Annotated in this window: 37 protein-coding genes, 19 tRNA genes, 1 rRNA gene and 1 other annotated feature; of the genes, 8 read left to right on the forward strand and 49 right to left on the reverse strand. The window is 39.4% G+C overall.

All coding sequences use genetic code 11. The features are described 5' to 3' along the window. Positions 1 to 15 precede the first annotated feature (15 nt). The 10 genes from ACIQAA_RS31525 to ACIQAA_RS31570 form a co-directional block, all read right to left on the reverse strand. Positions 16 to 92: transfer RNA gene (locus ACIQAA_RS31525), tRNA-Arg, on the reverse strand. 60 nt (positions 93 to 152) lie between these two features. Then, positions 153 to 238 (reverse strand) — tRNA-Leu (locus ACIQAA_RS31530). Positions 239 to 304: 66 nt separating this feature from the next. Next, positions 305 to 389: transfer RNA gene (locus ACIQAA_RS31535), tRNA-Leu, on the reverse strand. A 16-nt stretch (positions 390 to 405) separates the two neighbouring features. Further along, positions 406 to 481: transfer RNA gene (locus ACIQAA_RS31540), tRNA-Lys, on the reverse strand. A 1-nt stretch (position 482) separates the two neighbouring features. Further along, positions 483 to 557 (reverse strand) — tRNA-Gln (locus ACIQAA_RS31545). A 16-nt stretch (positions 558 to 573) separates the two neighbouring features. Further along, positions 574 to 650, reverse strand: a tRNA-Asp gene (locus ACIQAA_RS31550). A 57-nt stretch (positions 651 to 707) separates the two neighbouring features. Continuing rightward, positions 708 to 779: transfer RNA gene (locus ACIQAA_RS31555), tRNA-Glu, on the reverse strand. A 9-nt stretch (positions 780 to 788) separates the two neighbouring features. Beyond that, positions 789 to 879, reverse strand: a tRNA-Ser gene (locus ACIQAA_RS31560). A 7-nt stretch (positions 880 to 886) separates the two neighbouring features. Next, a tRNA-Asn gene (locus tag ACIQAA_RS31565) sits at positions 887 to 961 on the reverse strand. A gap of 120 nt (positions 962 to 1,081) precedes the next feature. Then, positions 1,082 to 1,555 (reverse strand): SprT family protein, encoded by a 474-nt coding sequence (locus ACIQAA_RS31570; protein ID WP_402627647.1) that lies wholly within the window; start codon positions 1,553 to 1,555, stop codon positions 1,082 to 1,084. Between the two features lie 92 nt (positions 1,556 to 1,647). Between ACIQAA_RS31570 and cmpA the strand changes: the two genes are divergently transcribed. Beyond that, positions 1,648 to 1,761, forward strand: coding sequence for a cortex morphogenetic protein CmpA (gene cmpA / locus ACIQAA_RS31575; protein WP_095251326.1), 114 nt, complete (start codon positions 1,648 to 1,650; stop codon positions 1,759 to 1,761). 185 nt (positions 1,762 to 1,946) lie between these two features. On the opposite strand, the gene ACIQAA_RS31580 is transcribed toward cmpA, so the two are convergent. The 6 genes from ACIQAA_RS31580 to acpS form a co-directional block, all read right to left on the reverse strand. Further along, complete coding sequence (locus tag ACIQAA_RS31580; RefSeq protein ID WP_402627650.1) at positions 1,947 to 4,121, reverse strand: Tex family protein; 2,175 nt, start codon at positions 4,119 to 4,121, stop codon at positions 1,947 to 1,949. Between the two features lie 231 nt (positions 4,122 to 4,352). Next, positions 4,353 to 4,703: a type II toxin-antitoxin system PemK/MazF family toxin gene (locus tag ACIQAA_RS31585; protein WP_034673264.1), complete on the reverse strand. Its 351-nt coding sequence runs from the start codon at positions 4,701 to 4,703 to the stop codon at positions 4,353 to 4,355. Positions 4,704 to 4,707: 4 nt separating this feature from the next. Further along, on the reverse strand, positions 4,708 to 4,989 hold the full coding sequence (locus ACIQAA_RS31590) for a CopG family ribbon-helix-helix protein (RefSeq protein WP_034673267.1): 282 nt from the start codon (positions 4,987 to 4,989) through the stop codon (positions 4,708 to 4,710). Between the two features lie 184 nt (positions 4,990 to 5,173). Further along, positions 5,174 to 6,337, reverse strand: coding sequence for an alanine racemase (gene alr / locus ACIQAA_RS31595; protein ID WP_402627653.1), 1,164 nt, complete (start codon positions 6,335 to 6,337; stop codon positions 5,174 to 5,176). A gap of 128 nt (positions 6,338 to 6,465) precedes the next feature. Then, positions 6,466 to 7,476: a LolA family protein gene (locus ACIQAA_RS31600; protein ID WP_402627655.1), complete on the reverse strand. Its 1,011-nt coding sequence runs from the start codon at positions 7,474 to 7,476 to the stop codon at positions 6,466 to 6,468. A 128-nt stretch (positions 7,477 to 7,604) separates the two neighbouring features. Beyond that, entirely contained in the window at positions 7,605 to 7,955 is a 351-nt protein-coding gene (gene acpS, locus ACIQAA_RS31605; RefSeq protein WP_402627658.1) for a holo-ACP synthase, read from the reverse strand. 98 nt (positions 7,956 to 8,053) lie between these two features. On the opposite strand from acpS, the gene ACIQAA_RS31610 reads away from it, so the two are divergent. Beyond that, positions 8,054 to 8,647, forward strand: coding sequence for a rhomboid family intramembrane serine protease (locus tag ACIQAA_RS31610; RefSeq protein ID WP_402627661.1), 594 nt, complete (start codon positions 8,054 to 8,056; stop codon positions 8,645 to 8,647). Between the two features lie 13 nt (positions 8,648 to 8,660). Here ACIQAA_RS31610 and ACIQAA_RS31615 read toward each other — a convergent pair whose 3' ends face one another. The 8 genes from ACIQAA_RS31615 to ACIQAA_RS31650 form a co-directional block, all read right to left on the reverse strand. Then, positions 8,661 to 10,106, reverse strand: a complete 1,446-nt coding sequence (locus ACIQAA_RS31615; RefSeq protein WP_402627664.1) for a PH domain-containing protein — start codon at positions 10,104 to 10,106, stop codon at positions 8,661 to 8,663. Beyond that, positions 10,099 to 10,578, reverse strand: coding sequence for a PH domain-containing protein (locus ACIQAA_RS31620; protein WP_402627667.1), 480 nt, complete (start codon positions 10,576 to 10,578; stop codon positions 10,099 to 10,101). The genes ACIQAA_RS31615 and ACIQAA_RS31620 overlap by 8 nt, the downstream gene beginning before the upstream one ends. Before the next feature lie 66 nt (positions 10,579 to 10,644). Next, positions 10,645 to 11,607 (reverse strand): UV DNA damage repair endonuclease UvsE, encoded by a 963-nt coding sequence (gene uvsE / locus ACIQAA_RS31625; RefSeq protein ID WP_402627670.1) that lies wholly within the window; start codon positions 11,605 to 11,607, stop codon positions 10,645 to 10,647. A gap of 164 nt (positions 11,608 to 11,771) precedes the next feature. Beyond that, on the reverse strand, positions 11,772 to 13,214 hold the full coding sequence (cshA, locus tag ACIQAA_RS31630; protein WP_402627740.1) for a degradosome RNA helicase CshA: 1,443 nt from the start codon (positions 13,212 to 13,214) through the stop codon (positions 11,772 to 11,774). 285 nt (positions 13,215 to 13,499) lie between these two features. Beyond that, entirely contained in the window at positions 13,500 to 14,189 is a 690-nt protein-coding gene (locus tag ACIQAA_RS31635) for an alpha/beta hydrolase (RefSeq protein WP_402627673.1), read from the reverse strand. A 96-nt stretch (positions 14,190 to 14,285) separates the two neighbouring features. Beyond that, positions 14,286 to 15,665, reverse strand: a complete 1,380-nt coding sequence (locus ACIQAA_RS31640) for a UDP-N-acetylmuramoyl-tripeptide--D-alanyl-D-alanine ligase (protein ID WP_402627676.1) — start codon at positions 15,663 to 15,665, stop codon at positions 14,286 to 14,288. Between the two features lie 63 nt (positions 15,666 to 15,728). Then, on the reverse strand, positions 15,729 to 16,811 hold the full coding sequence (locus ACIQAA_RS31645; RefSeq protein WP_402627679.1) for a D-alanine--D-alanine ligase: 1,083 nt from the start codon (positions 16,809 to 16,811) through the stop codon (positions 15,729 to 15,731). A gap of 127 nt (positions 16,812 to 16,938) precedes the next feature. Further along, a complete protein-coding gene (locus ACIQAA_RS31650; RefSeq protein WP_402627681.1) occupies positions 16,939 to 17,715 on the reverse strand; it encodes a hypothetical protein in 777 nt (258 codons plus the stop codon). A 308-nt stretch (positions 17,716 to 18,023) separates the two neighbouring features. Here ACIQAA_RS31650 and mgtE point away from each other — a divergent pair, with 308 nt between their 5' ends. From mgtE to gltP, 4 genes are all read left to right on the forward strand, one after another. Next, positions 18,024 to 19,382: a magnesium transporter gene (mgtE, locus tag ACIQAA_RS31655; protein ID WP_402627684.1), complete on the forward strand. Its 1,359-nt coding sequence runs from the start codon at positions 18,024 to 18,026 to the stop codon at positions 19,380 to 19,382. Between the two features lie 162 nt (positions 19,383 to 19,544). Then, positions 19,545 to 20,726: an FtsW/RodA/SpoVE family cell cycle protein gene (locus ACIQAA_RS31660; RefSeq protein WP_402627687.1), complete on the forward strand. Its 1,182-nt coding sequence runs from the start codon at positions 19,545 to 19,547 to the stop codon at positions 20,724 to 20,726. A gap of 100 nt (positions 20,727 to 20,826) precedes the next feature. Continuing rightward, entirely contained in the window at positions 20,827 to 21,423 is a 597-nt protein-coding gene (gene uptA / locus ACIQAA_RS31665; RefSeq protein WP_402627690.1) for an undecaprenyl phosphate transporter UptA, read from the forward strand. A 124-nt stretch (positions 21,424 to 21,547) separates the two neighbouring features. Then, positions 21,548 to 22,825, forward strand: a complete 1,278-nt coding sequence (gene gltP / locus ACIQAA_RS31670; RefSeq protein WP_402627693.1) for a glutamate/aspartate:proton symporter GltP — start codon at positions 21,548 to 21,550, stop codon at positions 22,823 to 22,825. A gap of 39 nt (positions 22,826 to 22,864) precedes the next feature. On the opposite strand, the gene ACIQAA_RS31675 is transcribed toward gltP, so the two are convergent. The 3 genes from ACIQAA_RS31675 to argS all read right to left on the reverse strand — a co-directional run bounded on the left by ACIQAA_RS31675 (position 22,865) and on the right by argS (position 26,535). Then, complete coding sequence (locus ACIQAA_RS31675) at positions 22,865 to 24,046, reverse strand: NupC/NupG family nucleoside CNT transporter (RefSeq protein WP_402627696.1); 1,182 nt, start codon at positions 24,044 to 24,046, stop codon at positions 22,865 to 22,867. A 252-nt stretch (positions 24,047 to 24,298) separates the two neighbouring features. Next, complete coding sequence (locus tag ACIQAA_RS31680) at positions 24,299 to 24,763, reverse strand: DinB family protein (protein ID WP_402627699.1); 465 nt, start codon at positions 24,761 to 24,763, stop codon at positions 24,299 to 24,301. A gap of 77 nt (positions 24,764 to 24,840) precedes the next feature. Beyond that, complete coding sequence (gene argS / locus ACIQAA_RS31685; RefSeq protein ID WP_402627701.1) at positions 24,841 to 26,535, reverse strand: arginine--tRNA ligase; 1,695 nt, start codon at positions 26,533 to 26,535, stop codon at positions 24,841 to 24,843. Positions 26,536 to 26,774: 239 nt separating this feature from the next. After that, positions 26,775 to 26,983: a binding site (T-box leader), on the reverse strand. Between the two features lie 101 nt (positions 26,984 to 27,084). Between argS and ACIQAA_RS31690 the strand changes: the two genes are divergently transcribed. Further along, positions 27,085 to 27,345: an alpha/beta-type small acid-soluble spore protein gene (locus ACIQAA_RS31690; protein WP_402627704.1), complete on the forward strand. Its 261-nt coding sequence runs from the start codon at positions 27,085 to 27,087 to the stop codon at positions 27,343 to 27,345. Positions 27,346 to 27,369: 24 nt separating this feature from the next. On the opposite strand, the gene ACIQAA_RS31695 is transcribed toward ACIQAA_RS31690, so the two are convergent. Genes ACIQAA_RS31695 through ACIQAA_RS31705 form a run of 3 tightly spaced genes read right to left on the reverse strand, consistent with a single transcriptional unit; the run spans position 27,370 to position 29,936 of the window. Beyond that, entirely contained in the window at positions 27,370 to 28,152 is a 783-nt protein-coding gene (locus ACIQAA_RS31695) for an ABC transporter permease (protein WP_402627707.1), read from the reverse strand. 6 nt (positions 28,153 to 28,158) lie between these two features. After that, positions 28,159 to 28,962, reverse strand: coding sequence for an ABC transporter permease (locus ACIQAA_RS31700; RefSeq protein ID WP_402627709.1), 804 nt, complete (start codon positions 28,960 to 28,962; stop codon positions 28,159 to 28,161). Then, positions 28,959 to 29,936: an ABC transporter ATP-binding protein gene (locus ACIQAA_RS31705; protein WP_402627712.1), complete on the reverse strand. Its 978-nt coding sequence runs from the start codon at positions 29,934 to 29,936 to the stop codon at positions 28,959 to 28,961. The genes ACIQAA_RS31700 and ACIQAA_RS31705 overlap by 4 nt, the downstream gene beginning before the upstream one ends. Before the next feature lie 73 nt (positions 29,937 to 30,009). Here ACIQAA_RS31705 and ACIQAA_RS31710 point away from each other — a divergent pair, with 73 nt between their 5' ends. Continuing rightward, positions 30,010 to 30,996 (forward strand): nuclease-related domain-containing protein, encoded by a 987-nt coding sequence (locus ACIQAA_RS31710; protein ID WP_402627715.1) that lies wholly within the window; start codon positions 30,010 to 30,012, stop codon positions 30,994 to 30,996. A gap of 709 nt (positions 30,997 to 31,705) precedes the next feature. Here ACIQAA_RS31710 and glmS read toward each other — a convergent pair. From glmS to rrf, 19 genes are all read right to left on the reverse strand, one after another. Beyond that, positions 31,706 to 33,508 (reverse strand): glutamine--fructose-6-phosphate transaminase (isomerizing), encoded by a 1,803-nt coding sequence (gene glmS / locus ACIQAA_RS31715; protein WP_402627718.1) that lies wholly within the window; start codon positions 33,506 to 33,508, stop codon positions 31,706 to 31,708. A gap of 46 nt (positions 33,509 to 33,554) precedes the next feature. Beyond that, on the reverse strand, positions 33,555 to 33,722 hold the full coding sequence (locus ACIQAA_RS31720; RefSeq protein WP_402627720.1) for a hypothetical protein: 168 nt from the start codon (positions 33,720 to 33,722) through the stop codon (positions 33,555 to 33,557). Positions 33,723 to 33,970: 248 nt separating this feature from the next. Then, entirely contained in the window at positions 33,971 to 35,320 is a 1,350-nt protein-coding gene (gene glmM / locus ACIQAA_RS31725; RefSeq protein ID WP_402627723.1) for a phosphoglucosamine mutase, read from the reverse strand. A 37-nt stretch (positions 35,321 to 35,357) separates the two neighbouring features. Continuing rightward, positions 35,358 to 36,584 carry a CdaR family protein gene (locus ACIQAA_RS31730; protein WP_402627726.1) on the reverse strand — a complete coding sequence of 409 codons (1,227 nt, stop codon included), beginning with the start codon at positions 36,582 to 36,584 and terminating at the stop codon, positions 35,358 to 35,360. Then, positions 36,577 to 37,410 carry a diadenylate cyclase CdaA gene (gene cdaA / locus ACIQAA_RS31735; RefSeq protein ID WP_402627729.1) on the reverse strand — a complete coding sequence of 278 codons (834 nt, stop codon included), beginning with the start codon at positions 37,408 to 37,410 and terminating at the stop codon, positions 36,577 to 36,579. Before cdaA ends, ACIQAA_RS31730 begins: the two co-directional genes overlap by 8 nt. A gap of 132 nt (positions 37,411 to 37,542) precedes the next feature. Then, positions 37,543 to 38,166: a zf-HC2 domain-containing protein gene (locus tag ACIQAA_RS31740; RefSeq protein ID WP_402627732.1), complete on the reverse strand. Its 624-nt coding sequence runs from the start codon at positions 38,164 to 38,166 to the stop codon at positions 37,543 to 37,545. 16 nt (positions 38,167 to 38,182) lie between these two features. Then, complete coding sequence (sigW, locus tag ACIQAA_RS31745) at positions 38,183 to 38,746, reverse strand: RNA polymerase sigma factor SigW (RefSeq protein WP_402627734.1); 564 nt, start codon at positions 38,744 to 38,746, stop codon at positions 38,183 to 38,185. A 211-nt stretch (positions 38,747 to 38,957) separates the two neighbouring features. Continuing rightward, positions 38,958 to 39,854 carry an arginase gene (gene rocF / locus ACIQAA_RS31750; protein WP_402627737.1) on the reverse strand — a complete coding sequence of 299 codons (897 nt, stop codon included), beginning with the start codon at positions 39,852 to 39,854 and terminating at the stop codon, positions 38,958 to 38,960. Positions 39,855 to 40,150: 296 nt separating this feature from the next. Continuing rightward, positions 40,151 to 40,226: transfer RNA gene (locus ACIQAA_RS31755), tRNA-Ala, on the reverse strand. A 3-nt stretch (positions 40,227 to 40,229) separates the two neighbouring features. After that, a tRNA-Gly gene (locus tag ACIQAA_RS31760) sits at positions 40,230 to 40,304 on the reverse strand. A gap of 57 nt (positions 40,305 to 40,361) precedes the next feature. Further along, positions 40,362 to 40,434, reverse strand: a tRNA-Lys gene (locus ACIQAA_RS31765). 1 nt (position 40,435) lies between these two features. Further along, a tRNA-Gln gene (locus ACIQAA_RS31770) sits at positions 40,436 to 40,510 on the reverse strand. Positions 40,511 to 40,558: 48 nt separating this feature from the next. After that, positions 40,559 to 40,643 (reverse strand) — tRNA-Tyr (locus ACIQAA_RS31775). 78 nt (positions 40,644 to 40,721) lie between these two features. Beyond that, positions 40,722 to 40,797, reverse strand: a tRNA-Thr gene (locus ACIQAA_RS31780). A gap of 35 nt (positions 40,798 to 40,832) precedes the next feature. After that, positions 40,833 to 40,908 (reverse strand) — tRNA-Val (locus ACIQAA_RS31785). Positions 40,909 to 40,943: 35 nt separating this feature from the next. Then, positions 40,944 to 41,018: transfer RNA gene (locus ACIQAA_RS31790), tRNA-Glu, on the reverse strand. Between the two features lie 20 nt (positions 41,019 to 41,038). Then, positions 41,039 to 41,111, reverse strand: a tRNA-Thr gene (locus ACIQAA_RS31795). A gap of 26 nt (positions 41,112 to 41,137) precedes the next feature. After that, positions 41,138 to 41,212 (reverse strand) — tRNA-Asn (locus ACIQAA_RS31800). Between the two features lie 11 nt (positions 41,213 to 41,223). Further along, positions 41,224 to 41,340 (reverse strand): 5S ribosomal RNA (gene rrf / locus ACIQAA_RS31805). Between the last annotated feature and the right edge of the window lie 190 nt (positions 41,341 to 41,530).

Raw genomic sequence — 41,530 nt, forward strand, 5'->3', positions numbered from 1 at the left:
ACTTCCCGTAAAATATGGCGCGCCCGAAAGGAGTCGAACCCATAACCTTCTGATCCGTAGTCAGACACTCTATCCAATTGAGCTACGGGCGCATTTTTTAAAGCCAACTTTTATATTATAACAAGTTGAAAATTATTTGTCAACATCTTTTTTGGTGCGGCCGAGAGGACTTGAACCTCCACGGGGTTGCCCCCACTAGGCCCTCAACCTAGCGCGTCTGCCATTCCGCCACGACCGCATATGTTACAGCGACATTTACAATCATACCAGACTATCAACATCTTTTCAAGAGTTAATAATTGGATGGTGCGGGTGAAGGGAGTCGAACCCCCACGCCTTGCGGCGCCAGATCCTAAGTCTGGTGCGTCTGCCAATTCCGCCACACCCGCATATTGAATTGAAAAATGGTGAGCCATGAAGGACTCGAACCTTCGACCCTCTGATTAAAAGTCAGATGCTCTACCAACTGAGCTAATGGCTCTTGGCTGGGCTAGCTGGATTTGAACCAACGCATGTCGCAGTCAAAGTGCGATGCCTTACCGCTTGGCTATAGCCCAATATTACTTAAATTAATGGCGGTCCGGACGGGACTCGAACCCGCGACCTCCTGCGTGACAGGCAGGCATTCTAACCAACTGAACTACCGGACCAAATGAAAGTTTTAGATAAGAAACAGGAAATGAGCTATAATCATCTCCCGTCCCTGATGACCCCTACGGGATTCGAACCCGTGTTACCTCCGTGAAAGGGAGGTGTCTTAACCACTTGACCAAGGGGCCTAAATTTTATGGCGGAGAAGGAGGGATTTGAACCCTCGCGCCGGTTACCCGACCTACACCCTTAGCAGGGGCGCCTCTTCAGCCTCTTGAGTACTTCCCCATAAAATTGGCTCCGCAGGTAGGACTCGAACCTACGACCGATCGGTTAACAGCCGATAGCTCTACCACTGAGCTACTGCGGAATAATATGATGTTTTCTCTACCGGACAAGCACAATCACCTTGTCGACTCTTTACATTATAATGACGATGTATTATAAAGTCAATACGATTTTTTGATAAAATAACTTGAAAAATTTTTCCTTATTCCTCATGTAACTCTTTTACCTTTACTAGCTTACCTCTACACTTTCCACACACATATCGACTTGTATTAATGCTTCGTTTTCTTTTATATTGCTGATGGCAGTTTGTACATTGATAAAGGAGGATTTTATTGGAGGTGCGTTTCTTAGGTTTATCTAGCAGCGGACTGCAAAATCTCGGTGCGCCTACTTTTTTTAATAACATTTTAAAATCGGAATCACGGTGCTGATATCCTTTGCCTTCTAAGTGAAGATGATAATGGCAGAGTTCGTGTTTAATGATCCCAATTAGTTCGTTTAAGCCTAGTTGGTCTAAGTATTTTTTATTGATATCGATGTTGTGAGTACCAAGCAGGTATCTTCCCCCAGTTGAACGCAGCCTGCTATTAAAGGAGGCTTTATGCCTAAATGGCTTACCAAAAGATTCAATCGAGACTTTTTCAACCAGTTTTTGTAGTTCTTTATCCTCCATTTAGATTCCCTCCTTTTTTAAGCGAACGTGACAACCTATTATAGCATATATTGTATATACCTTTAATGATCTACTTTTCGGGAGGGTTAAGTATGCCGACTTGGTTTCAAAACCAAATGAAAAGAGCTTTCTACGAGAAGGACCGATACCAAATTAAACTGTTAAACCAATGCTGGTTTTTTTACAGAAAAAAACACATTTCGTAAGAATTCCAGTTCAGTATTATTCACAATTCCATTTGTCTCGTTGCTTCGGTAGCCAATAGCCTCTATTGGTTACCACTTTTTCGATTTCCCTCTGATTTTGGTCATCATGAACGCTCCAAGTCCAATTTAATCAACTAAAAAAGATGACCATCTAGAAAAAACGGTCATCTACTAATAGTATTCCTTTATTTAGACGGAGGCAGCATGGTTAACGCTACTCTCCCCTTTTTCATATCCACGGAGTCAACCCAAACGGTTACGACATCTCCAACAGATACAATATCTAATGGATGTTTTACAAACCGATTACTTAACTTCGATATATGAACTAACCCATCCTGCTTAACGCCGATATCGACAAAGGCTCCGAAGTCTACTACATTTCGAACCGTGCCCTGAAGCTCCATCCCTGCACTTAAATCTTCTAATTTAAGAACATCCTTTTTCAATAATGGACGCGGCAAGTCGTCGCGAGGATCGCGCTCTGGTCTTACAAGTGCGTCGATGATATCTTTTAATGTTAGTTCCCCAATAGATAGTTCAGCAGACACTGCTTTAAGATCAAGTTCATTTAGTGCATCCCGTAATTCAGCTGTTCCTAAATCATTGGCTGAAAAACCTAGACTGGTCAATAACTTTTTCACTTCATCATAGTTCTCTGGGTGAATTCCTGTTCGATCTAACGGCTGTTTCCCATCTAAAACCCGTAAGAAGCCGATTGCTTGTTCATAGGTTTTTGCTCCAAGTCGTGGGACTTTCTTTAATTGCACCCTGCTCGTAAACTTCCCTTCCTCTTCCCTTTTCTTCACAATATTGTGTGCGGCGGTTTTGGTTAATCCCGCTACATATTGGAGCAAGGAAGCTGAGGCTGTGTTCACATTAACCCCTACTCGGTTTACGGCTGTTTCGACAACAAAATGCAGCGATTCCGATAAACGCTTTTGCGTAACATCATGTTGATACTGGCCTACTCCTACTGATTTAGGATCAATTTTTACTAACTCAGCAAGCGGATCCTGTAATCTGCGTGCGATGGAGACTGCACTTCTTTCTTCTACTTGAAAATCAGGAAACTCTTCTCTTGCTATATCTGAAGCAGAGTACACACTGGCTCCCGCTTCATTAACAATTAAGTAATAGATTTCTTCATCCATTTCCTTAAGTATATCTGCGACGAACTGTTCCGTTTCCCTAGAGGCCGTTCCATTTCCAATTGCCGCCATCTCTACTTTATAATCACGAAGAATTTGAATGAACTTCTCTTTTGCTTCCTTTGTCTTTGATACTGGCGGATGCGGATAAATGACATCAATTTTAAGAACCTTACCGGTTTCATCCACAACAGCAAGCTTACAGCCTGTCCGATACGCAGGGTCTACACCAATAACGACTTTCCCTTTCAATGGCGGTTGTAAAAGTAAGTTACGAAGATTTTCAGAGAATATATGAATGGCTTGCTCTTCACCTTTATCATTTAACTCACTTCGAATCTCCCTTTCAATCGAAGGCTGAATCAGACGCTTATAACTATCTTCAATTGCTTCTATAACATATGCTGCAGCCGGCGAATGCTGAGCGCGGACCCATTTTCTTGATAGGTAGGACAGGATGATGTCATTATTCATTTTTATAGATACCCTTAAGATATCTTCCTTTTCACCGCGATTTAACGCAAGGATTCGATGAGGAACGATTTTATTTACAGGCTCCTCATATTCATAGTACATTTCATAAACCTTTTTCTCGTCCTTTTCTGCGTCTTTTACGGTTGATTCCACTTTACCAGACTTAAAGGTTTCATTCCGAATCCACTTTCGGCTTTCAGCATCATCAGAAATCATTTCAGCAATGATATCTTTTGCACCTGCAATCGCATCTTCAACAGTAAGAACTTCTTTTTCATCAGATAAAAATTCCTTGGCTTTATCCTCGATTGGAGTCATCGGAAATGTTAATAACCATTCTGCCAACGGCTCTAAACCCTTTTCCTTTGCAACCGTAGCTTTTGTACGGCGCTTTTGTTTATAAGGGCGATATAAATCTTCAACCTCTTGCAGCTTTTCTGCTTTCGTTATCTTATGAGTAAGTTCGTCCGTTAGTTTACCCTGCTCCGCAATGGTTCGAAGTACTTCTTCTTTCCTTTGCTCAAGGTTTTGTATGTATTGCCAGCGTTCCTGGATATCTCGAATTTGAACTTCATCGAGTGCCCCCGTCATTTCTTTACGGTAACGGGCGATAAATGGCACAGTATTCCCCTCATTCAATAAGGAAATAACACTTTTAACCTGCTTTTGAGATATCGCTAATTCGGCAGCTACCTTCCCAAGAAGCTGTTCATCTTTCACAACTGTATCATTCACAACACAAACCTCCATTCCTATTACCATATTGTATCAAATTACCTCAATCGATTCACATATATAAAAGCCTTTTGTAAACATGTTGGGCTTTTAATCTCCAAAAGTAAAAATGTTTAAGAAAAGAGCCTAATAAAAAAAAGCAAGCTAATTAGCTTGCTAAAGCAGAAACAAATATGAGGGCAAAGCATACGTATAAAAAAACGCTCTTTCTTAAAAGAGCGTGCGTACATGCTAAAATTCGATGAGACCTATACTTACTCGCAAGGCTTCATCCACTTTTTCCATCATTTCGTCATCGAGATGGGTTATTTTATCGGTTAACCGCTGTTTATCAATTGTACGAATCTGTTCTAAAAGTATGACTGAATCTCGTTCAAAACCGTAGCGCTTCGCATCAATTTCGACATGAGTGGGAAGCTTCGCTTTTTGAATTTGTGCTGTAATCGCTGCAACAATAACTGTGGGACTAAACCGATTCCCGATGTCGTTTTGAATGACAAGTACAGGACGGACGCCGCCTTGCTCAGAACCAACAACTGGGGATAGGTCCGCGAAATAAACGTCACCACGCTTGACAATCAAGGTATTACCCTCCGCTTACAAGACGTTCAACTGTGTGTTCTGCCTCAAATTCTGCTTGAAACATTTCCGATGCAATCGTTAAATTGATCATCGCCATTTCCATGTATCCACGTCTCATGGATTCGCGAATTTGTCTCTTTTTTCGTTCGCGTAAATACATTTTAGTTGCTTGATAAATAAACTCGCTCCGGTTAACGTTTTCTAATTTTACAAAACCATCTAACTCGGTTAAAAGATGTTGCGGTAATTTTACTAAGATTTCCGTAGTTGCGCCGGATTCAGACACAAACATACACCTCCACCATCACTACACACCAATTTTTCTATCTACCATATTTAATAATAACACTTAATGCCCAAAATGCATAGACTAATTATAATACTACTGTATTATAGGCCAAACAAACTACCTTTTATGCACTAAAATTCCGCATTATCATAAATATGTTACATTTTCATTATTAGCCCACTTATTCGTGAAGAAGATAATTTTTTAATACGACAAATTTACCCCCCTGTTTATATAGACGGGGTACTCTAGTTGAGATGATACATGGGACTTCGTAATTGATTGTTTCCAGCTTTTGCGCAATTTCATTAACAGAAATGAATTCATTATTCTGTTTACCAATTAAGGTAACAGTCGTCCCAACCGGAACCGCATGCGGTAATTTTACCATACATTGATCCATACAAATCCTGCCAACTATTGGAACCCTTTTACCCTCAACCAATACTTCCTGACCCTGGAGACGACGAATCCATCCATCTGCATAACCGATTGGAATCGTGCCTATCCACTCTTCTCCTTCCGTCTCATACGTAGCACCGTAACTAATCTTCTCACCCTTATCAAGTTTTTTCACATGAACAAGCCTTGACCGGAGCGAAAAAGCTTCCTTAAGCGGGAAAGGCAGCTCATGTTCAATCTCAGGAGAGGGTGTTAATCCATACATAGCAATCCCAAGACGAACCGCGTTAAAATTGGCATTTGAGAAGCGTAATGCTGCTGCACTATTACTGCAGTGCACGTACTTTGGACGTTTCTTTAAAACAGATAATAAATCATGAAATAACTGCATTTGTTTTTCGAAATAGGCTAGATCTACTTCATCTGCTGTTGCAAAGTGTGTAAATATCCCTTCAATATCCATTCGCTCATCATCAGAAATTATTTGCACAACCGCTGCTAACTCTTCCTTGGTTCGGATTCCAATCCTCCCCATCCCCGTATCCAACTTAATGTGAACAGAAAGTACCTTATCATGCGGGAGATAGGGTTGAGCAGCTTTCACCCATTCCAATTGGAAAACTGTAATGGTGATGTTAAATTTAACTGCCAGCGCAGCATCCTCTGGACGTGTAGCGCCTAAGACTAGAATGGGTCCCTCTATCCCCTTATTCCTTAGTGCAATTGCTTCATCCATAAACGCTACTGCTAAATAGGACGCACCCGCTGCGAGTGCACTCTCAGCCACTTTAACGTCTCCATGTCCGTAAGCATTTGCTTTCACTACAGCTATGATATCCACTTTGGGCGGCAAAAGTTTTTTAACGGAGGCAACATTTGCGAGAATACAATCTAAATCGACTTCTGCCCATGTATCTCTATAGAAAAAGCCCTGCTCTATCATTATTTCACTTCCTAATTAACTAAAGTCACTTTTTATCATATTTTAATTTTACCTTATTGATTATCAAACTACTTATTTTAATTGTCAAACAAAAAACAGGCCCTATTAAGAGCCTGTAATCGTAAATCTTATTTTTCAACATCGCCTTGGACTGTTCTTGCAATCTCAACGAGTTCTTTTTCCGTTAAGTCGTTTGAGGCAATCATGTAGTCAACACCATCCATCGTCCAAGTAATCGAACCATCAGAAACAGCACCGATTGTAACACCTAAATCCACTAAATCTCCATCGACATATGTCGGTGATGTAGAGGCTTCCTTCACTGTTACCTTTTCTTGTACAAGTGTAAATGACTTTTCACCCTCATACGTTAAGACGACGCGCTTACCATTTTCAAGCTTCACTTCTTTTTCATCCACTAAATTCGCACCTAAATCGGCAGTAGGATATTTAACCGTAAATGCCGTGTCCTTACTATCTGCCATCACAGGCAGGTTAAGATCAGCACGAGTCATATTCTTTTTCATATCAAAATCACTGTCATCGAAGCTTGCATTAAATTTAACTTTAGAAAATTCCACTGTCACAAGAGCTTTTCGATCGGGATCCATCACTTTTACAACCGCAGGTGATAAATCTTCTTTGTTTAGTTTAATTTCTTGTGTTGGCAGCATACTATTGTTCTGATAGCGGGTTTTTGTTTCAAATACATAATGTTCTTTCGTAGAAGAAAACTTCGCTTCTTTATCTTCAACGATGTCTTTAATTAATGATTCGTATAAATAGGCCTGGCTGCTGTTTTGCGGCCAATCACTTTGGAACTTGAAACTCTTCTTAAGAGCAGGAGTTAACACAAATACTCCTTCATTATTGCGTAAAATCATTTGGCTTTGGTCTTTTTCAGCGTTTTTTAAATTAACACGATAAAACGTTGGATCTTTATGCCAAATTTCAACGTTATACACTTGTGAATCGGTACCCATTTTCAACGTCATCTTGGCGTCTACTTTATAACCTGATAGATCATTTAGTTTTCCATTCAACTCTTTCACTACATCTTCTTTTGACTTAGAGCCACAGGCTGCTAGTAAAAAAACGACCAGTAACCCTGTAATCACAAGCAACAACCTTTTCTTCAATTCCTTCAACCCCTTCTTGTCTCATTTTCATATGAATTTAAAGAAGACTTGTCTCTCCCATTTCCCTATGAATATATGAGACAACCTTTTGGAATATGATAAAGGTTTGTCCGTTGTGTTGTTTTTTTCTACTTTTCCTCAATAACTACCTGAGCAACCGCATAATCCCTGCTATGTGAAATAGAAAGAAAACCATTCGTTTCGGGTTTTACTATATGAGGCTTGCCTAATGAATCTGTTTCGATTTCAATATCTAAAAACGAGAGTTCCTTGCCTATACCCGTCCCAGCAGCCTTTGAATAGGCTTCTTTCGCAGCAAACCTTCCTGCTAAAAATTCAATCTTTCTTCGGTCCGGAAGCTGTTCAAATGTTTGTTTTTCATTTTCGGTCAGTATGCGGTCAATCAATTTCCTTTGTCTAGTGACAATCTCTTCAATCCTGGAAAGTTCAATAATATCAATCCCAATCCCTTTAATCATGCGCAGGTATCCCTTCTATTTATATTAAACAATGCATAATAGTACAACAGGACCAAAATTCAGTCTATTATATAAGTAAGTCCATTCAGGAGGTTATTATGTTTACGAGAACAGAGAGTTTTCGCGAATTTATCCGTTTATATCCAGTTATTTCTACTATAATTGCCATCCATTTGCTATTATATCTTTTTACTGCGTTACCTATTTTTCCAAACTTTTGGTTTAAAGCCACTTTCTCAGGTGTAAATCTCTATATTATGGAAGGGGAATATTGGCGGCTGATAACCCCAATCTTTATGCACGGCGGCTTTACTCATGCTTTATTTAACAGCTTCTCACTTGTCCTTTTTGGTCCAGCGCTTGAAAGGCTGCTAGGTAAAGGTAAATTCGTACTGGTTTACCTTGTTTCCGGCGTCCTGGCTAATGTGGCGACACTGCTGCTCGAACCATTAACTTATGTACACGTTGGGTCAAGTGGAGCGATCTTTGGATTATTTGGTTATTATATTAGCATCATTCTCTTTCGTAAGCATATGCTCTCACAGCAAAACTCGCAAGTCATCCTTACTATTTGTGCCCTTAGCTTGATCATGACCTTTTTGCAGCCCAATATTAATATTACTGCCCATATATTCGGCTTAGCAGGCGGATTTTTACTAGGCGCTATTTTTTATAATAAAAAAAGGGGTTGAGCCATTAGTTGGTTCAATCCCTTTTTTCGGATTCCCTCGAAAACCAGGTGTAGACCTTTTTCACATCCATTCGATCCATATCGATCACACGGCCTCCGGCCCCGCCAAAGCCTACTTTCACAAAAGCCTCTAGTGTAGCCAGATCTTTTCTTCTTTGAAAATAACTTTCTTTCAATTCTAGGCTTTGAATTTTATTTTTCTTTATAAACACAGTGGTCCGTACCATAGATCGATAACGAAGACTCAATTGCTGCTCTTCCAAACTCCAGCCTGCGTCCTTATATATTAATACTCCCCAAAATGTCACTAGGGCAAGAATAATCAACGAAAGAAGGCCCCAAACCTTGAGGAAAACAATCGAAACCACAACGAGTGGAACAATGATTATCCAGCCTCGAAGAATATAACGATTCATGGCTCTTTTAGGAACGGGATTAAAACTTGATGTGAATTGATAATCCGTAAGATAAGGTCCTATTATTTGTTCAATATCCTCCAGCTTGACAAGCGGAAGAAGCAAAACCTTCGAGCCTTCCTTATTACTTGCTGAACCACCAGCACTTTCAACGCTGACAGACCCGTATCCCAGCCATTGCCGGACGATATTTTCATTAATCCTTATTGCTTGGATCCTGGTTAACGGAATGGTAATCTGCCTTTTTTCTAATAGACCTTGAGAAATAACTAAATCATGTTCTGTTTTCGTGACATGGAAATTGCCGTATTTCAACATGGTTCCAAAAAGAGCCAGGATCCAAGCAACGAAAAGTCCCGCAAAAACGAGAAGGGCAATCAAAATTAGATTACTTACAGCCCATTGTTCAATTCCTCGAAATAGTTTTTCATAGGGAATAAAGTCATCCAACTGAGACAAAAATGCCAATACGGCTGATATGACAACTCCTATTCCTCCTGAGGTAAGTGAAAGTAAAAGTAACTGTGACGGTGTAATTTTATAAACGATATGACTAGGATCTTCGTGAACAGATTCATCATTTTGGACAGAAGGATTTTTGGCACCAGCAACATATTCTTGGATATAGCGTGCCTCTTCTTTGGAGATGGCTGAAAGAACTGCCTCCGCTTCATCGTTCCCACTTCCGCCAGCTGTTTCAATCTGAACCTTTACCATCCCGCATAAGCGCTGAAGGAGCCCTTCTGAAATATCCAGACTTTGGATACGTTCCAATGGAATATACCTTTTCTTGCGGACAAAAACACCGTATTCTATCCGAAGTTCATTTTCCTCTAATCTATAGGTATAGCGCAGCCAAGAAAGAATACTGACGAGAATAATTCCTATGATTGCAATCGCGGAAGCCCCAAAAAGCAGCAACTTGCCGCCATCACCTTTATTCCAAATGAAAAACAATGCGACAAATGTAAAAATAAAATCCTTTATTCGCTTACCGATTGTTAACAGTATTACAATGGGATGAAGCCTTTTCGGTTCAGACATCTTCATCCGCCACCCTTGCTAGATTAGAAATAAAGCGCCTTAATTCTTCCGCTTCACTCTCTTCTAATGCTGGAATTTCATGAGCTGTTGCTGCCGTATTAATAATGACAGAGGCTAATTGATAGTTGCGTAAAATAGGTCCCTGAACGGTATCTACATGCTGTACTCTAACCATCGGAATCAAGGTCCGCTTAACAATAAAAATTCCTTCCTGAAGTTCAATTTCCTCTTCCCTCACATCATACCGCCAACGCTGCCACCTAAGTTTTGGTACTAAAAAAATGATAAAATACGTTGAAATAAGTTCAATTGCTATTAATAAAAGTGTTATCCAAATTGGGCCATTAAAGATATGTAATAGAAAGATAGCAGCACCAGCTAAAATCCAGCTGATGACAATTTTTATCGCACCTGAGATTCTCCAAACCGTTAATGCCTTTACAGATATTCTTTTTTGCGGCTCTAGTATCATACTTCCCCTCCACTTCACCATGCTTTCCCTTAAGTATACACGGGAATCGATAAGGAAACATCATTGTTATTCAACGACAAAGCTCGATTGGTCTATTACATTAATCCCCTTCCGGTTTCGCAGGTCATCCATTAATTGAAAGAGAGCAGCATCCTTTTGTTTCGCTTCTATCATGCAATGTATCTCTGGTACCGTTCCTTTTATGGTGTTTAGGAATTCTAAAAACATTTCTGGATCAACAAAATCAGCATGTGCCCTAAATTCCTTTTCTGAACGCGGGCTTGATATGTGCATTTTAACGGGAAGCGGAGATGCCTTCCAGGTGGTGACAATTCTTTCCCAGTCCTGCTTCCACTCCACTTCTTCGTGATTAGCCAAGTGATGGTGATAATCAAATATCATCGGTATTCCAAGCTTTTCACAAAGATAAAGCGTCTCTTTCACTGTGAAGGTTGTATCATCGTTTTCAAGCATAATCATTTTTTGAATGCTTGGCTGGATGTATCCCCAGTTATGAATAAACTGTTCAAGTGCCATTTCTTTATCCTCATAGCCGCCACCCACATGGAGAACACAGCGATGTTCTGTATCAATATCCATTCCTTTTAGCAGTTTCTTATGCATGACAAGAGTCTTTAGTGCGTTGGAGAGAATCTCTTTATTAGGTGTATTCAGCACAACAAAATGATCAGGGTGAAAATCAATACGCATTGGATGTACTTTAAGATAGTCAGCCATTCTTTTTAAAGATTCCTTCAGTGGCTTTATATAATCCCAGTCCAACAGCTCCTCGTGATTGGCCAATGGGATGAGACGGGAGCTTAGTCGAAAGAAGTGTATTTGATTTCCAACATTGTGTTTTAATAACCTCAGGCAATTATCTATATTTGACTCAGCAATTCGCTCCAGCTTTCGAATAGCCGCATCACGGTCTTTTATTTTGCTAAATTGTGCAAACGTCATGGTTTGGGAGGGTGAGGCATTCTGAAGCTCAACGCTCATTGCAACATATCCAAGTTTCACGATCATCTTATCACTCCTAACAAGCTGTTACCCTTAATGTTCCCAATACACACCTGAAAAAATAAAGGCTGTTAAACTTGTCTGTTGATTTCCGCTTTTGCCGTCTCTTGTCCGAATCAAGAGCAAAAAAAAGAGAGCATTGGACATTATGCCCATGCTCTCTATGTTTATTATCGGTTAAAGCTTCTTGGTTTTGATTTTCCTGATGTGCGTTTTTCACCTGTTCTTGGCTTAGAAGGTGCCTTTTTACGATCACGATCACCGCGTTCTCCACCGCGTGCAGAACCATAACTTCTATTATCGTCTCTTCTTCTGCGGTCACGGTCTTGAGGCTTTCTGTCCCTCTTAGAATGAAGTGGTGATTCTTCTGTTAACTTAACCGGTGTTTGATCAGGCTCTTTTGTTAACATTTTTAATACTGCAGCAACAACGGTTGAAGCATCATTTTCTTCAAGTAATTCTTTAGCAGCTGCTTTATAATACTGAAGATTATTTGATTCAATCGTTGCAACAATCTTATCAACTACTGCTCGTTGCTGTCCTTCTAACGCCTCATCTAATGTAGGAGGCGTCATTCTTTCCATCTTACGCTTCGTTGTTCTTTCCAATACTGATAGGTAAGACTTTTCACGCGGCGTGATGAATGTTAGTGCCATACCAGATTTACCCGCACGTCCAGTACGACCAATACGGTGTACATAGCTTTCTGGATCCTGCGGAATATCAAAGTTATAAACATGGGTTACGCCAGAGATATCTAGACCCCTTGCTGCCACGTCCGTTGCCACCAATACATCAATTGTTCCTTCTTTAAATTTCCGAAGGACCTGCATACGTTTTGCCTGCGTTAAATCTCCGTGAATCCCTTCTGCTGTATAACCTCTTAAGGTTAAAGCTTCAGATAATTCATCCACACGGCGTTTCGTCCGGCCAAAGATAATCGCTAACTCTGGTGATTGAATATCAAGCAGTCTTGTTAAGACATCAAATTTATTCTTTTCCATAACTTCAAGATAAAATTGCTCAATCGCCGGAACTGTCATTTCTTTCATCTTAACACGGACAATTTGAGGGTCTTTCATGAACTTTTCTGCCATTCTTTGAATTGGTGCTGGCATTGTTGCTGAGAAAAGTAAGGTTTGGCGCTCTGACGGTGTAGAAGCAAGAATCGTTTCAATATCTTCAATGAATCCCATATTTAACATTTCATCTGCTTCATCAAGGATTACAGTATTAACTGTGTCTAAGCGCATTGTTTTTCTATTTATATGATCTAATACACGACCAGGAGTACCTACAATGATATGTGGGAATTTCTTTAATGAACGGATTTGGCGACTGATGTCCTGTCCTCCGTAAATGGATAAAACGCGGACTCTTTTACCAGAACCGATTTTATAAAGCTCTTCCGAAACTTGAATGGCAAGCTCACGTGTAGGAGCGATAATGATTCCTTGAATCGCGTCCTTGCTCACATCAATTTTTTCAACCAAAGGAATACCAAATGCAGCAGTTTTACCAGTTCCTGTTTGAGCCTGCCCAATCAAATCCTTATTTGCAAGGCCCATCGGAATTGTTTCTGCCTGGATTGGTGTTGCTTCCTCAAAACCCATTTTGAGGACAGCTTGTAAAGTAGCCTGACTTAGGCCTAAATCTTCAAACTTTGTCAATGTTTTCATTCTCCTTCATTTATATAAAAATTTATTCTATGTGCTGAATACTTATGATTCGCATCAAAATACCGTATTAGGTAACATCTTTATTTTACCAAAAAAAAGACATCCCTCCAAAGGAGTATGCCCTATTTTATTCGTTCTTTAGACACGTTGCTGATAATCATAACATTATTACAAATAGATTGCAATTAATGCGGTTTATTAACGAGTCCCATATCAGCATTACCGCTCCATCAAAAAGTCATACACTTGGGAAAATAGGGCCTCTTTTTCCTCACAATGACAAATATGATGGCTAGAATCCTTAATATACGTAAGTCTTTTTGTTTTTGCACTAATCGTCCGGTATAAGTATTCAGCACTTTTGGGAGGGACGATTCCGTCACATTCTCCCTGTGCAATCAGCGTTGGCACTTCTACTTGAGGGAGAAGTGGTTTGATGTAAGAAACAAGTCTGCGAAATTGGAAAGTTGCTTTTATGGGAGTTGCTTTTATTTTTCTTTTATAGCGCTGAAAAAATTCATTGTTTTCTAAATTTCCTTTAATTAAATCAACCATCATCGACTTAATTTCACTCGCCATTTGTTTTGGGTTTAGATAATAGGCTGCTGCACTAAGTAGTACAAGCTTGTCCACAGGGTATTTTGCTGCTAGGAGGCTTGCAATCATACCGCCCATGGAAAACCCGATTACATAAACTTGATCACAGGTTTCAATCAATTTCTTTAATTCAGACTCTGCATGTTCTATCCATTGTTGATAATGGATATCTTTTAGTGAAAGATTTTCGCCATGGCCAGGAAGAGTAGGGACACTGAATATCCAGTCCGTATGCTTCGTTAAATACTCAGCAAGCGGCTCTACTTCATATGGCGCCCCTGTAAAACCATGAATACATAAACAGCCAATCAAGACTCTCCACCTACTTTGCTTTGAATGAATTATTTTTCTTTTAGTGTTCCATTAACAGCATTTAGCATACAGTCTTATTTTGGGACTTTATAAGCCTTATTTTTGTTGTAACGCGGTCACAATTTCCTCAAGCTTCATCCCTCTTGAAGCCTTTACAAGAACTAATGTTTGGTTGTTTACATGCTGCTTTAACACTTCAATCAACTCATTTTTATCGGTAAATGAAAAAACTCTGTGTTTTCCTAGAGTGGATCGTGCACCTTCAGCCATATGTTCCGCTAGCTTTCCATAGGTAAATAACAAATCGATTTTTTCAGGATGCAAACCCTCGCCAATTTGCTTATGATATTGTGCTTCTTGAGGCCCTAATTCAAGCATATCACCGAGGACTAAGATGATTTTTTCATAACCCTTTAGATGTGACACTAGTTCAATCGCAGCCATCATCGAGGTAGGACTAGCATTATAGGCATCATTAATGATTTTTTCACCATGACTTCCTTCAACTAGCTCCATTCGCATATTGGTTAGTTTCACGCTGGTTAAACCTTCATTCATTTTTTCAAATGGCACATCAAAGTAATGAGCAATAATCATGGCAGCAAGGGCATTTAATATATTATGTGTACCCAATACAGGAAGTTCGAAACTTTCCGAGGACTTATTGATTTTAAACATATTTCCTTGTTCTAACTGAGTAATTTCTGTAGGAAAAAAGTCATTTCTGTTCGTTCTTCCAAATGTTTGCAGGTTAACATTTCCTTTATATTTATTAATTCGTTCCATCAGAAGGGGCTCATCACCATGAAGCACCGCCAAACCGCCGTCTTTTAGACCTTGTAATATTTCCAGCTTTGCCTCGGCGATTCCTTCTCTTGATCCCAGGTCAAGAAGATGGGATTCACCTATATTAGTGATCACCACTGCATCTGGAGAGGCCAGTTTTGTAAGGAATTCAATTTCCCCCCTGCCGCTCATGCCCATTTCTAAAACAGCAATTTCCGTATCCTTGTCCAGCCCTAAAACCGTTAAAGGCAGTCCAATATGATTATTATAATTCCCTTCGGTTTTTTGAACTTTATAGGTGGTGGATAGCAAGGAAAACGTCATATCCTTTGTCGTGGTTTTCCCATTACTTCCTGTAATACCGACTACTTTTACTTGTAACTGTTTGCGATATTCTCTCGCTAATTCTTGTAATGCCACTAAGCAATCGTCAACGATAAGAATTGGTAAATGAAGGGGTGGATTCGGAACATCGCTCTGCCAAAGCGCCGCTGTTGCCCCCTTTTTCAAGGAATCCTCTACAAATTTATGACCATCTGAGTTTTCCCCTTTAAAAGGAATAAACAAGTTTCCCATTTCAATTTTTCTAGAATCGATCGAAACACCACTGATTTCTGTATCAGCAAAAGAGGTGATCTCATTTTTGACAGAAATCATATCCGATATCTGCTTTAAGGTTCTTGTTATCATGTCAATCCTCCAGTTGGTTGGGAATTTTAATAAAGACACGGCACCTAGCCGTGTCATTGTAATCTAGAAGGTATATTTAATGTTTTGTTTCTGTGCATGGCGTTCTTTTGCAAGGTTTACCAATGTTTCAATCAACTGTGGATACTCAACACCTGTATGCTTCCATAACAGCGGGAACATGCTAAATGGCGTGAAGCCCGGCATTGTATTTACTTCATTAATTAAAGCCTTACCGTCCTTTGTTAAGAAGAAGTCAGCACGGACAAGACCTGAGCAATCCAACGCTTTAAAGGCTTGAATCGCCATCTCTTTAATTTGCTGGTACTCTTCTTCGGTCACATCCGCAGGTATGATTAAAGCTGTATCACCATCTTCATATTTCGCTTTATAATCATAAAAATCCTTCTTCGGAACAATTTCACCTGGAACCGAACATTTTGGATCATCGTTGCCAAGAATACCTACTTCGATTTCACGGGCTGTGACACCTTCTTCGATGATCACTTTTCGGTCAAATTGAAACGCTTCTACAAAGGCAGCTTCTAATTCCGTTCTATTTGTACATTTGCTAATCCCCACACTTGAGCCTAGGTTTGCAGGCTTTACAAAGCAAGGGTAGCCGAGCTGCTCTTCCACTTTTGCATAAACCAACTCTTTCTCCTTTTCCCATTCCGTTCGAATGAAAGCAACATACTTTACTTGCGGGAGACCAGCTTGTGCAAATACATTTTTCATCATTACTTTATCCATACCAGCTGCGGAAGCTAATACACCATTGCCGACATATGGCAGGTTTAATAATTCCAATAACCCTTGTACTGTTCCATCCTCACCATTTGGTCCATGAAGCAGTGGGAAAATGACATCTAATGGCTCGTTATTCTGTCTTTCACTATTGCTGAAAAGAGTTGGTGCCAATGATAAAGGTGATAACTGATTTTTATTTGAAAATTCTAGTGCTTTGACATTTTCAGCTGGAGCCGTTAGCTGAGGTCCCTTTATCCATTGTCCTTCTACATTTATGTAAATCGGATGAACTTCAAATTTTTCAAGATCCAGCGCCTTAATCACCGCAAGAGCTGTTTGTAAAGATACTTTATGTTCAGCGGATTTTCCTCCGTATAGTAAACCAATTTTTGTTTTCATACTAAACCTCCATTTTCTCATTCACGATTTTATTTTATCACTTTTATTATTTTATGAAACCTACAGCTTGGCTAAAAACTACCTATTCCATTAACACAAAGAAAATCTCCCCAGAAAAATGGAGAGATTAAATAACGGTAAGCTTCCATTCTTTTGTTTTCTTATCAAAGATGATTTTCGCATGACAGTTTTCACCTGAGATTTGTTGATATTCCTCGTACATATCATCCATCGATGCAAAATCACCTATTACCCAAATGGGTATTTCCAGCTTATTGCGCTGATGGTCCACATCTCGTAAAGAAATACAGATACCCTCCTTAATAAAGGGTGTGAGAGATAGGAGAATTTCCTTATTAATAGGCGGATATGAACGCTTTTTCCTAAGTCCCAGCAGTGTCTTTTCAAGCTTCAACTCTCCTAATTTAATGGAAAGTGCATAACTTAAAAGATGAAAAAAATCCTTAAAACTTCGATAATATACTTTATTAAAGAAACCATCATCGTGCGCCAAATAAACAAAACGGTTTCCAAGCTTATTATAGAACGGCAGTTTTAAATGTTGCTTTTGGTGTCCCAAAAATAATAACTCCGCCATTTCCTGTCCGGTTAGTTCATTTAATCCTTCTTCTTCAACAAAGTCAATCCAGCAAAAATCACCGTAGCCATATATATCTTCAGCAGCAAGCTTATTGATTCTCTCGTCCGGACAATATTCGAGCAGAGTATGCATATTAAAATCACCGTCTTCAAAGCGATGTTTTAATAATAACAAATGATTCATTGTTCCCGAAAAAGCAGCAGCAAATTCAGCAAATTCAATACCGTAGGATAGTACATACTGATCATTTTGATTTAAGTGGACATAGACGAGATCCTGTATGTCTTGATGGTGCTTTTTCAAAGCCAAACTCCTCCGTTCAGGAAAATAAAATCTATGATAATGAGATAAAGTACTCAGTTAAATGCTAACCAATATTAGCCAATCTTCCACTATTTTATCATTAATAGTCCAAATAGCTTATTTCAATTCTTTTACATTTCTAAAGATATTTGTGATACTTTTGAAACAGTTAGCTTTATTCGCTTGTGAAAAACACATACTAGTTTTAAACTTGATACTAGTATTTACTGCAGGATTATCAACAAATCATTTTTTACATACATGTATAGAGAGATTAAAACGCACCGTTAGAAAGGAGCGTGCAGCAAATGATTAAGGATATGACGCAAGACGAAATAACTCTCCATATTATTAAATTATTAAAAGAAAACAAAAAGACTGACTTTATTACGATCCTCGAAGAATTACAGCCTTATGATACAGCAAAAATATATGAAGATTTGCCAGAAAAGCATAAACTCCGTTTTCTTTTATTTTTAAACTTTGAAGTCCTCGCTGACCTGACGCAGGAACTCGAAAAAGAAGAACAGCTTGAGGTGTTAAATAAGCTTGGAATCGAGAAATCCAGTAAGGTCCTTGATTTAATGGACAATGATGATTTGGCCCTTCTCTTAGATGAACTATCGCCAGAGAAAAAAGAGTCACTGCTCTCCGGTATGAAGGTGGAAGAGTCAAAAGCCGTTACCGATATCATGAATTACCCTCCTGAAACAGCAGGAAGATTGATGACCAATCGCTTTGTCTGGATTCGAAGTTATTATAGTGTTAGAGAAGCAGTGGAAAAGTTAAAAACGTTTGCTGAGTTTGCTGAATCCATTAACTACTTATATGTCGTCGATGAAGAGAGAAAGCTGGTTGGTGTTGTTTCTTACCGCGACTTACTGCTGGCAGATATTAATGAAAAGATTAATAATATTATGTATGAACGCGTCATTTCGGTTTCTGTTACTACTGACCAAGAAGTAGTGGCACGAATGACGGAACGATACGATTTCCTAGCGATTCCCGTAGTGGATGAGAGTAATATGCTTGTCGGTATTGTAACCGTCGATGATATTATTGATGTCGTCATTAAGGAAGCAAATGAGGATATAGAAAAGTTATCAGCCTCTGGAAAATCCATTGACTTTGATACAAAAACATTTGTCGCAGCTACAAGGCGGCTTCCATGGCTCATTTTGCTTTTATTTATTGGGTTGATATCCGGCAGCATTATCTCAAGCTTTGAAAATACCTTGGAACAGGTCGTCGCCATTGCCTTTTTTATGCCAATGATTGCAGGAATGACAGGTAATACTGGTACTCAATCACTAGCTGTGGTGGTGAGAGGACTTATTACACATGATATTGAAAAAGGAGTCATCCTTCGCCTAATTGCCCGTGAACTAGGTGTCGGTGTGACAATCGGGATTACCTGTGCCATTCTTATATCGATCATTGCTTATATATGGCAGGGAAGCTTTATTTTAGGTGCAGTCGTCGGTGTTTCACTTTTCTTTACGCTCGTTATTGGCACCCTCGCTGGTACAATCATCCCACTCATTTTATTCCGATTAAATATTGATCCAGCTGTTGCGTCTGGTCCATTAATTACGACGATTAATGATATTTTTTCTTTACTCACTTACTTTGGAATTGCAACCATGTTTCTAAACTATCTCATGTAGGCACGGTCCATTAGACCGTGTTTTTATTTTTTTGAAACATATTCTTTAGTGGACTCGTCATAATATTAAAGTTCTTGTAATAAATTTCCTAAATATATTGTTACCAAATCTTTTCTTTGTTAGCATATCACTATATAAACAGACAAAAATTGGGTGTGGCATATGGACAATTTCACAAAAAAAGTGGACCGCTTTGATTGGACGTTAACATTAATTTTGTTTCTATTTTTTCTCGTTAGCTGTTTAGGAATTTATAGTGCACAAACAGCTGGACAGTACGATGAAAATTTCTTAGTCAAGCAAACCTTCTGGTATGTGGTTGGAGCAGCGATCATTTCCATTACCATTCTTTTTGACAGTTTTCAATACAGGCGGCTTTCCTGGTACTTGTATGGATTTGGACTGATTTTACTCATTGGTGTCCTTGCTGCCCCTGAAAGCATCGCTCCAATTAGAAATGGAGCCAAAAGCTGGTTTATCACTCCTCTTGGTTCGATTCAACCATCGGAATTTGTCAAAACTTTTCTCATTTTAGCACTTAGCACTGTCGCAGCCCAGCACCAGGAAAAGTATCTTGAGAAAACAGTTAAAAGAGACTTTTGGTTATTGCTTAAATTAGCCATTATAACATTCGTTCCAATCTTCTTTATTATGAAGCAAAATGATTTAGGTACTTCACTCGTCCTATTATCGATTTTAGTAGGATTCATTCTAGTGTCCGGGATTACCTGGAAGATAATTTTGCCTATCTTTAGTACCGGTGCTTCACTTGCCGTTTTCATCATCTATTTAGTTGTCCAGAGACCTGACATACTCGAAAAATATTTACATGTACAAGAATACAAATTTAATCGAATTTACGCATGGCTTGACCCGTTTAATCATTCAAGCAGTTCAGGATATCATTTGTTGAAATCATTAAGTGCGATTGGGTCAGGTTTGATAACGGGGAAAGGCTTTGGCAATCGGGAAGTTTATATTCCTGAAGGACACACAGACTTTATATTTAGTGTGATTGGTGAAGAATATGGTTTTGTTGGAGGCAGTATTGTCATCGGACTGTTCTTTCTATTGATTTATCACTTAATTAAAACGGCATTAGATACGAATGACCCATTTAATACATATGTGTGTGCAGGAATCATCTCTATGCTCACTTTCCATGTATTCCAAAATGTCGGTATGACGATACAAGTGCTTCCGATTACAGGGATTCCCTTACCGTTTATCAGTTACGGCGGAAGTTCATTAATGGGGAATATGTTTGCGATGGGAATCGTCTACAGCATTCGCTTCCATCATCGTAATTACATGTTCTCATCCTCAAGATTTTTTAGCAGTTAATTGCGAAGCAGCGGCAAATACCGCTGTTTTTATTTCTTTCTGTTTGAATCTGTTATAAACTTATAAGAGCAAAAAACATTTACAAAAGTGAAGGTGAACTATGAAAGAATTTATTTTCTCTGTTTTAGAGTTCTTATCAGAGTTAGGTTACTTCGGAATTGCCCTAGGGTTAATGATAGAAGTTATTCCAAGTGAAATAGTCTTAGGGTATGGCGGTTATATGATTTCAGAGGGGATCCTCGGATATCCAGGAGCGATTATTGCTGGAACAATAGGCGGGACCTTTGCACAGTTATTCCTTTATTGGGCAGGTTATTACGGAGGCCGGCCATTTTTAGAAAAGTACGGCAAATATGTCTTTATTAAAAAGAAGCAAATTGACCTATCCGAAGAATGGTTCCGAAAATATGGAGTCGGCGTCATTTTCTTCGCCCGTTTTATTCCCGTCGTCCGGCATGCGATATCCATACCTGCTGGGATTGCTAAAATGTCTGCAACAAAATTTACGCTTTATACGGTAGCAGCGGTTATTCCTTGGACTATTCTTTTCCTTTATTTAGGACATGCGTTAGGCGAAAATTGGTCTCATATTAAAGAATATGCTGCGCAATATACAATGCCTATTATTATCGGTGCCGTTATTCTTGGGGTTATTTACTTCTTAATAAAGAAAACCAAAAAGACAACTACTGATTGATTACAGTGGTTGTTTTTGTTTGTCATCAAAGCTTCATTTGACATTTACTCAGGTTAGAAAATAAAATAGACAAAGTAGTGTTTTCTGTCGAAAACAATAGATTTATGTTGAAAGGATTGATTTTTTGAAAAAATTTGGTTTAGCTTGGCAAATTTTAGTCGGATTAATCCTCGGGATTGCTGTAGGTGCGATTTTTTACGGAAACCCTGAGGTGCAAACATATTTACAACCCATAGGTACCATCTTTATCCGCTTAATAAAAATGATTGTCATCCCAATCGTAATTTCCAGCCTTATTGTTGGGGTTGCTGGTGTAGGTGATATTAAAAAGCTTGGATCTTTAGGCGGTAAAACGATTCTTTATTTTGAAATTATTACTACCATTGCCATTATTATCGGGCTAGGTGCAGCCAATCTCTTTCAGCCAGGAACTGGCATTGATATGGATAATTTAAGCAAAAAGGATATTGGCGGCTATATTTCCACAACAGAACAAGTGGAAAGCCATAGCTTTGCAGATACATTTGTTAATATTGTTCCACAGAATCTATTTGAGTCCCTCGTAAAAGGCGATATGCTTGCCATTATTTTCTTTTCCGTCTTCTTTGGTCTCGGTGTCGCTGCTATTGGTGAAAAAGGAAAACCAGTGCTGGCATTTTTCCAAGGAACCGCTGAGGCGATGTTTTATGTAACAAATCAAATTATGAAATTTGCTCCATTTGGTGTTTTTGCCCTTATTGGAGTTACCGTTTCAACCTTTGGGGTTTCCTCATTAATTCCATTAAGTAAGCTCATTTTTACTGTTTATGGTGCAATGATATTCTTTATCCTAGTGGTTTTAGGACTTGTGGCCAAGCTTGTTGGAATTAATATCTTTAACATAATACGTATTTTAAAGGATGAACTAATTCTTGCTTATTCAACCGCCAGTTCTGAAACAGTACTTCCAAAGGTGATGGAAAAAATGGAACGCTTCGGCTGCCCGAAGGCGATCACCTCTTTTGTCATTCCGACTGGGTATTCATTTAACCTTGACGGGTCTACCCTTTACCAAGCATTAGCAGCGATATTTATCGCACAAATGTATGGAATCGATCTTTCTATCAGTCAGCAAATATCACTTATGCTGGTACTGATGGTAACCTCAAAAGGTATTGCAGGCGTTCCAGGTGTTTCGTTCGTTGTTTTATTGGCTACCTTAGGATCTGTTGGGATTCCGCTTGAAGGCTTGGCATTCATCGCTGGTATCGACCGAATTCTAGATATGGCTAGAACGGTTGTAAACGTGGTTGGTAACTCTCTGGCAGCGGTGGTCATGTCAAAATGGGAAAAGCAATTTGATACAGAAAAAGCCGAGAAATATATTAAAGAGATTAGCGATGTAAAACCTGTCATTGAATAAAAAAGAGGCTGCCTGGAGTCCATTCCAAGCAGCCTTGTTTTATAGCATAATACTCGTTATTGCCGCTGTTAATAAGCTTACGAGTGTTGCTCCATATAGTAACTTTAAGCCAAACTTTGCTACTTGATTTCCCTTCGCTTCATTCAGCCCCTTAACTGCCCCCGTGATAATTCCAATTGAGGAGAAGTTCGCAAACGATACAAGAAACACTGAAATAATTCCAACGGTTCTGCTTGATAGAGAGTCAGCAATCTTTGCTAAATCCATCATCGCAACAAACTCATTTGATAATAATTTGGTTGCCATAATCGTACCGGCTTCAACCATATCGACTGCAGGGATTCCAACGATAAAAGCAAGCGGTGCGAAAATATAACCTAATACCATCTGGAAGCTAATGCCGAAAATGGCTTCAAATACATGGTTAATCATGCTAATTAAAGCGACAAAACCAATTAACATCGCTCCCACGATAATAGCTACCTTGAACCCATCCATAATATATTCCCCAAGGACTTCGAAGAACGTTTGTTTTTCTCCTTCTTGAATATCAATAATATCTTCTTCCGCAGTAACCTCATAGGGATTAATAACGTTGGCAATCATAAATCCGCCAAATAAGTTTAATACCAAGGCCGTAATCACATATTTCGGATCAATCATCGTCATATATGCCCCTAATATCGAGGCAGATACCGTGGACATTGCTGATGTACATAATGTATAAAGGCGGTGTTGAGGTATATAAGGGAGCTGTTTTTTTACAGAGATAAATACCTCTGATTGACCAAAAACAGCAGACGCTACTGCATTATAGGATTCCAATTTACCTAAACCATTTACCTTACTTAACACAATTCCAAGATAGCGGATGATAATCGGGAGGATTCTAATATGCTGAGCAATACCGATTAACACAGAAATAAACACGATCGGCAGCAGGACATTTAAGAAAAATGGTCCAGCACCTTCATTCGCCATTCCTCCAAAAACAAAGTTAATTCCCTCTGCTGCGTAACTTAAAAGGTGGTCGAATAATGTAGAGACAGCTGTAATAATGACAAATCCAACCTCAGTATTAAGCAGCAAAAAGGCAAAAATCAGCTGCAGTACAAGCATAGTAACTAGCGGTTTAACCTTAATCTTTTTCTTATTGTTACTTGCGATATAGGCTAACAAAAAGATAATAACGATTGCAGCTAGAAAAAGTAAATACTTCAAACAAATTCCTCTCCTATTCTTGATGATCTATCAATTAGGTAAAGAGATAGAAAATACTATTAATTTCGACAAATATCGACATATCTTAAATCACAAAAATCAGTATAATGGTACCGTTTACTTCTGTCAATTGATTGAAAGATAGTGGTAAAATTCAGGTTTTTCACTTTTTTATTATTCCGCCCCTTCTTTTTACTACTCTTTACAAAAAAAATCCACCCGATAAGGTGGATGATGAACTAAATGATCTATTTATTTTTTTCCAGTTTCAATAACACGTTTCATAGCTTGAATATGTCCGAGGTGCAAATTCTCGTGGAAAAGAGCAAAATTAACGAGCTCACCAAAGGTTTCTTGACCAAGGAATGGCTCTTTTAACTTCACGTCGAGGTTTTCAACCGGAATTCCCTTCATTCTATTTAATTGGTCTTTTAACTGTGTCACTAAGACCGAAACAGAAGGAACATCCCCTTTCCAGTCAGCCGGCTTCGTCCCTCTTGCAAATAGTTCCATATAGTTTGCTGGTAAGTTACTAGTATTTTTAGGAAAACCAAAAAGAAAACTCTCGGTCGCTGTTAACACATGTCCAACATGCCAATGAATGTTGTTGTTAAATCCTGTAGGTTGTACATCAACTAGACTCTCGTCAACAGCATCTACATTCTTGATAAAGAAACTTTTTGTTAACTCCATATTATTAAGCAAAAGTTGACTCATCCTCTTATTCCTCCTCTTTTCTCTATTTCACCTCTTCATTTTATACCAAATTAACCCATTTATTAAACTATTTTATCTTACATTTCCTCTGGAGCTTCAATCCCTAATAATCTCAAACCTTCCTTTAGAACAATCGTCACAGAATAAACCAGCGCTAAGCGGGCTTGTTGTTCTGCATTGTCTTCAAGGATTTTAACATCGCCATAATATTTATTAAAGACTTGTGCGAGGTCAACAATATATTTGGCAATTTGAGATGGATCAAACTGCTCATAAGCTCTTTTAACCGCATTTGTAAATTCAGTAAGCAGACTTACAACCTTCCATTCTTTTTCCCAGGAAGGAGACGAGACTGGAGCTGCTTTATCTATCTGCCAGTTTGCTTTGCGTAAAATAGAGCAGGCACGGGCATAGGTATATTGTACATAAGGTCCTGTTTCTCCTTCAAAACGAAGCATTTCTTCTAGAGAAAATTCGATATCATTCATTCTAAAGTTCTTTAAGTCATGGAACATGACCGCCCCTACCCCCACCTGTTTAGCCACTGTATCCTTGTTCGTAAGGTTAGGATTTTTTTCTTCAATATTATGTCTGGCCATACCGATTGATTCATTTAGTACTTCCTCTAATAAGACGACCTTCCCTTTTCTGGTCGACATCTTCTTTCCGTCTTTAAGCATCATTCCGAACGGAATATGGACCATATTTCTTGCCCATGAGTATCCCATCTTTTCTAACACAGCCATTAACTGGTTAAAATGAAGACTCTGTTCATTACCGACAACATACAGTGACAAATCAAAGTCATAGTTTTCTTTACGGTAAAGGGCTGCTGCTAAATCACGCGTTGCGTAAAGGGTAGCTCCATCGGATTTTTTAATTAAACATGGAGGCAATCCTTCATCTGTTAGTTCCACGACTTGTGCCTGGTCAGATTCTACTAGCAATTGTTTTTCCTCTAGCAGCTTGACGACACGGTCCATTTTATCGTTATAAAACGCTTCCCCTGCAAACGAATCAAATTGGACATTCATCAGTTCATAAATTCTTGAAAACTCCTTTAAGGACTCATCCCGGAACCACTGCCATAGCGAAGCGGCTTCCTTATCACCGTCTTCAAGTTTTTTAAACCAGTTTCTTCCCTGTTCCACAAGTGAAGGATCACTTTCTGCTTCATCGTGAAACTTCACATAAAGCGTTAATAATTCCCTAATAGGGTTCAGTTTGACCTTTTCTGCTTCTCCCCAAAGTTTATATGCGGTAATGAGTTTACCGAACTGAGTGCCCCAGTCTCCAATATGGTTAATTCTGATTGGTTTATATCCGCATTTTTCTACAATAAATGCTAAAGAGTTACCAATGACGGTTGAACGCAAATGCCCCATTGAGAATGGTTTTGCGATATTAGGAGATGAGAGGTCAATGGTTACAGGACGGTTATTCCCGATGTTTAAGGCGCCATACTTCTCCTGCTGCTTCATAATTTCAGCAACCGTATCTTCAGAAACTAATTTTTTATTTAAGAAGATGTTGATATAAGCTCCGACCACTTCCACCTTCTCGATCGTTGGGGATTGGATTTTTTCACTTAACTCTTGAGCGATACTAGTTGGCGATTTTCTTTTTACCTTTGCTAATGCAAAACAAGGAAAGGCTAAATCACCGTGCTGCTGATTTTTTGGTTTTTCAATTAGCACTTCCAGCTCTTTCACTTGGATTTCATGGTCTAGTGCTTCAAATAATATCTCTGCAAACTCCAGTTTATACCTCATATTTAAGACCTCCATTTTATCTCTTTGGCTGTGTTAAATTTGGCTGTTGATTTGCGCTCCAGGCGCTACGCTTTCCGCGGGCTCGCCCGTGAGCCTCCTCGGTCGTGCCGACCTGCGGGGTCTCACTCAGCTCGTTCATCCCGCAGGAGTCGAGCGCCTTCTGCTCCAATCAACAGGTTCTAAGATCAACAGTACCTTTAACACAGCCTATAAAAAACAAAAAACTCCCGTCTCTATGTTGAAGAGACGAGAGTTAACTCGCGGTACCACTCTACTTGTTCCAAAGGAACCAGCTTGGCTTGTTAACGGAGGACTACTCCGGTTTGCCCTACTGCTTTCAGGCAAACATCTCAAAAGTGCGCTTCATTCTCTGCTCCATACCAGGCTCACACCATCCCTGACTCGCTTTGACTTCCCAGAGAACTACTCTCTTTCTCATTGATTTTATCCGACTTGATTGTAGTTATTATACTGGATAAAAAAGGATTTATCTAGTCAATGCTAATTATTTTTTCATAATGGGCATCCTACCCACAAAGGAGGGATAACATGGCCAGAAGAAATCGAAATAAAATTCTCGTCCCTGAGGCTAGGAATGGATTAGACGTATTAAAAGCAAAGGTCGTCCAGGCGCAAAATCCTGAAAGTGCCAAATTTGAGGCTGCCGAGGAGGTCGGTGTTCCTTTAAAGAAAGGTTACAATGGCCAGCTCACTTCACAGCAGGCTGGTAAGGTCGGCGGCAGATTAGGCGGAAGCATGGTCCGTGAGCTTGTCAAAATGGCACAGGAAAATATGGCTAAAAAAAGGTAAGCAGCGGCCCCCCGCTGCTTTTACTTATGACCCGGTGGATCGATAATGCCTTACTCCAAATTGCCAGACGAGAAAACAAGGAAGAATAAAGAGGCTGCCAAGAAGGGGAGTCAGCATATAAAGAATCTCATCTCCCTTTGTTTTTCCTAAAATAAACAATAACGGAAGGTAATTTACCGTGCCAAAAGGGATGACATAGGTAAAGAAACGTGCTACCCATTTTTGATAAATATTTAACGGGTATTGAGCCATCTCTCTGCCGCCATCCGTAAAGATATTTGCCACTTCCAAGCCCTGCACCGTCCAAAAACACATAGTTGCAGCCAGCATATAGATGCCTGTGAAAATGAATACGCCGCTCGTAATCATAAAAAACAGGGTGACTGCCTTAACCAGGCTCCATTCAATGGGGAGATTATTCAAGGCCCATATCAGAACGATAACACTTTGAAGCAGCCTGCCTATCCGCGTGAATTCAAATTTTGATCCGAGTACCTGAAGAAAGGTGCTTCTTGGTCGTACAAGAACTCGGTCAAAATCTCCCTTAATGATTAAACTAGAAAAAGTGTCAAAGCCCCGCGCAAAACACTCGCTTAACGAAAAAGCCATGTGAATCACAGCAAAACAAAGTGCAACCTCGAAAAAATCCCAGCCTTTTATTTGTCCAAATCGTTCAAACAAAAAGTATAGTCCGGCAAAAACCGAGAAAGGGATAAAAAACTGACCGATCGATAACAGCCAAAATGATGTCCGGTATTGCATTTGTGATTTAAATAAAATAAGCAGATACTTAAAATAAAGAGTCATCTCCCATTATCCCCCCTGTACGACTACCCTTTTTAATACACTGTTAAGCGCAAATTTTCCTAGCCATAGAAGCACCAGCAAATACCCGAGTTGAATAAAGACACCTATTATGGCTTCATTTTGTGTGATATGTCCTGAATAAACGCGGAATGGAAAATCGGCCGTCCAACGAAATGGCAGGACATAAGCAATTTTTTGCAGCCAGAGAGGCATTAGCGGAACCGGAATAATCAAACCAGCAAAGAATTCCCCTGTAACTCCAAATAGTAAAAGTGAACCCATTGGCGATAAAGTCACAAAAACAGAAATATATAGGAACATTGAAATGGCTACTAAGAGTAATAAGCCTAATAAAAGAGTAATCACAAATAATATGAAAGTTATCGCATTTGGAGGCAGTGTCATGTTGTAGGGTTTTGGTAAAAAGTACGCCACCAGTAAGATGGGATAGCAGCGTAATAGCGCACTGGATAACCGCTGTGCGAGAAGTTTTGCAAACCAGAAACCATATAAATCAGTTGGCCGGCAAAGTTCATAGGCAATATTACCGCTTGTTATGAGATCAAATAATTCGTTATCACGAAACCAAAGCATAATAAATGCAAGAAACGCCTGCTGTAACCATATGTAAGTAATTAGTTCTTTTAAGGATATTGGCGGTGTTTCTGCTGTGAATTCATAAAATGCTTCAAAAACCATAATGGAAATAAATCCCCAGAAGAATTGGGTCGCTACTCCAGCTAATGCAGCAGACCGATACTGCATACCAATTAACAGCCTTAGTTTAAGTACCGAAGCGTATACTTTCATATTTGGAACTCCTTATAAAGCTGGACAATAATATCTTCGATTGGCTGTGATTCGATCCTTACATCTAAAAGGTCCACCTTTTTGGATAGTTCGGTAATTACCTCCGAGGTAAGGATTTGTTCTGTATCGATACTGAGGACAGCGTGTTCAGGAGACCATTGGATAATGGAGGTCCCAGGAATATCAATAGAATGGGTGTTTTTACGATAGTCTACCGTAATCGTTTTGTGTGTTCCAAAACGTTTTCTCAATTCCTCTAATTTCCCATCATAGAGCAAACTGCCTTTACCAATTAAGATTACACGGTTGGCTAATGCTTCAATATCATTCATATCATGAGTAGTCAGGACCACCGTTACGCCCTTTTCTTGATTTATGGTCTTGATAAACTGGCGGACAGCTATTTTCGAAACAGCGTCGAGCCCAATGGTCGGTTCATCTAAAAATAGAATCTGAGGATTATGTATAAGTGAAGCGGCTATTTCACAGCGCATTCGCTGGCCTAAACTAAGCTGCCTGACCGGAGAGTTGATGATGTCTTTTAATTCTAATGTTTCGATGAGCAGGTCTAACGTAGTTTTATATTCTTGTTGTGGGACGTTGTAAATATCCTTCAATAGCTCAAATGAATCGATCACCGGAACATCCCACCAAAGCTGCGAGCGCTGACCGAAGACGACCCCTATATTTTTTACATATTCGACCCGGTTCTTCCATGGTGTGAAGCCCATGATACTGCACTTTCCCCCATCAGGAACTAAAATGCCGCTCATGATTTTAATCGTTGTCGATTTACCAGCACCATTCGGTCCAATGTAACCGACAATTTCACCAGGCTCAATACTGAAAGTGATATCTTTTAGGGCTTCCACAATCGTATGCTCCCGGTAAAAAAGCGACTTGGCGGCCTGCAGCAATCCTGAGGAGCGCTTTGCCACTTTGAATGACTTCGTTATGCCTTCTACCTTTATCAAATGTTTCCCTCCTTTTTTGTCACAGAGGAAAATAATATCACCTCAATCGGAAAGGTGTCAAGAATTTTCTAAATTGTTTTTTGTAGATATATTGTCACAACTTTTAAGGCCATTATTTTATATGATTAGATCAGAAAGGATGTGGAAAATGTTAGTCAAATCTAGAACTGAACCTGATTTATTAATACTACTTCGCTTCTTAAACACGAGAATGAGCTTAACAGTAGATGATACGAAACAGTATTTAAACTTGAAGAAAGGATACGAAGGGGAAGTATTATTTGACCAGTTGACGGCAGCGTATCTCAATAAAGAAATTTTTATTCTAAACGATATAATGCTCGAAATAAATCATTCAAAATTTCAAATTGATTCCTCCCTGATTATTCAAGATACAATTATTCCATGTGAAGTAAAAAATTATGAAAGCAATTATTTTTACAAGGATGGTGAATTTTATTTCTTTGGTGCAAAACAGCCAGTCACCAATCCATTGCACCAATTAAAAAGAGCTGAAACTTTGCTTCAACAATATCTTAAAAAAAATGGGTTCCATTTTCGGATTCTTCCATATCTGGTTTTTATAAACCCTAAATTCTTCTTATATCAAGCTCCCCAAAACGATTCAATTATTTTTCCTCCACAGCTAAGCAGCTTTATGGAAAAGCTGAACTCAAAGCCATCAAACCTAAATGGGATGCAGCGGAAACTGGCTGACAAAATGATAGCGGATCACATCATTGAATCTCCCTATCCCAAATTACCTCCTTATAATTACCACTCACTACAAAAAGGGCTAACTTGTGCTATCTGTAGCTCCTTTTTTATAAGTTATGGCGAAAAGAAAATTAAGTGTAATAATTGTGGTTCCGAGGAGGACATTGAGTCAGCTGTCTTACGGTGTGTACAAGAATTTAAGCTACTATTTCCAGACCTTCGAGTTACCACTAATATTATTTTTGATTGGTGTAAGGTTGTGGAGTCCAGAAAAACCATAAGGAGAATCTTGCAGAGTTATTATAAAGTTATGGGATGTAAGCAATGGACTTACTATGAGTGACCGCTCTTTATGCTTTTTGCTATTTTCGGCCTCTTGTCAATCTTATGAGTGACCACTCTTCCTTCTTTTTGCTATTCTCGGGCTCTCATTCTTATGAGTGACCTCTCTTGCTCTTTGTGCAGTTCTCGGGGCTCTCATCTATCTTATGAGTGACCGCTCTTCTTTCTTTTTGCTATTCTCGGGCTCTCATCTATCTTATGAGTGACCGCTCTTCCTTCTTTATGCTATTCTCGGGCTCTCATCTATCTTATGAGTGACCGCTCTTCTTTCTTTTTGCTTTTCTCGGGCTCTCATCTATCTTATGAGTGACCGCTCTTCTTTCTTTTTGCTATTCTCGGGCTCTCATCTATCTTATGAGTGACCGCTCTTCCTTCTTTTTGCTATTCTCGGGCTCTCATCTATCTAATGAGTGACCGCTCTTCCTTATTTTTGCTGTCCTCGGGCTCTCATTCTTATGAGTGACCGTGCTTCCTTCTTTTTTCTATTCTTGGGCTCTTATCAATCTTATGAGTGACCGCTCTTCCTTCTTTTTTCTATTCTAGGGCTCTCATCAATCTTATGAGCGACCGCTCTTCCTTCTTTTTGCTGTTCTGGGGCCCTAATCCATCATATGAGTGACTGCTCTTCCACCTTTTTGGAAGTTCTCAAGCTCCCATCTTCCTAACAAGAACAATAAAAGCCCCGATCTATAAAGATCGGGGCCATTGCATTACTCAACTGTCACGGATTTCGCGAGATTACGTGGTTTGTCAACGTCACAATCACGGTGCAGTGCAGCGTAGTAGGCAATTAATTGTAATGGTATTACAGAGATAAGTGGTGTTAATAAATCATGTACTTCTGGGATGACGAAGCTGTCTTCGTCCATGTTTAGACCCTTCATCGAAATAATGCATGGGTTAGCACCGCGGGCAACAACTTCTTTTACGTTACCGCGAATGCTTAAGTTTACACTTTCTTGAGTTGCTAACGCAATCACTGGTGTACCTTCTTCAATTAAGGCAATCGTACCATGCTTTAATTCTCCGCCAGCGAAGCCTTCAGCTTGAATATAAGAAATTTCTTTTAGCTTTAACGCTCCTTCTAAACCTACATAATAATCAATTCCGCGTCCGATAAAGAAGGCATTGCGTGTTACTGCTAAAAACTCTCTAGAAATATGCTCAATTAGCTCTTTTGAATCACAAAGGACCTCCATTGCATTCGCAACCAGACCCAGCTCATGGATAAGGTCAAAGCCAGGATTAAGATTACGGCTTTTTGCCGTCACTTCCGCCAAGATTGCTAAAACAGCTAATTGTGCTGTATATGCTTTGGTAGAGGCAACTGCAATTTCAGGTCCAGCGTGCAGCAATAGTGTATAATCTGCTTCACGGGAAAGTGTTGATCCAGGAACATTTGTAATCGTTAATGCTTGATAGCCCATTTCTTTAATGTTAACAAGAACGGCACGACTATCCGCAGTCTCGCCACTCTGAGATATAAAGACAAATAGAGGTTTCTCAGACAGAAGTGGCATGTTATAGCCAAACTCGCTAGAAATATGAACTTCAACTGGAATCTTAGCCATTTTCTCGATGAACTGCTTTCCAACAAGACCTGCATGATAAGAAGTTCCAGCCGCAATAATATACACTCGATCAGAGTTGTTCATAGCATTAATGATCTCAGGATCAATTGTTAATTCACCTTGTTTATTTTGGTATGCTTGGATGATTTTACGCATAACCGCAGGCTGCTCATCAATTTCTTTTAACATGTAATGAGGATATGTGCCTTTTTCAATATCGCTTGCGTCCAGTTCTGCAATGTAAGAAGTACGAGAAACAGTTTCCCCATCAAGATTTTGGATCGTTACATCGTTCTTTGTAACGATTACGATTTCTTTATCCATTAGCTCTACGTATTCATTCGTAACTTGAAGCATTGCCATTGCATCACTTGCTACAACATTAAAGTCTGAACCTAATCCAACAAGTAATGGACTTTTGTTTTTTGCAACAAAAATCGTATCGCTGTTTTGTTCGTCCAATAACGCAAGGGCATATGAACCATGTAAAAGGGTAAGTGTCTTACGGAATGCTTCTAATACGTCTAAGCCTTCGTGTACAAACTTTTCAATCATCTGAACGATGACTTCGGTATCAGTTTCACTTACAAACGTAACATCAGCTAAATATTCGCGCTTTAAAAGATCATAATTCTCAATAACACCATTATGAACTAATGTAAAACGTCCAGAAGTACTCTGGTGCGGATGGGAATTTGTTTTGCTAGGTACACCATGTGTAGCCCAGCGTGTATGACCAATTCCGATGTTAGCCATAACATCTAGGTCTACTATCTCACGCAAATCAGCAATACGTCCCTTTTCCTTAAAAACATGAACTCCATTTTCGTTCATTACAGCAATACCTGCTGAGTCATATCCTCTATATTCGAGCTTTTCTAAGCCTTTTAGTAAAATTTCTTTCGTATCATTTAATCCAATATATCCAACAATTCCACACATTTTTCTTTTCCTCCCTGATACAGGGGGCAAGAATGCTTTTGGAGGCTCACCTTGCCCCCTTATCTCTGTTTTGAAAGGTATCTGTATATACCTTTTTCTTTTTGTTGCTATGTTTAGTATGCGCATTTCCTTCTCTTTGTGCACCAAGTTGCCTCGATGTTTTAAAGAAGAAATAATCGGTTGTGCGTTCAACCGGGAGGTATCCGCCGAACATTCGATAAACCTCCTCCTCGTCAACTAACCCCCTTGGTTAGTTCAGGCGCTTTTGTTTATTCTTTTGTTACCACTATCCTCCTTTTAAGTAATATGTTTGCTTTTAAGAAACAAAGCAGATTAATCGTAACCGATAGACCCAATTTCGTCAACTAAATAATAAAAGGCAAAGATGTTTAACTTTACCAATTATATAATAAAATATGCATAAGGGAGCTTTTAAGTTCCCTTATGCATATCTCATATTATCTATTCTTTTAATTCCATTTCTGCTTTTACTACAGAAACAATTCGGTCTACATAGTCTTCGCACAATTCTTCTGTAGGTGCCTCTGCCATTACTCGAACAAGCGGTTCTGTACCAGATGGACGAACAAGGATACGTCCGTTTCCGTTCATTTCTGCTTCAACCTGCTCAATAATCGTTTTTACCTTTTCATTATCTGTTACATGATGCTTATCTGTTACGCGAACATTAACAAGCTTCTGAGGGAATTTTTTCATGTCTGCTGCTAATTCAGATAAAGTTTTCTTCGTTGCTTTCATAATATTAACTAATTGAAGCCCGGTTAATAAGCCGTCACCAGTGGTATTGTAATCCAAGAAAATGATGTGTCCGGATTGCTCACCACCGAGATTAAACCCATTTTTCTTCATTTCTTCGACAACATAGCGGTCACCGACTGCTGTTGGTACACTTTGAATCCCCAGTACTTCTAGACCTTTATAAAATCCTAAATTACTCATGACTGTGGAAACAATTGTACTATGTTTTAGACGGCCGTGTTCCTTCATATACTTACCACAAATAAACATAATTTGGTCACCGTCTACGATATTACCCTTTTCATCAATGGCGATTAAACGGTCTCCGTCACCATCAAAGGATAGACCTACATCAGCACCCTTCTCTTTTACCATTGCTGCTAAGGCTTCTGGATGTGTCGAACCAACTCCAGCATTAATATTAATGCCATTTGGCGAAGCACCCATGACAGAAATATCTGCATCCAAATCAGCAAATAGGTGTGTAGCAAGTGAAGAGGTAGCCCCATGAGCACAATCTAAGGCAATATGGATACCAGAGAAATCTTCATCCACTGTATTTTTCAAGTATTGCAGGTACTTTTGACCGCCTTCAAAATAATCCATGACCTGGCCAAGATCAGCTCCAACTGGTCTAGGTAATTGATCCTCTGCCATATCGATCAATTCTTCAATTTCATATTCCTGCTCATCAGAGAGCTTAAATCCATCAGGTCCGAAAAATTTAATGCCATTGTCTGCCACCGGATTATGGGAAGCAGAAATCATTACTCCTGCCTCAGCCCCCAGCGCTTTTGTTAGATAGGATACGCCAGGTGTTGAAATGACACCTAAGCGCATTACCTCTGCACCAATTGAAAGTAATCCAGCGACCAGTGCGCCTTCAAGCATATGCCCGGAAACACGGGTATCACGACCGATTAGCACTTTTGGTCTGTCCTTGTCCTTTGTTAATACAAACCCACCGAAACGCCCCAGTTTAAATGCTAATTCAGGTGTTAATTCACTATTCGCCACTCCGCGGACGCCATCGGTACCAAAGTATTTTCCCATTATCAAAATCGCTCCTTATCATGTATACTGCTGTGTTTTATGCGTTGTCTCTCGTTATAGTTATTTTTGCTGATGATTTATCAGGTTTCCAATTTACATCCGGTGGTCCATCGACTTGAATCGGAACATTATGATCACCTTCTGTAAAGCCTGTTAAATCAACGAAAATATTGAAGTTGTTTGGTCCAAGCCCTGTAGCAGCACCTGGTCCAAAGACTAATAAACTTACTAATTGATTGGAAGGGTCATTAATAACCGCTTCATATTGTTCGGATAATCCCCTTATATTTATAGGGATACCTGATACAGTGGTCTCTTCCTCTTTTTTAACTACAACGGTGACCTCTACTGTTTCAGGTGATACCTTTGTTATTCCATTTGAGATAATCACGGGTAAAGTAATCGTCGTATTCTCACTAATCTTACTTACGTCGACTTCAACACGGACATTATCAGTATCTTTTAGTACATCCTCTGCACCTGAAATTACTGCTTCTTTTACATCCAAGTCAATCGATTCAATTGTGACCCCGTCTGGTGGAGTTCCTTTTTCAATGATGGTAATAGGTACAGTTTTATCATTGCTTTTTATCGGAATGGTGACCTCTACAGTTGCCGGCTCAACCACTACATTCAGTTTATTTAAATCCTTATCAAGCACCTGTACCTGTGCCTCTTTAGTGACCGTACTATCAAGTAGATCTTTGCCTTCAAGCGCTGCTTTAACATATGTAATTCGATCGATTACATCTTTTGCACCTGTAATTTTCACCTTTTTTGGATTAACGGCAGGTTGTCCCGCTGAATAACCATCTTTTATCAAGTCACTATTAAATTCAGCCTCTACCGTAAATTCAGTTGTTACTTTTTCTTGAATGGCCACCGTTAAAGTACTTGGTTTGATTGTGGCTTTTAACTTTTCAGATAACCCGCTTACTTCAAATTTCACCTTTTGATTACCTATTTTAGCATTGGTTAAATCAACAAAAATCTCAAAGTTTTTTAAAGCCTTGGCTGACTGAACATGTGGCATTGGACCTTCGATCGTTACTTCCACCGTATCTGGTATTCCTGAAACTACAAGGTTTTCGGTATCATAATAAGCCTTTACTGGAATATCAGCTAGGGTCTCTGTAGTAATTTCCCCTGGCACATTGATCTCTGTTGTTTTCCCTCCGGAATTCGGGACAGCAGAATAAAGCAGGACGGCCATTAATAACGCCAGTATTTTTATAAACCAGGGATTATCCATCAGTTTATCCATTATTCTTTCCCCTCCAGTTCCAACGAGCTGAAGAAGCCGGTTTTACTTTCGTACTAGTGATAATTAAATCATGAGAAATCAATTCTTTAAATGCGTCTAATGTTAAATTTCGATGAAGCTCCCCATTTTTGGTTAAAGAAATATTTCCGGTTTCTTCAGAAACAACCACTGTAATACTGTCTGTGACTTCACTTATTCCTAAAGCGGCTCGGTGTCTAGTACCAAGCTCCTTTGAGATAAAAGGGCTTTCGGATAAGGGAAGATAACAAGCAGCGGCGGCTACATTATTTTTTTGAATAATAACAGCGCCATCATGAAGCGGTGTATTTGGAATAAAAATATTTATGAGTAATTCAGAAGAAATTTTCGCATCTAATGGAATACCTGTTTCTATGTAATCACTCATCCCTGTTTCCCTTTCAATGGAAATCAAGGCACCTATGCGCCGTTTAGCCATATAGTCTGTGGCCTTAACAATCGCTTCGACCATTTTCTCTTGCTCTTCATCATCCGGACCGTTGCTTCGTGAAAAAAACCGCCCTCTTCCTAATTGCTCAAGGGCTCTCCGAAGTTCTGGCTGAAAGATAATGATAATGGCTAGGAATCCCCAATCAATCGCCTGCTGTGTTAACCAGCTCAGCGTATTTAGGCCAAAAAACTCACTAACAACTCTTATAAGGAGAATAACAACAATTCCTTTTAATAATTGTACAGCTTTGGTTCCTTTGATTAGGTTTAACAGTTTATAAATGACCCACGAAACAAGGAGAATATCAACAATACTAGCTAAATACTTCCATATAGTAAAATCCTCAAAAAACGGCATTGTTTTTCCTCCGTAAATTTGTCTAACTTATAACCAATTTATTATACCATAAAATAAACATGTACTTATTATTAATCATTCTTATACATATCATTAAAAAAGAAATCACTCACTAGGAGTGACTTCTTACTATTATTCTTCACCTTCATTAAAGATATCAATTACCTCATAAGCAATCCTCTTCATATGATACCAAATCCAATCGAAGACTTCATTTACCTCTTCAATTTGCCCGGTTACATGGCCGGCAGAAGCTAAATACTGTTCCCCATTAATGACTGTGACGTCTCCTTGCACTTCACCTTCAATTCTTAGCTCCCCGTTTCGGACGATGACATCACCTTTGACTACTTCCCCTTCCGGGACGATTACAGTACCGTTCTGAACTACTAAATTCTCTTGTTTCGAAACGGAAAATTCACGTTCTTGATTCCAGGTTGAAAATACGCTTCCTGTCATAAGGACTAAAAATAATGACGCAGCCGCAATTAACGGATGATTTCGTAACCATCTTTGCATGCTGACCTTTTTCTTTTCTTTTGGGAGGCTGGCCATTACCTTCGCTGTAAAATTGGGCGGTGCCTGCATTCTAGAAGTTCCTTTTACTACCGCAATAGTCTTCTTATATTCATTGAACAGTGTCTCACATTCCTTACAGCTTTTGAGGTGGTCTCTTAAAATCATCTCATTTTTGGGGTCAATTTCTTCATCTAAATATTCGTGCATTAACTCAACGATTTCTTCATCACACTTCAACGTGTTTCACCTCTTATCACACATAACGTAATTGTTGACGTAACGCCTCGCGCCCCCGATGGATCCGCGTTTTGACTGTACCTAACGGCAAATCAAGAATTTCACTTATTTCATTTAAAGACAACTCTTCAATATACTTTAAAACAATAACAGACCTGTATTTTTCAGGAAGCTTTAAAATTTCCTTTTGAACGGATTCTTGAAGTTCGAGACTTTCCAACTCATTTTCAGGTAAAGGAGAATTTGAGGCCAGCTGTGAATACATCGTGAGGCCGTCAGTGCCCGAGACCTCCGCATCAAGATAGTAATCTGGCTTTTTCTTTCTTATCCTGTCTATACACAAATTTGTTGCAATCCGAAATAACCAAGTTGAAAACTTTAAATCCTGATTAAATGACTTGATATTAACATATGCACGGATAAAGGCCTCCTGTGCAATATCTTCTGCTTCGTGGCGATTTCCCAGCATTCGATAACCTAGCTGATAAATACTATTACTATAAATCTCAACGATTTCAGCAAATGCATCTTGATCGCCTTTTATCACCTGTTTAATTCTTTTTTTTATAAGGGCTTCCATCTATTTTTCTCAGCTCCAATACCGCTATACAATCTTACGAATCAATAGCAAAAAGGTTTCAATATAAATCATTTCTTTCTTACATACTTTTTATATTAACAAAAATTTACTATTTTGGATAAAAGGAAGCTTAAAAGTTTTTTTACTGTGGGAAGGAATAGCGGAAGGAAACAATAATAGCAGCTTTCAAGGAAAGCTGCCTGCTTAATCATTATAGTAATTTTTCACCGAACAAGGAGCCCATCAATTCAACAGCTGCCCCAGCCGTTTTATTCTTTTCGTCTAAAATAGGATTGACTTCTACAAATTCTGCTGAGGTTATAATTCGCGCTTCTTCAAGCATTTCCATTGCCAAATGACTCTCACGATAACTAATACCGCCCATAACCGGAGTTCCTACACCGGGAGCATCATTAGGGTCTAATCCATCTAAATCTAGTGATAAGTGAACACCATCTGTTCTTTCTTTTAGATAGGCAATCGTTTCCTCCATCACTTTAGCCATCCCTAGTCTGTCAATCTCATGCATGGTGTATACTTTTATGCCTTTTTCTTTAATTAAGATTTTTTCACCCTCATCAAGAGATCTTGCACCGATGATAACCACGTGCTCTGGTTTTACTTTTGGGGAATATCCTCCGATATCCGTTAAAGAACGATGACCAATTCCTAAACTTGCTGCTAACGGCATACCATGTATATTTCCGGAAGGTGAAGTTTCTGCCGTGTTCAAATCACCATGTGCATCATACCAAATTACCCCTAAGTTACTGTAATGCTTCGAAACACCTGCTAAAGTTCCAATGGCAATGCTATGGTCTCCACCCAAAACAAGCGGAAATGAACCTGATTGAATTACTTCGTCGACCTTTTCTGCAAGTAAGGTACTTTTTTCAGATACAAGATCTAAATTCCTTAAGTTAGATTCTTTATCGATCACCACTTCAGGTCTTCCAATCGGAATGTCCCCCATGTCATGAATTTCATCAAATAGTGGTTTCAGTCTTTCATTTATCCCCGCATATCGGATAGCACTAGGTCCCATATCAACTCCCCGTCTCATTTGACCTAAATCCATCGGCATTCCAATTATAGATAGCTTCCTCATACTTTACCTCCTACCCTTCATAAATACTATTTTAACCGTTTTCATAGCGATGACTCAACTCGACAAAATTATGTATATATATACGAAGTTTGGTTTTATTTAAGGTGTTAGGTTTTGGCTTAAGAAAGGTAGTAGTTTGATTACTTCATCATGAAAGCTGCATGGTTACCACTTTTTCGTTTTTCCTTTTATTACGGTCATTTAAACAAAGCAAAAAATAAAAAAGCCTTAAATCCAAGTGATTTAAGGCAAAGTTTATATGTAGTGTGATGGTTATTTTACTTCGTAAAAAACCTTGGTGGAGCCTAGCGGGATCGAACCGCTGACCTCCTGCGTGCAAAGCAGGCGCTCTCCCAGCTGAGCTAAGGCCCCATATGGAGCGGAAGACGGGATTCGAACCCGCGACCCCCACCTTGGCAAGGTGGTGTTCTACCACTGAACTACTTCCGCTTTTCATAGAAAAGACCCGTAGAGATATCAATCTCTTGGGGCCAATTTATAAACTGATGAGCCATGAAGGACTCGAACCTTCGACCCTCTGATTAAAAGTCAGATGCTCTACCAACTGAGCTAATGGCTCTTGGCTGGGCTAGCTGGATTTGAACCAACGCATGTCGCAGTCAAAGTGCGATGCCTTACCGCTTGGCTATAGCCCAATGTTTAGTACATTTACTAGTATGTCCAATACTCAGTAAAAATATAAGTGGTGGAGGGGGACGGATTCGAACCGCCGAACCCGGAGGGAGCGGATTTACAGTCCGCCGCGTTTAGCCACTTCGCTACCCCTCCACTTATTAAAAATGTTTAAAATCCCTTCTGGGATTTTTCGCATGCTTCCGCTGAAGTTGATTCAAGAAGTAAGAAGCATGGTGCCGGCGAGAGGACTTGAACCCCCAACCTACTGATTACAAGTCAGTTGCTCTACCAATTGAGCTACCCCGGCACATATTAAATATTATTTACTTCGTGAAGTAATTATGGTGGAGGATGACGGGATCGAACCGCCGACCCTCTGCTTGTAAGGCAGATGCTCTCCCAGCTGAGCTAATCCTCCATATAAGGAAACTTTATCGTATTAGCGAAATAAAGTGGTGACCCCTACGGGATTCGAACCCGTGTTACCTCCGTGAAAGGGAGGTGTCTTAACCACTTGACCAAGGGGCCGTATTGTTAAAAAATAGGAAAGCTTCCAAGCGGGCTCGAACCGCTGACCTCTTCCTTACCATGGAAGTGCTCTACCTACTGAGCTATGGAAGCATAGCTAATTTTAATTTAAATAAAAATGGCTCCGCAGGTAGGACTCGAACCTACGACCGATCGGTTAACAGCCGATAGCTCTACCACTGAGCTACTGCGGAACAATATAAAGGCCTGGCAACGTCCTACTCTCACAGGGACGTTTGTCCCAACTACCATCGGCGCTGAGAAGCTTAACTTCCGTGTTCGGTATGGGAACGGGTGTGACCTTCTCGCCATTATTACCAGACCTATTTTTCTCAAAGACAATTTCTATTATACTGTCTTTCGAAAAAAATTCAAGAGGTTTTTGAAAAAAATTCATTCCCTCAAAACTAGATAATTTCAGAAGAAGTTTGTAAAACGAGTTCACCTTAAAAATTGGTTAAGTCCTCGAACGATTAGTATCAGTCAGCTCCACACGTTACCGCGCTTCCACC

Source organism: Neobacillus sp. NPDC093182, from assembly GCF_044754045.1.

Coding starts and splice junctions, on each gene's coding strand:
- ACIQAA_RS31680 (WP_402627699.1), bottom strand. CDS start 24,763: ATGAGTCAACTTTTGCTTAATAATATGGAGTTAACAAAAAGTTTCTTT.
- cshA (WP_402627740.1), bottom strand. CDS start 13,214: ATGGGTTTTGAGGAAGCAACACCAATCCAGGCAGAAACAATTCCGATG.
- ACIQAA_RS31700 (WP_402627709.1), bottom strand. CDS start 28,962: ATGAAAGTATACGCTTCGGTACTTAAACTAAGGCTGTTAATTGGTATG.
- glmM (WP_402627723.1), bottom strand. CDS start 35,320: ATGGGAAAATACTTTGGTACCGATGGCGTCCGCGGAGTGGCGAATAGT.
- ACIQAA_RS31615 (WP_402627664.1), bottom strand. CDS start 10,106: ATGTCTGAACCGAAAAGGCTTCATCCCATTGTAATACTGTTAACAATC.
- cmpA (WP_095251326.1), top strand. CDS start 1,648: ATGCCGACTTGGTTTCAAAACCAAATGAAAAGAGCTTTCTACGAGAAG.
- ACIQAA_RS31695 (WP_402627707.1), bottom strand. CDS start 28,152: ATGACTCTTTATTTTAAGTATCTGCTTATTTTATTTAAATCACAAATG.
- ACIQAA_RS31720 (WP_402627720.1), bottom strand. CDS start 33,722: ATGTTCGGCGGATACCTCCCGGTTGAACGCACAACCGATTATTTCTTC.
- ACIQAA_RS31640 (WP_402627676.1), bottom strand. CDS start 15,665: ATGATAACAAGAACCTTAAAGCAGATATCGGATATGATTTCTGTCAAA.
- glmS (WP_402627718.1), bottom strand. CDS start 33,508: ATGTGTGGAATTGTTGGATATATTGGATTAAATGATACGAAAGAAATT.
- ACIQAA_RS31690 (WP_402627704.1), top strand. CDS start 27,085: ATGGCCAGAAGAAATCGAAATAAAATTCTCGTCCCTGAGGCTAGGAAT.
- mgtE (WP_402627684.1), top strand. CDS start 18,024: ATGATTAAGGATATGACGCAAGACGAAATAACTCTCCATATTATTAAA.
- ACIQAA_RS31620 (WP_402627667.1), bottom strand. CDS start 10,578: ATGATACTAGAGCCGCAAAAAAGAATATCTGTAAAGGCATTAACGGTT.
- sigW (WP_402627734.1), bottom strand. CDS start 38,746: ATGGAAGCCCTTATAAAAAAAAGAATTAAACAGGTGATAAAAGGCGAT.
- argS (WP_402627701.1), bottom strand. CDS start 26,535: ATGAGGTATAAACTGGAGTTTGCAGAGATATTATTTGAAGCACTAGAC.
- ACIQAA_RS31730 (WP_402627726.1), bottom strand. CDS start 36,584: ATGGATAAACTGATGGATAATCCCTGGTTTATAAAAATACTGGCGTTA.
- ACIQAA_RS31645 (WP_402627679.1), bottom strand. CDS start 16,811: ATGAAAACAAAAATTGGTTTACTATACGGAGGAAAATCCGCTGAACAT.
- cdaA (WP_402627729.1), bottom strand. CDS start 37,410: ATGCCGTTTTTTGAGGATTTTACTATATGGAAGTATTTAGCTAGTATT.
- uvsE (WP_402627670.1), bottom strand. CDS start 11,607: ATGATCGTGAAACTTGGATATGTTGCAATGAGCGTTGAGCTTCAGAAT.
- uptA (WP_402627690.1), top strand. CDS start 20,827: ATGAAAGAATTTATTTTCTCTGTTTTAGAGTTCTTATCAGAGTTAGGT.
- ACIQAA_RS31610 (WP_402627661.1), top strand. CDS start 8,054: ATGTTTACGAGAACAGAGAGTTTTCGCGAATTTATCCGTTTATATCCA.
- alr (WP_402627653.1), bottom strand. CDS start 6,337: ATGATAGAGCAGGGCTTTTTCTATAGAGATACATGGGCAGAAGTCGAT.
- ACIQAA_RS31660 (WP_402627687.1), top strand. CDS start 19,545: ATGGACAATTTCACAAAAAAAGTGGACCGCTTTGATTGGACGTTAACA.
- rocF (WP_402627737.1), bottom strand. CDS start 39,854: ATGAGGAAGCTATCTATAATTGGAATGCCGATGGATTTAGGTCAAATG.
- acpS (WP_402627658.1), bottom strand. CDS start 7,955: ATGATTAAAGGGATTGGGATTGATATTATTGAACTTTCCAGGATTGAA.
- ACIQAA_RS31570 (WP_402627647.1), bottom strand. CDS start 1,555: ATGGAGGATAAAGAACTACAAAAACTGGTTGAAAAAGTCTCGATTGAA.